51 protein-coding genes and 2 pseudogenes (2 of these 53 running past the window's edge) are annotated in these 57,331 nt (G+C 73.8%); 34 read left to right on the top strand and 19 right to left on the bottom strand.

Annotated elements, in window-relative coordinates; translation table 11 throughout:
• The 3 genes from CKY47_RS10245 to CKY47_RS10235 form a co-directional block, all read left to right on the top strand.
• Positions 1–1,144 carry the 3' portion of a GH1 family beta-glucosidase gene (locus CKY47_RS10245; RefSeq protein WP_306745452.1) on the top strand. The gene continues 257 nt to the left of window position 1, outside the view, so only the last 1,144 of its 1,401 coding nucleotides appear in the window; the start codon falls outside the window, past its left edge; its stop codon occupies positions 1,142–1,144.
• Between the two features lie 478 nt (positions 1,145–1,622).
• Positions 1,623–2,225, top strand: a complete 603-nt coding sequence (locus CKY47_RS10240) for a uracil-DNA glycosylase (protein ID WP_306745451.1) — start codon at positions 1,623–1,625, stop codon at positions 2,223–2,225.
• A 140-nt stretch (positions 2,226–2,365) separates the two neighbouring features.
• The gene (locus CKY47_RS10235) at positions 2,366–2,842 is read left to right on the top strand and encodes a TspO/MBR family protein (protein ID WP_306745450.1); all 477 of its coding nucleotides are present in this window, start codon (positions 2,366–2,368) and stop codon (positions 2,840–2,842) included.
• Here the strand turns inward: CKY47_RS10235 and CKY47_RS10230 are convergent.
• Positions 2,835–3,608: pseudogene (locus tag CKY47_RS10230) on the bottom strand (ATP-dependent DNA ligase). The gene CKY47_RS10235 and the pseudogene CKY47_RS10230 sit on opposite strands and share 8 nt — an antisense overlap.
• 113 nt (positions 3,609–3,721) lie before the next feature.
• Here CKY47_RS10230 and CKY47_RS10225 point away from each other — a divergent pair.
• A complete protein-coding gene (locus CKY47_RS10225) occupies positions 3,722–4,225 on the top strand; it encodes a DinB family protein (RefSeq protein ID WP_306745449.1) in 504 nt (167 codons plus the stop codon).
• 149 nt (positions 4,226–4,374) lie between these two features.
• Here CKY47_RS10225 and CKY47_RS10220 read toward each other — a convergent pair whose 3' ends face one another.
• Together CKY47_RS10220 and CKY47_RS10215 are read right to left on the bottom strand one after the other, a co-directional pair.
• Positions 4,375–4,821 carry a cupin domain-containing protein gene (locus tag CKY47_RS10220; RefSeq protein WP_306745448.1) on the bottom strand — a complete coding sequence of 149 codons (447 nt, stop codon included), beginning with the start codon at positions 4,819–4,821 and terminating at the stop codon, positions 4,375–4,377.
• Positions 4,811–6,367 (bottom strand): GGDEF domain-containing protein, encoded by a 1,557-nt coding sequence (locus tag CKY47_RS10215; protein ID WP_306745447.1) that lies wholly within the window; start codon positions 6,365–6,367, stop codon positions 4,811–4,813. Before CKY47_RS10215 ends, CKY47_RS10220 begins: the two co-directional genes overlap by 11 nt.
• A 177-nt stretch (positions 6,368–6,544) precedes the next feature.
• Here CKY47_RS10215 and ruvC point away from each other — a divergent pair, with 177 nt between their 5' ends.
• From ruvC to CKY47_RS10175, 8 genes are all read left to right on the top strand, one after another.
• The gene (ruvC, locus tag CKY47_RS10210) at positions 6,545–7,123 is read left to right on the top strand and encodes a crossover junction endodeoxyribonuclease RuvC (RefSeq protein ID WP_306745446.1); all 579 of its coding nucleotides are present in this window, start codon (positions 6,545–6,547) and stop codon (positions 7,121–7,123) included.
• Complete coding sequence (gene ruvA, locus CKY47_RS10205) at positions 7,120–7,710, top strand: Holliday junction branch migration protein RuvA (RefSeq protein WP_306745445.1); 591 nt, start codon at positions 7,120–7,122, stop codon at positions 7,708–7,710. The genes ruvC and ruvA overlap by 4 nt, the downstream gene beginning before the upstream one ends.
• Positions 7,707–8,825 carry a Holliday junction branch migration DNA helicase RuvB gene (gene ruvB, locus CKY47_RS10200; protein ID WP_306745444.1) on the top strand — a complete coding sequence of 373 codons (1,119 nt, stop codon included), beginning with the start codon at positions 7,707–7,709 and terminating at the stop codon, positions 8,823–8,825. Before ruvA ends, ruvB begins: the two co-directional genes overlap by 4 nt.
• Before the next feature lie 100 nt (positions 8,826–8,925).
• On the top strand, positions 8,926–9,306 hold the full coding sequence (gene yajC, locus CKY47_RS10195; protein WP_306745443.1) for a preprotein translocase subunit YajC: 381 nt from the start codon (positions 8,926–8,928) through the stop codon (positions 9,304–9,306).
• Between the two features lie 139 nt (positions 9,307–9,445).
• Entirely contained in the window at positions 9,446–11,320 is a 1,875-nt protein-coding gene (gene secD, locus CKY47_RS10190; protein WP_306745442.1) for a protein translocase subunit SecD, read from the top strand.
• A gap of 1 nt (position 11,321) precedes the next feature.
• Positions 11,322–12,518 (top strand): protein translocase subunit SecF, encoded by a 1,197-nt coding sequence (secF, locus tag CKY47_RS10185; RefSeq protein WP_306745441.1) that lies wholly within the window; start codon positions 11,322–11,324, stop codon positions 12,516–12,518.
• Positions 12,515–13,033, top strand: coding sequence for an adenine phosphoribosyltransferase (locus tag CKY47_RS10180; RefSeq protein WP_306745440.1), 519 nt, complete (start codon positions 12,515–12,517; stop codon positions 13,031–13,033). Before secF ends, CKY47_RS10180 begins: the two co-directional genes overlap by 4 nt.
• Positions 13,034–13,404: 371 nt before the next feature.
• Positions 13,405–15,711: a RelA/SpoT family protein gene (locus tag CKY47_RS10175; protein WP_306745439.1), complete on the top strand. Its 2,307-nt coding sequence runs from the start codon at positions 13,405–13,407 to the stop codon at positions 15,709–15,711.
• A gap of 300 nt (positions 15,712–16,011) precedes the next feature.
• Here the strand turns inward: CKY47_RS10175 and CKY47_RS10170 are convergent, their stop codons facing one another.
• Complete coding sequence (locus CKY47_RS10170; RefSeq protein WP_306745438.1) at positions 16,012–16,878, bottom strand: peptidylprolyl isomerase; 867 nt, start codon at positions 16,876–16,878, stop codon at positions 16,012–16,014.
• A 145-nt stretch (positions 16,879–17,023) separates the two neighbouring features.
• On the opposite strand from CKY47_RS10170, the gene CKY47_RS10165 reads away from it, so the two are divergent.
• Genes CKY47_RS10165 through CKY47_RS10155 form a run of 3 tightly spaced genes read left to right on the top strand, consistent with a single transcriptional unit; the run spans position 17,024 to position 19,648 of the window.
• Positions 17,024–17,725 (top strand): MBL fold metallo-hydrolase, encoded by a 702-nt coding sequence (locus CKY47_RS10165; RefSeq protein ID WP_306745437.1) that lies wholly within the window; start codon positions 17,024–17,026, stop codon positions 17,723–17,725.
• A gap of 7 nt (positions 17,726–17,732) precedes the next feature.
• Positions 17,733–19,025, top strand: a complete 1,293-nt coding sequence (gene hisS, locus CKY47_RS10160) for a histidine--tRNA ligase (protein WP_306745436.1) — start codon at positions 17,733–17,735, stop codon at positions 19,023–19,025.
• Complete coding sequence (locus CKY47_RS10155) at positions 19,022–19,648, top strand: hypothetical protein (protein WP_306745435.1); 627 nt, start codon at positions 19,022–19,024, stop codon at positions 19,646–19,648. The genes hisS and CKY47_RS10155 overlap by 4 nt, the downstream gene beginning before the upstream one ends.
• A gap of 83 nt (positions 19,649–19,731) precedes the next feature.
• Here the strand turns inward: CKY47_RS10155 and CKY47_RS10150 are convergent, their stop codons facing one another.
• Together CKY47_RS10150 and CKY47_RS10145 are read right to left on the bottom strand one after the other, a co-directional pair.
• Positions 19,732–20,217, bottom strand: coding sequence for an NUDIX domain-containing protein (locus CKY47_RS10150; protein ID WP_306745434.1), 486 nt, complete (start codon positions 20,215–20,217; stop codon positions 19,732–19,734).
• 31 nt (positions 20,218–20,248) lie between these two features.
• Positions 20,249–21,112 carry a spermidine synthase gene (locus tag CKY47_RS10145; protein ID WP_306745433.1) on the bottom strand — a complete coding sequence of 288 codons (864 nt, stop codon included), beginning with the start codon at positions 21,110–21,112 and terminating at the stop codon, positions 20,249–20,251.
• Positions 21,113–21,154: 42 nt separating this feature from the next.
• On the opposite strand from CKY47_RS10145, the gene CKY47_RS10140 reads away from it, so the two are divergent.
• Positions 21,155–21,517 (top strand): DUF1304 domain-containing protein, encoded by a 363-nt coding sequence (locus CKY47_RS10140; protein WP_306745432.1) that lies wholly within the window; start codon positions 21,155–21,157, stop codon positions 21,515–21,517.
• Here the strand turns inward: CKY47_RS10140 and CKY47_RS10135 are convergent.
• The 3 genes from CKY47_RS10135 to pnuC all read right to left on the bottom strand — a co-directional run bounded on the left by CKY47_RS10135 (position 21,444) and on the right by pnuC (position 24,711).
• The gene (locus tag CKY47_RS10135; RefSeq protein ID WP_306745431.1) at positions 21,444–22,889 is read right to left on the bottom strand and encodes a YibE/F family protein; all 1,446 of its coding nucleotides are present in this window, start codon (positions 22,887–22,889) and stop codon (positions 21,444–21,446) included. The genes CKY47_RS10140 and CKY47_RS10135 overlap by 74 nt on opposite strands.
• A 107-nt stretch (positions 22,890–22,996) precedes the next feature.
• Positions 22,997–24,073: an AAA family ATPase gene (locus CKY47_RS10130; RefSeq protein ID WP_306745430.1), complete on the bottom strand. Its 1,077-nt coding sequence runs from the start codon at positions 24,071–24,073 to the stop codon at positions 22,997–22,999.
• A complete protein-coding gene (pnuC, locus tag CKY47_RS10125; protein WP_306745429.1) occupies positions 24,070–24,711 on the bottom strand; it encodes a nicotinamide riboside transporter PnuC in 642 nt (213 codons plus the stop codon). Before pnuC ends, CKY47_RS10130 begins: the two co-directional genes overlap by 4 nt.
• 46 nt (positions 24,712–24,757) lie before the next feature.
• On the opposite strand from pnuC, the gene CKY47_RS10120 reads away from it, so the two are divergent.
• Positions 24,758–25,861, top strand: a complete 1,104-nt coding sequence (locus tag CKY47_RS10120; protein WP_306745428.1) for a hypothetical protein — start codon at positions 24,758–24,760, stop codon at positions 25,859–25,861.
• Between the two features lie 70 nt (positions 25,862–25,931).
• On the opposite strand, the gene CKY47_RS10115 is transcribed toward CKY47_RS10120, so the two are convergent.
• Positions 25,932–27,329 carry an FAD-binding oxidoreductase gene (locus CKY47_RS10115; protein WP_306745427.1) on the bottom strand — a complete coding sequence of 466 codons (1,398 nt, stop codon included), beginning with the start codon at positions 27,327–27,329 and terminating at the stop codon, positions 25,932–25,934.
• Between the two features lie 43 nt (positions 27,330–27,372).
• Here CKY47_RS10115 and CKY47_RS10110 point away from each other — a divergent pair, with 43 nt between their 5' ends.
• The 8 genes and pseudogenes from CKY47_RS10110 to CKY47_RS10075 all read left to right on the top strand — a co-directional run bounded on the left by CKY47_RS10110 (position 27,373) and on the right by CKY47_RS10075 (position 36,579).
• Positions 27,373–27,774, top strand: coding sequence for a nuclear transport factor 2 family protein (locus tag CKY47_RS10110; protein WP_306745426.1), 402 nt, complete (start codon positions 27,373–27,375; stop codon positions 27,772–27,774).
• A gap of 71 nt (positions 27,775–27,845) precedes the next feature.
• The gene (locus tag CKY47_RS10105) at positions 27,846–28,448 is read left to right on the top strand and encodes a TetR/AcrR family transcriptional regulator (protein ID WP_306745425.1); all 603 of its coding nucleotides are present in this window, start codon (positions 27,846–27,848) and stop codon (positions 28,446–28,448) included.
• On the top strand, positions 28,445–29,185 hold the full coding sequence (locus CKY47_RS10100) for a TIGR03084 family metal-binding protein (RefSeq protein ID WP_306745424.1): 741 nt from the start codon (positions 28,445–28,447) through the stop codon (positions 29,183–29,185). The genes CKY47_RS10105 and CKY47_RS10100 overlap by 4 nt, the downstream gene beginning before the upstream one ends.
• A pseudogene (locus tag CKY47_RS10095) lies at positions 29,182–30,755 on the top strand (acyclic terpene utilization AtuA family protein). The gene CKY47_RS10100 and the pseudogene CKY47_RS10095 overlap by 4 nt, the downstream one beginning before the upstream one ends.
• Positions 30,752–31,903 carry an acyl-CoA dehydrogenase family protein gene (locus CKY47_RS10090; protein ID WP_306745423.1) on the top strand — a complete coding sequence of 384 codons (1,152 nt, stop codon included), beginning with the start codon at positions 30,752–30,754 and terminating at the stop codon, positions 31,901–31,903. Before CKY47_RS10095 ends, CKY47_RS10090 begins: the two are co-directional and overlap by 4 nt.
• Positions 31,900–33,495 carry an acyl-CoA carboxylase subunit beta gene (locus CKY47_RS10085; RefSeq protein WP_306745422.1) on the top strand — a complete coding sequence of 532 codons (1,596 nt, stop codon included), beginning with the start codon at positions 31,900–31,902 and terminating at the stop codon, positions 33,493–33,495. Before CKY47_RS10090 ends, CKY47_RS10085 begins: the two co-directional genes overlap by 4 nt.
• Positions 33,496–33,502: 7 nt before the next feature.
• Entirely contained in the window at positions 33,503–35,419 is a 1,917-nt protein-coding gene (locus CKY47_RS10080) for an acetyl/propionyl/methylcrotonyl-CoA carboxylase subunit alpha (RefSeq protein ID WP_306745421.1), read from the top strand.
• A 2-nt stretch (positions 35,420–35,421) separates the two neighbouring features.
• Positions 35,422–36,579 (top strand): acyl-CoA dehydrogenase family protein, encoded by a 1,158-nt coding sequence (locus CKY47_RS10075; protein WP_306745554.1) that lies wholly within the window; start codon positions 35,422–35,424, stop codon positions 36,577–36,579.
• Position 36,580: 1 nt separating this feature from the next.
• Here CKY47_RS10075 and CKY47_RS10070 read toward each other — a convergent pair whose 3' ends face one another.
• The gene (locus CKY47_RS10070) at positions 36,581–37,510 is read right to left on the bottom strand and encodes a helix-turn-helix domain-containing protein (protein ID WP_306745420.1); all 930 of its coding nucleotides are present in this window, start codon (positions 37,508–37,510) and stop codon (positions 36,581–36,583) included.
• Between the two features lie 777 nt (positions 37,511–38,287).
• On the opposite strand from CKY47_RS10070, the gene CKY47_RS10065 reads away from it, so the two are divergent.
• Positions 38,288–39,421 (top strand): S8 family peptidase, encoded by a 1,134-nt coding sequence (locus CKY47_RS10065; protein ID WP_306745419.1) that lies wholly within the window; start codon positions 38,288–38,290, stop codon positions 39,419–39,421.
• Positions 39,422–39,436: 15 nt separating this feature from the next.
• Here CKY47_RS10065 and CKY47_RS10060 read toward each other — a convergent pair whose 3' ends face one another.
• Positions 39,437–39,886 carry a GNAT family N-acetyltransferase gene (locus CKY47_RS10060; protein WP_306745418.1) on the bottom strand — a complete coding sequence of 150 codons (450 nt, stop codon included), beginning with the start codon at positions 39,884–39,886 and terminating at the stop codon, positions 39,437–39,439.
• 232 nt (positions 39,887–40,118) lie between these two features.
• On the opposite strand from CKY47_RS10060, the gene CKY47_RS10055 reads away from it, so the two are divergent.
• On the top strand, positions 40,119–41,303 hold the full coding sequence (locus CKY47_RS10055; RefSeq protein ID WP_306745417.1) for a S8 family peptidase: 1,185 nt from the start codon (positions 40,119–40,121) through the stop codon (positions 41,301–41,303).
• A 97-nt stretch (positions 41,304–41,400) separates the two neighbouring features.
• Here the strand turns inward: CKY47_RS10055 and CKY47_RS10050 are convergent, their stop codons facing one another.
• Complete coding sequence (locus CKY47_RS10050; protein ID WP_306745416.1) at positions 41,401–41,919, bottom strand: peptidylprolyl isomerase; 519 nt, start codon at positions 41,917–41,919, stop codon at positions 41,401–41,403.
• Between the two features lie 6 nt (positions 41,920–41,925).
• Complete coding sequence (locus CKY47_RS10045) at positions 41,926–42,111, bottom strand: hypothetical protein (protein WP_306745415.1); 186 nt, start codon at positions 42,109–42,111, stop codon at positions 41,926–41,928.
• 150 nt (positions 42,112–42,261) lie between these two features.
• Between CKY47_RS10045 and aspS the strand changes: the two genes are divergently transcribed.
• From aspS to CKY47_RS10025, 4 genes are all read left to right on the top strand, one after another.
• Positions 42,262–44,073, top strand: a complete 1,812-nt coding sequence (gene aspS, locus CKY47_RS10040; protein WP_306745414.1) for an aspartate--tRNA ligase — start codon at positions 42,262–42,264, stop codon at positions 44,071–44,073.
• Between the two features lie 6 nt (positions 44,074–44,079).
• Positions 44,080–45,021 (top strand): DUF389 domain-containing protein, encoded by a 942-nt coding sequence (locus tag CKY47_RS10035; protein ID WP_306745413.1) that lies wholly within the window; start codon positions 44,080–44,082, stop codon positions 45,019–45,021.
• A gap of 111 nt (positions 45,022–45,132) precedes the next feature.
• Complete coding sequence (locus CKY47_RS10030; RefSeq protein WP_306745412.1) at positions 45,133–46,332, top strand: hypothetical protein; 1,200 nt, start codon at positions 45,133–45,135, stop codon at positions 46,330–46,332.
• A 51-nt stretch (positions 46,333–46,383) separates the two neighbouring features.
• A complete protein-coding gene (locus tag CKY47_RS10025) occupies positions 46,384–47,205 on the top strand; it encodes an SGNH/GDSL hydrolase family protein (protein WP_306745411.1) in 822 nt (273 codons plus the stop codon).
• Here the strand turns inward: CKY47_RS10025 and CKY47_RS10020 are convergent.
• From CKY47_RS10020 to CKY47_RS10000, 5 genes are all read right to left on the bottom strand, one after another.
• A complete protein-coding gene (locus CKY47_RS10020) occupies positions 47,190–48,977 on the bottom strand; it encodes an ArnT family glycosyltransferase (RefSeq protein ID WP_306745410.1) in 1,788 nt (595 codons plus the stop codon). The two genes, CKY47_RS10025 and CKY47_RS10020, sit on opposite strands and share 16 nt — an antisense overlap.
• Positions 48,974–50,245 (bottom strand): bifunctional glycosyltransferase family 2/GtrA family protein, encoded by a 1,272-nt coding sequence (locus tag CKY47_RS10015; protein WP_306745409.1) that lies wholly within the window; start codon positions 50,243–50,245, stop codon positions 48,974–48,976. The genes CKY47_RS10020 and CKY47_RS10015 overlap by 4 nt, the downstream gene beginning before the upstream one ends.
• A 38-nt stretch (positions 50,246–50,283) precedes the next feature.
• Entirely contained in the window at positions 50,284–52,086 is a 1,803-nt protein-coding gene (locus CKY47_RS10010) for an ArnT family glycosyltransferase (RefSeq protein WP_306745408.1), read from the bottom strand.
• Positions 52,087–52,336: 250 nt separating this feature from the next.
• Positions 52,337–53,773: a sensor histidine kinase gene (locus CKY47_RS10005; protein WP_306745407.1), complete on the bottom strand. Its 1,437-nt coding sequence runs from the start codon at positions 53,771–53,773 to the stop codon at positions 52,337–52,339.
• Positions 53,751–54,479 carry a response regulator transcription factor gene (locus CKY47_RS10000; protein ID WP_306745406.1) on the bottom strand — a complete coding sequence of 243 codons (729 nt, stop codon included), beginning with the start codon at positions 54,477–54,479 and terminating at the stop codon, positions 53,751–53,753. The genes CKY47_RS10005 and CKY47_RS10000 overlap by 23 nt, the downstream gene beginning before the upstream one ends.
• A gap of 182 nt (positions 54,480–54,661) precedes the next feature.
• Here CKY47_RS10000 and CKY47_RS09995 point away from each other — a divergent pair, with 182 nt between their 5' ends.
• From CKY47_RS09995 to CKY47_RS09985, 3 genes are all read left to right on the top strand, one after another.
• The gene (locus CKY47_RS09995; protein ID WP_306745405.1) at positions 54,662–55,243 is read left to right on the top strand and encodes a hypothetical protein; all 582 of its coding nucleotides are present in this window, start codon (positions 54,662–54,664) and stop codon (positions 55,241–55,243) included.
• Between the two features lie 11 nt (positions 55,244–55,254).
• A complete protein-coding gene (locus tag CKY47_RS09990) occupies positions 55,255–56,184 on the top strand; it encodes a copper resistance CopC family protein (protein ID WP_306745404.1) in 930 nt (309 codons plus the stop codon).
• A gap of 64 nt (positions 56,185–56,248) precedes the next feature.
• On the top strand, positions 56,249–57,331 hold the 5' portion of the coding sequence (locus tag CKY47_RS09985; RefSeq protein WP_306745403.1) for a bifunctional metallophosphatase/5'-nucleotidase. Its footprint extends 729 nt past the window's final position; the window shows 1,083 of its 1,812 coding nt (coding positions 1–1,083); the start codon lies at positions 56,249–56,251; its stop codon lies off the right edge, out of view.

Genomic DNA, 57,331 nt, shown 5'->3' with positions numbered 1-57,331 from the left:
CTACCGGTTCTCGGTGGCGTGGCCGCGCGTGCAGCCGGGCGGCACGGGCCCGGTCAACGCCAAGGGGCTCGCGTTCTACGACCGGCTCGTGGACGAGCTGCTCGGCAAGGGCGTCGACCCGTGGGTGACGCTCTACCACTGGGACCTGCCGCAGGAGCTGGAGGACGCGGGCGGCTGGCCGCACCGCGACACCGCCTACCGGTTCGCCGACTACTCGATGCTGGTGTTCGACGCGCTCCAGGACCGCGTCCGCACCTGGACCACGCTCAACGAGCCGTGGTGCACGGCCATGCTCGGCTACTACGAGGGCCGCCAGGCGCCCGGCAGGCAGGACTTCGGCGCGGCCATCCACGCCGTGCACCACCTGCTGCTCGGCCACGGCCTGGCCACCCGGCGGATGCGCGAGGCGGCGACGCGGCCGACCGAGTTCGGCATCACGCTGAACATGAGCCACGCCTCCCCGGAGACCGACAGCGAGCCGGACCGCGCCGCGGCCCGCCGCGCCGACGGCCTGTCCCGCCGCATCTACCTCGACCCGCTGGTCAAGGGGCACTACCCGGCGGACGTGGTGGAGGACCTGGCGGCGCGCGGCGTCACCCTCCCCGTGCGGGACGGCGACCTCGACGTCATCCGGCAGCCGATCGACGTGCTGGGCGTGAACTACTACTCCAGCGCGAAGCACTCCGGCACCGACGAGAACGGGAACACCGCGGACGCGGACGGCCTGCCGATCGGCCGCGAGGTCCGGTTCGGCGCGCCGGTGACCGCCATGGACTGGGAGATCGTCCCGGAGGGCTTCACGAACCTCCTGGTGCAGATCGCCGAGGACTACCCGGGCGTGCCGATGGTCATCACGGAGAACGGCGCGGCGTTCGACGACGCGCCCGACGAGTCCGGGTTCGTGCGGGACGACGACCGCACGGCCTACCTGGACTCGCACATCGCGGCCGTGGCCAAGGCCCGCGAGTTGGGCGCCGACGTCCGCGGCTACTTCGCGTGGTCGCTGATGGACAACTTCGAGTGGTCCTACGGCTACGAGAAGCGCTTCGGCCTGGTGCACGTGGACTACGACACCCAGGTCCGCACGCCCAAGAGCAGCGCCCTCTGGTACCGGGACACCATCCGCCGGGTCAAGGGCGGCTGACCGGGACCACTCCGGACGCGCACGCGGCCGGTGGCCGGGAACCCGTCCCCGGCCACCGGCCGTCCCCGCCGCGGGCGCGGCGGGGACGGTGCCGGGACGAGGGCGGGTCCCAGGAGCGGCGCCGCCGCCGTGCCGGCCGATCGGAGGCGGTGCAGGGCGTCTCCCGCCGGTGTGCCAAGGGGTCGACGAGCGGGAGAACGCTCTCCCGACCGTGTGCCCACGTCGGCGGGAGGACACGGGTGTCCCGGGAACCGTCGTGCCGGCTGTCGTGGCGGGCCTGTCCGGCGGCTGGTCGGGGTCGGCGCGTTCCCGCTGCCGCGCGTTGGTCACGTCGGACCTGCCGGGCACGGGGGCGTGACCCGTTGAGCCGTTCGGACCCCGGCGACGGGCCGGTGCGGCGGAGCGCTACGGCCTGACCACGCACGACGCCCGGACGGCGGATGGCCTCCACCCGACCGTGCCGGAACGCTTGTCGACCATGGACGTCTTCCCCTCCGCTCCGCGGGCGCACCGCAACCCGGTGCTCGTCGCGCGCAAGATGGCCCTGGTCAAGGCGCCCCACATGGCGAAGCTCACGGAGTTCGCCCAGCGCATCGCCACCGAGCGCAAGGTCGACGTCCCGCTGTTCGACCCCGCCAGCGGCGGGACCGGGTCGAAGGTGCTGCTGCTCCTGGAGTCACCCGACCCGGGGGCGGTCCGGTCGGGCATCAACTCGCTGGACAACGACGACCCGACCGCTGCCAACGGCTTCACCGCGGTGGCCGAGTCCGGTCTTTCCCGCAAGGTCTGCCTCGCCTGGAACGTGGTGCCCTGGCACCTCGACGGCCGCTCGCCCACCCCCGCCGAGCTGCGCGGCGCCGTGCCGTACCTGGTGGACCTGCTGCGGCTGCTGCCGGACCTCAAGGCGGTCGTCGTGCTGGGCCGCCCGGCGGGCACCGGGTGGACGCTGTCCGGTCGCGGCCACAAGCTGAAGGTGTTCAACGCGCCCCACCCGTCACCGCTGACCATCAACCGCGACCGCGCGGGCAAGTGGCCCCAACTGGTGGACGCCTTCCGGCAGGCGGCGGCGGCGAGCGGCTGAGCCACCCCGCCGGGTCGCCCGACCGGGTCACCGGACGGCGGAGGACCCGTCGGGCCCACCTCCACCCCCCACCACCGGACCGGGCGTGCCGCGCGACGTCCTGTCGTGCGGGACCCGACGCACCTTCCTAGCCTGGACCCATGACGACGCAGCCCGCGGTCCGCCACCCGCTCGCCGGCCTGGCCGTGTTCGCCGCCGCGGTCGCGGCGGCGGCCGTGGTCGGCTCACTCGCCGCGACGTCGTCCGCGGAGCGCTACCAGCAGCTGGACACCCCGTCCTGGGCGCCGCCACCCTGGCTCTTCGGTCCCGTGTGGACGGTGTTGTACATCATGATCGCAGTGTCCGGCTGGCTGTTCTGGAAACGGCACGGCGTGCGCTGGGAACTGGGCCTGTTCGCCGCCCAGCTCGTGCTCAACGCCGCGTGGACGCCCCTGTTCTTCGCCGCCCAGCGGTACGCCCTGGCGCTCGTCGACATCATCGCCCTGCTGTTCGTGGTCGTCGCCCTGGTCGTCGCGTTCGGACGCCGCCACCGCCCCGCCGCGCTGCTGCTCGTGCCCTACCTGGCGTGGGTCGGCTTCGCGACCGCCCTGAACGCGGCCATCGTGAGCCTCAACTGACCCCGCCGGAGATCGCCGCCGGCTCGGTGGGCGGCACCTCCTCCAACTGGGCGTAGGTGCACGACGCCTGGTCGCGGTCCGGTCGGAACCGGACCAGCCGGCCCGTGTGCCGGAACCGACCCGCCCGGAGGTGGTCGTGGCGCACCTCGGCGACCAGGTCCGGCCGCACCGGCTCCCAGGACAGCGTCTTGGCCGGGTTCCAGCGGCTCTGCGCGTCGGGCGCGCCCCCCTCGACACCCGCCCACTCCACCCACGGGTGCCCGTCGAGCGCGTCCACCCGGTACGGCGCCGGCTCGTCCAGCAGCTCGCGGCGACCACGCAGTCCGCCGTCCGCTCGTGCTTGACCTTCCAGCAGCCGTCGGCGTTCGCCGAACGGCACCCCGGTCAGGTCGCGGTCGCCCAGCGCCGGCAGGTCGGACCGCGGGGGGCGTCTCGGCGCCCGGCTTGCGCACCCGCGACGCGGCGGGGTGCAGGCGGAGCTGGAGCAGGTCGAAGCTCAGCCCGTCCGGCGTGTGACCACGACGACCTCGCCGTCCACCACGCACCGGGGTGGCAGGCCCGCCGCCGGCAGCTCGACCACCTCGGGGAAGTACCTGGTCAGCGGCCGGTCGTTGCGCGAGCCCAGCTCCAGCTCGGCCCCGTCCCGGAACACGACGCACCGGAACCCGTCCCACTTCGGCTCGTACACGAACCCCGGCCCGCGCGGCACGTCGTGCACGGCCTTGGCGAGCATCGGCCGCACGGGCGGCATCACCGGGAGGTCCAGGCCGCCGAGCGCAGGACTTCGCCCCGAATCCCACCCGTCGCCGATCAAGGACCGAAGTTGTCCGCATTGCTCTCTAACGTCGACCTCGACACCGAACCGGAAGGCGGACCACCATGAGCACCACCGCGATCGCGTCGAGCGAGCTGACCGACCTGCTGGCGGTCCTGGCCAGGGCCCGGGGCTTCCTCCGTCACACCGTCCGGGGCCTGACCGACGAGCAGGCGCGCCTCACGCCCACCGCCAGTCAGCTGTCCCTGGGAGGGCTGGTCAAGCACGTCCGCACCGTCGAGGAGGGCTGGCTGCGGTTCGCCGTGGGCGGAGCCGAGCTGATGGAGAGCGTCGAGGCCGACTGGGAGAACGGCTTCCGCATGCTGCCGCACGAGACCCTGGACGGCCTGCTGGCGGACTACGCGGAGACCGCGGCCGCGACGGAGCGCACCCTGGCCGGGCTGGACCTGGACACCGCCCACCCGCTGCCCGTGGCCCCGTGGTTCGAGGCCGGCGCGTCGTGGTCGGTCCGCACCGTCGTGCTGCACGTGATCGCCGAGACCTCCCAGCACTCGGGTCACGCCGACATCATCCGAGAGACCATCGACGGCCAGAAGACGATGGGCTGACCCCGCGAGTCGTGCGTTCAACCCGGGCGAGTCGTACGTTCAGGACCCGCGAGTCGTAGGTTCAGGGCCCGTGTGTTCTTCACTCGCGGGTAAAGAACACGGAGTGCTCGAACGTACGACTCGCCCGGCTCGAACGCACGACTCGCGGGTCAGAGGCGGCAGAGGCGGCGGATCGCGTCGGCGTGCGAGGGGTACGCCGGGGCGAGGACGTCGGCCGCGCCGAACGTGACGACGTCGTCGGTGTAGGGCGGCACCACCACCGTGCCCACCAGGGACCAGGGGCCGGCCGGTTCGGACGCCTGCCACACGCCCGCGGGCACCACGACCTGCGGGCGTTCACCGGCGGCCAGGTCCGACCCCAGCACGGGCGTGGTCACCTCGCCGTCCGGGTGCAGCAGGAGCATGCGCAGTGCCGAACCGGCGTGGTGGGCGTAGACCTCCAGGCGGTCCAGCCGGTGCACGCCGGAGAACTCGCCCTCCCGCAGCAGGTAGTGGATCGCCGACGCCTCCACCGAGCGCCACGACTGGCCGAACCAGCCGCCCTCCACCGGCAGCTCGGCCAGGCCCAGCAGCTCGATCACCTCGTCAGCGGTCACCGGCGCGCTCCGCCCCCAGATCGGTCTCCAGGTCGGCCTCGACGGACCCGTGCACCACGACCACTCCCTTGCCCAGCCGCTTCGCCGTGTACATCGCCGCGTCCGCGCTGCCCAGCAGGTCGTCGGCGGTCAACGACGGGTCGAACGCCTCGCGGTGCGACACCCCCACCGACGCGCGCACCACGTGCGTGCCGGACGCCGTGGCGTGCGGCGCCCCCAGCGCGTCCAGCACCCGCTGCCCGATCTCCTCCGGCGCCTGCGGGTAGCCGTCGACCAGCACGCCGAACTCGTCGCCGCCCAACCGCGCCACCACGTCCTGCGACCGCACGCACGCCTGCAACCGCGCCGCCACGACCCGCAGCACGGCGTCGCCCTCGGCGTGCCCGAAGTTGTCGTTGACGTCCTTGAAGCCGTCCACATCGATGAACAGCACCACCACCGGCGACGTCCCGGCCAGCGCCGCGTCCAGCCGCTCCCGGAACAGCGCCCGGTTCGCCACCCCGGTCAACGGGTCGTGGTACGCCTGGTGCCGCAGCCGCTCCCGGCTCTCCCGCAGCTGGTCGAGCAGCTTCACGTTGTCGATCAGGGTCAGCAGCTGCCGGGCGATCACCAGCAGCACCACGCCCAGGCCCACGTAGATCTCGAACGGGTTCAGCCGCACGCCCGTCGCCGTGCCGACCACGATGAACAGGCCGGTGACGAGCATCGGCAGGTACGGCACGAGCAGGTGCAGCAGCTCGCCCGCCCGCAGCCGCGTCGCGCCGGTCCGCTCCCGGGCCGTCCCGCCGGGCGCGATCGAGCTGAGGAAGAACAGCGCCGGGCACACCATGAACCCCATGTCCGCGGCCGTGGGGATGGCCGTGGCGCCCTTGCTGACCAGGTAGGCGAACACCCACCCGGACCCCGACTGCGCCAGGCCCGCCAGCGCGATGAACAGCACCGGCAGTTGCCGCACCGACCGGTGCGTCCACGACGACACCAGCAGCACCACCAGCATCACCAGGTACAGCGCCGGGTGCGCCACCACGGTCGCGAAGCCGGGACCGGACGTGGCCCACGCGCGGACCATCGACTCCAGCAGCGACACCCACGTGAGCACGAACAGCGAGCCGACCACGATCAGCCCGTCCAGCACGACCACGAACCGGCTGCGGTGGCCGGGCAGCGTGCCGGAACCGCCGTGCGCCAGCACCAGGACCGCGCACAGCCCCAGCACGGGCACCAGCACGAACCCGATCGGCGCCAGCGTCGTCGAGGGCAGCGCCACGCCGAGCACCACCTGGCCCCAGATCCACACGCACAGGCCGACCGCCAGGCTCGCCATCGAGGCGGCCATCCACAGCCGCCAGCGCCGCGCCACCCCGCGCCGCCGCCGCGCCGCGCGCCAGTACGACACCATCGCGGCGACCGAGAAGACGAGCTGGGTGAACTTGTCGATGGCGACGGAGGCGGGCCGGTCCAGCGCGCCCGAGACGACCAGGCAGACGATCGCGAACACCAGGGCGCACACGGCCGTCGCGACGACGCCGAACCGCCTCAGGGTCATGGACCTCGCCTCGATGCCGGGACCGGACTCGACCTGGTGGACCGAGCCACTCTAGTAAGGGTGGTGACGCTGTGTCGATCTGGGGTGGCGTTTCGTCACGCTGCGCGTGTCCCGCCGCGTCCCCGCACCCGACCCTCTAAGGTTCGAACTGGTGTTCGTCGTTCGAGGGGACCAGCGGTGCGCGTGTTCGGAGTCGACCCGGGCCTGACCCGGTGCGGGTTCGGGGTGGTCGACGGCGGCCCCGGCCGCACGGTGCGCCCGGTGGCCGTGGACGTCGTGCGCACGCCCGCGGACGCCGACCTCGCCGTGCGCCTGCTCCAGCTCTCCGACGCCGTCGAGCAGTGGCTCGACACCTACCGGCCGCAGGTGGTGGCCGTCGAGCGGGTGTTCAGCCAGCACAACGTGCGCACCGCGATGGGCACCGCCCAGGCGGGCGGGGTGGTGGCGCTGTCGGCCGCGCGCCGGGGCCTGCCCGTGGTGTTCCACACGCCCAGCGAGGTGAAGGCCGCCGTCACCGGCTCGGGCCGCGCCGACAAGGCGCAGGTGACCGCGATGGTGACGAAGCTGCTCGGCCTCAAGGTCGCGCCCAAGCCCGCGGACGCCGCCGACGCGCTGGCGCTGGCCATCTGCCACCTGTGGCGCGCGCCCATGCGGTCGCGGCTGGAGGAGGCTCAGGCGAGGGCGGCGGAACTCGCCCGGACCCACCGCGCGAAACTGGCCCAGGCAGTCGCCAAGACCGGAGGTAAGACCGAGTGATCTCGTCGCTGCGCGGCCAGGTGCAGTCCATCGGGCTCGACCACGTGGTCGTCGAGGTCGGGGGGGTCGGCTTCGCCGTGCAGGCCACACCCGCCACGCTCGCGACCCTGCGGCGCGGCGAGGAGGCCTCGCTGGCCACCTCGCTCGTGGTGCGCGAGGACTCGTTGACCCTGTTCGGGTTCGCCGACGCCGAGGCGCGCGAGCTGTTCGGCCTGCTCCAGACGGTGTCCGGGATCGGGCCCCGGCTCGCCCTGGCGACGCTGGCCGTGCTGGAGCCGGACAAGCTGCGCGCCGCGCTGGCCGAGGGCAATATCACCGTGCTCACGCAGGTCCCCGGCATCGGCCGCAAGGGCGCCGAGCGGCTGATCATCGAACTGCGCGACAAGGTCGGCCAACTGGCGACGACGCCCACCGCGGCGAGCGACGCGGGCGTGGTCCGCACCCAGGTCACCGAGGCCCTGCTGGGCCTCGGCTTCCCCGCCAAGCAGGCGGAGGCCGCGGTGGACGCCGTGCTGGCCGCCGACGGCGCGCTGGGCACCTCCGACGTGCTCCGCCGCGCCCTGACCGCGCTGGGCCGCAAGCGATGACGACCTTCGGACCGGACGACTTCGCGGACCCCGCCGACTTCACCGGGTCGGACGACCTCGCCGACCCCGGCGAGCGCGACACCCTCGACCCGCTGCCCGACCCGACCGAGCGGGACGTCGAGTCGACGCTGCGCCCCAGGGACCTGCACGAGTTCGTCGGCCAGCCGAAGGTCCGCGAACAGCTCGAACTCGTCCTGCACGGCGCGATGCGGCGCGGCGCGCCCCCCGACCACGTCCTGCTGTCCGGCCCGCCCGGCCTGGGCAAGACCAGCCTCGCCATGATCATCGCGGCCGAGCTGGGCGCGTCCCTGCGCATCACCTCCGGCCCCGCCCTGGAGCGCGCGGGCGACCTCGCGGCGATGCTGTCGAACCTGGTCGAGGGCGACGTGCTGTTCATCGACGAGATCCACCGGATGGCCCGCCCCGCCGAGGAGATGCTCTACCTCGCCATGGAGGACTTCCGGGTGGACGTCGTCGTCGGCAAGGGGCCGGGCGCGACCAGCATCCCGCTCGACATCGCCCCGTTCACCCTGGTCGGGGCCACCACCCGGTCCGGCGCCCTCACCGGGCCGCTGCGCGACCGGTTCGGCTTCACCGGGCACATGGAGTTCTACACGCCCGACGAGCTGGAGCTGATCGTCCGCCGCTCGGCCGGCATCCTCGGCGTCGACCTGCGCGAGGACGGCGGCCGGGAGATCGCCGGGCGCTCCCGCGGCACGCCCCGCATCGCCAACCGCCTGCTCCGGCGGGTCCGGGACTACGCGGAGGTGCGCGCGGACGGCGCCGTCACCCGCGAGGTCGCCCGGGACGCGCTGGCCGTGTACGACGTGGACGAGCTGGGGCTGGACCGGCTGGACCGGGCGGTGCTCGGCGCGCTGGTCCGGTCGTTCGGCGGCGGCCCGGTCGGCGTCTCCACGCTGGCCGTCGCGGTGGGGGAGGAGCCGACCACCGTCGAGGAGGTCTGCGAGCCGTACCTGGTGCGCGCCGGGATGCTCGCGCGCACCCCGCGCGGCCGGGTCGCGACCGCCACGGCGTGGCTGCACCTGGGCCTCACGCCGCCGCCCCAGGCGCCGGGTGAGGCCACCCGATCGCTGTTCGACGACGCCTCCGGGTGATCAGGATTACTGACCTGGCACAATCGGGAACGGCACCCCAGAAATCCGGACGTTCCGGGCGCTGACTCGCGCCCGGAGCAGTCCGGTCGATCGGAGAATGATGGACCTGTCCTCCTTGATGTTCCCGCTGCTGCTCGTGCTGCTCGCGGTGCCGCTGTTCCTCAGCGCCCGCAAGCAGAAGAGGGCGGTCGCGGAACAGCAGGCGCTGCTGACCTCCCTGGAGCCGGGCGACCGGGTCATGACCACCTCCGGGCTGTTCGCGACCGTCGCCGACGCCAGTGACGACTCCACCATCGACCTGGAGATCGCCGACGGCGTGGTCACGACCTGGCTGCGCCAGGCCATCCGCGAGAAGGTCGTCGCGGACACCGAGAGCGACGCCGTCGTGGACGACGTGACCGACGTGGACGCCACCGCCGACGAGCCCGCAGCGGACCGCGTCACGGTCGCCGAGCCGGTGGAGCACAACACCAAGAAGTAGGCGGCACCCCGCAAGCCCCTTCGCGCCTGGAGCCGGCAACTGTGAACGTGCCGACTCCAGGCAGTGACGCGCAGCTCACACAATCAGGGGTACGCTGCGCCATCGCTGACCTTGTCAACTATCAGGAGACGGACGGACCGTGGCACCTCCGGCCGGGCAAATCCGCCCCGCGAAGTACCTGGGCGCATTTGTCCTCATCGTGGTCGCGCTGTACTCCCTGGTGTTCTTCACCGGGAACGGCAAGGCGACCCCCAAGCTCGGCATCGACCTGCAGGGTGGCACCCGTGTCACGCTGACCGCCCGGGCTCCTGATGGCCAAACGCCGACCGACGAGGCGCTCAACCAGGCGCGCACGCTCATCGAGACGCGCGTCAACGGCCTCGGTGTCTCCGGCGCCGAGGTCGTCCGCGACGGAACCAACCTGGTGATCACGGTCCCCGGGTCGGACAGCGAGGGCGCCAAGCGCCTCGGCCAGACGGCGAAGCTGAACTTCCGCAAGGTGATCGGCTCGCCGCTGCCCAACGCGCCGGCCCCGGAGCCGTCCACCACCGGCAGCGCGCCGCCCAGCACCTCCGGGTCGGCCGCGCCGTCCACGACGGGCAGCGCCCCGGCGTCGGAGACCGCGGGTTCCGCGCCGGCGACGACCACCGCCCAGGGCCGCCCGGCCCCGATGGTGGAGGGCCAGCCGGCGGACCCCAACGCGCAGCCGGCGGACCCCAGCGCGCAGCCGACCGATCCCAACGCGCAGCCGACGGACCCCAACGCCCAGCCCACGGACCCCAACGCGCCCACCGAGCCGCAGGTCGACTGCCGCGCGGTGTTCGCGGGCCAGTACTCCGAGGACCCGACCAAGGCCATCGAGGAGTCCCGGACCTGCCGGCAGGACCCGCAGCTGACCACGCTGGACGCGCAGACCGTCCAGCAGGCGCTCACCGCGTTCACCTGCCCCACGATCGACCCGCTGATCGGCAACGACGACCCGTCGCTGCCGCTGCTGACCTGCGACCAGGACCGCACCGAGAAGTACGTGCTGGCCCCGGTGAACCCGCCGAACGACGGCAGCGTCAAGGACGACGACTACAGCCTCTACTCGCGGCTGACCGGTGAGGACGTCTCCAACGCCGTCTCCGGCGTCAACCCGCAGGGCGCGGGCTTCGTCGTCGACCTGACGTTCAAGTCCTCCGGCGGCGAGAAGTGGGGCAAGTTCACCTCGGCGAACGTCTCGCAGCAGGTCGCGGTCGTCCTGGACAGCCAGGTCGTGTCCGCGCCGAACATCAACGAGCCGATCCTGGGCGGCAACACCCAGATCAGCGGCCAGTTCAACCAGGCGGAGGCGAACAGCCTCGCCAACGTGCTGAAGTACGGCTCGCTGCCGCTGTCGTTCGAGCCCTCCGAGGCCGAGACGGTGTCCGCGACGCTGGGCCTGGCCTCGCTGAAGGCCGGTCTGATCGCGGGCGGCATCGGCCTCGCGCTGGTGTTCGTGTACTGCCTGATCTACTACCGCCTGCTGGGCGTGCTGACGATCCTGTCGCTGATCCTGTCGGCCGTGGTCATCTACGCGGTGCTGGTCCTCCTCGGCCGCTGGATCGGGTTCACCCTCGACCTCGCCGGCATCGCCGGGTTCATCGTCGCCATCGGTATCACCGCGGACTCGTTCGTGGTGTTCTTCGAACGGCTCAAGGACGAGGTGCGGGAGGGGCGGACGTTCCGGTCCGGCGTGCCCCGCGCGTGGGTCCGCTCCCGCCGCACGATCCTCTCGGCGGACGCGGTGAGCTTCCTCGCCTCGGCGATCCTCTACGTGATCGCCGTCGGCCAGGTGAAGGGCTTCGCGTTCACGCTGGGCATGTCGACCGTCCTCGACCTGATCGTGGTCTTCCTGGTCACGCACCCGCTCGTGACGATCGTCTCCAAGTCGAAGAAGCTGTCCAACCCGAAGCTGTCCGGTCTGGGCGAGGCCGTCCAGGCGGCCGTCGCGGACCGCGCGGCCAAGGGCACTGCCGTGAAGGGGGCCTGACGTGGCCGAGGGCAAGAAGCTCGGGATCTTCAAGCGGCTCTACGTCGGCAACGGCGCCTTCGACATCGTCGGCAAGCGCAAGCGCTGGTACGCGATCTTCGGCGCGGTCCTGCTGGCCTGCATCCTGCTGATCGTGCTCAAGGGCTTCAACCTGGGCATCGACTTCACCGGTGGCACGCGCATCCAGATGCCCGCGCAGAGCGCGTCCGGCACCATCACGACGGAGGCCGTCAAGGAGAGCTTCCAGCGGGCGATCGACAAGGAGGCGACCTCCGCCCAGACGGTCGGCACCGGCGACTCGGCGACCGTCCAGGTCCGCTCCGAGACGCTGAGCGCCGACGAGATTGCCACCGTCAAGGAGGCGCTGAACAACGACCTCAAGCCCGAGGGCGGGATCGGCACGATCAGCGACAGCGCCGTCTCCGCGTCCTGGGGCGGTGAGATCACCACCCAGGCGCTGATCGCGCTGGGCGTGTTCTTCCTGGCCGTGGCGATCTTCCTGGCGCTGTACTTCGAGCTGGCCATGGCGGTCGCCGCCCTGGTCGCGGTGGCGCACGACGTGGTGATCACGGCGGGCATCTACTCGCTGGTCGGCTTCGAGGTCTCGCCCGCCACGGTGGTCGGCCTGCTCACCATCCTCGGCTTCTCGCTGTACGACACGGTGGTGGTGTTCGACAAGGTCAAGGAGAACACCCGGGGCATCCTGGGCCTGACCCGCCGCACCTACGGCGAGGCGGCCAACCTGGCCGTCAACCAGACCTTGATGCGGTCGATCAACACCTCGCTGATCGCGCTGCTGCCGGTGCTCGGCCTGCTCGCCATCGGCGTCGGCCTGCTCGGCGTCGGCACGCTGAAGGACCTGGCGCTGGTGCAGCTCGTCGGCATCGCGATCGGCGCGCTGTCGTCCATCTACATCGCCACGCCGATCGCGGTGGACATCAAGATGCGCGACCCGAAGTACAAGGCGCAGGCCGCCCGGGTGAAGGCCCGTCGCGACAACCTCGCCCGCAAGGCGAGCGGCGAGGCCGTCACCGGCGGCAGCGTGGCCGACACCGGCGTCGTGGAGTCCACGGACGACGAGTCGCTGGCCGCCGAGCTGCGCAAGGAGAAGGCGATGGCCGCCGCGGCGGGCGCGCCGTCCCGCACGGCCAAGTCCTCCGACGCCCGTCGCCGCCCGACCGGCAAGAAGCACCGTTGAGGCTCGACCGAGCCCTGGGGCTCCTGCGTGAGGTCCCGGACTTCCCCCTGCCGGGGGTCGTCTTCCGGGACCTCACGCCGGTCCTCGCGGACCCGGACGCCCTGCGCGCCGTGGTCGACGCCCTCCAGGACCGGATCCACCCGGACACCCAGCTGGTGGCCGCCGTCGAGTCGCGCGGCTTCCTGCTGGGCGCCGCCCTCGGCTACGGCTGGCGCTACGGCGTCGTGCCGCTGCGCAAGCCGGGCAAGCTGCCCGCCGTCACCCACCGCGTGTCGTACGCGCTGGAGTACGGCGAGGCGACCCTCGAACTGCCCGCCGGGTCCATCACGCCGGGTCAGCACGTCGTGGTGGTCGACGACGTGCTGGCGACCGGCGGCACGGCCGTGGCGGCGTGCGAGCTGGTCGAGAAGGCCGGCGGGGTGGTGACGGGGGTGTCCGTGGTGCTGGAGATCCCCGGGCTGGGCGGCCGGGAACGGCTCGCCGGGCACCGGGTCGAGGCCCTGCTCACCGTCTAGCTCCTCCACGACGGTCCCGGCCAGGCCCCGGGTGACGGTCGACCGTCACCCGGGGCCTGGCTGTTCGCCGTCCGGGACCGGGAACCGCTCGCCGTGCGCGGCCGGTTCGACGTGGTGACGGCCGGTGACCGCGTTCCTGCCGGTCCCCGCCGGCAAGACGACAACAGGGGACCCCTGGCGGGGGACGGTTGCGCAAGCTTGCCCGGATCGTGACTGGGAGCGTGTCCACGCAGGTGGGCGGGGTGCGCCTCCGACCTGTCGGGCCGAATCACAGCTGCTGCTCACCGTGTGAACCGCGCCGCTCGTCGGTTCGTCACGCGGCCGATTCGCCATGCGGAGTTATCCTCGGTTCCTAGACCCGAGGAGCGTGGTTGAGCCAGGACACCGAACCCGCGCAGTCGGCGGAGCCCGTGCCCGCGGCGGCACGGCCGCCGTCGGCCACCAGGCGCGTGCGAGCCCGACTGGCACGGCGCATCACCGCCCAGCGCGCCGCGCCGGTCAAGCAGGTGCTCGAACCGCTGGCGGCCGTGCACCGCGACCTGCACCCGAAGGCCGACCTGGCGCTGCTCCAGCACGCCTACGACGTCGCCGAGGAGAAGCACCGGCCGCAGCGGCGGAAGTCCGGCGACCCCTACATCACCCACCCGCTGGCGGTGGCGACGATCCTCGCCGAGCTGGGCATGGACACGACCACGCTGGTCGCCGCCCTGCTGCACGACACGGTCGAGGACACCGACTACTCGCTGGACCAGCTGCGCGTCGACTTCGGCAACGAGGTCGCGCTGCTCGTGGACGGCGTGACCAAGCTCGACAAGGTCAAGCTGGGCGCGGCGGCCGAGGCGGAGACCATCCGCAAGATGGTCATCGCCATGGCCAAGGACCCGCGCGTCCTGGTCATCAAGCTCGCCGACCGGCTGCACAACATGCGCACCATGCGCTTCCTGCCGCCGGAGAAGCAGGCCCGCAAGGCCCGCGAGACCCTGGAGGTGCTGGCCCCGCTGGCCCACCGGCTGGGCATGGCGACGGTGAAGTGGGAGCTGGAGGACCTGGCGTTCGCCATCCTCCAGCCGAAGAAGTACGACGAGATCGTGCGCCTGGTCGCCAACCGCGCGCCGTCCCGCGACACCTACCTCAGCGGCGTGATCAACGAGCTGTCGTCGCAGCTGGAGGGCGCCCGCATCACGGCCAAGGTCGAGGGCAGGCCGAAGCACTACTACTCGATCAACCAGAAGATGATCGTCCGGGGCCGCGACTTCGACGACATCCACGACCTGGTGGGCGTGCGCATCCAGGTCGACGAGGTCCGCGACTGCTACGCCGCGATGGGCGTGGTGCACGCGCTGTGGCAGCCGATGCCCGGCCGGTTCAAGGACTACATCGCCCAGCCGCGGTTCGGCGTCTACCAGTCGCTGCACACGACCGTGATCGGCCCGGACGGCAAGCCGCTGGAGGTGCAGATCCGCACCTACGACATGCACCGCACCGCCGAGTACGGCATCGCGGCGCACTGGCGGTACAAGGAGACGCGCGGCACGCACAGCGGCAAGGGCGTCGAGGTCGACGAGATGGCCTGGATGCGCCAGCTGCTCGACTGGCAGCGCGAGGCCGCCGACCCCGGCGAGTTCCTGGAGTCGCTGCGCTTCGACCTCGCCGCGCGCGAGATCTTCGTGTTCACCCCCAAGGGTGACGTCGTCACACTGCCGACCGGTTCCACCCCGGTCGACTTCGCGTACGCCGTGCACACCGAGGTCGGTCACCGCTGCATCGGCGCCCGCGTCAACGGCCGCCTCGTCGCCCTCGAGCGCAAGCTGGAGAACGGCGAGGTCATCGAGATCTTCACCTCGAAGGCCGAGGGAGCGGGTCCGTCCCGCGACTGGCTGTCGTTCGCCGCCTCCCCGCGCGCCAAGGCCAAGATCAAGCAGTGGTTCGCGAAGGAGCGCAAGGAAGAGGCCATCGAGGTCGGCAAGGACGCCATCGCCAAGGAGGTCCGCCGCGTCGGGCTGCCGCTCCAGCGACTCGTCTCGGCCGACTCCATGGGCGCCCTGTCGAAGGAGCTGCACTACCCGGACGTGTCCGCGCTGTACGCGGCGGTCGGCGAGGGCCACACCTCCGCCCGGCACGTCGTGCAGCGGCTCGTGGCCCAGTTGGGCGGCGTCGACCACGCCGAGGAGGAGCTGGCCGACCGCTCCACCCCGTCCACGGTCGCCCGCCGCAGGGTCACCGGCGACGCGGGCGTCATCGTCAAGGACGCGTCCGACGTGTGGGTCAAGCTGGCCCGCTGCTGCACGCCCGTGCCCGGTGACGACATCCTCGGCTTCGTCACCCGCGGTGGTGGCGTGTCGGTGCACCGCACGGACTGCACGAACGCCGACGAGCTGCTCCAGACCCCGGAGCGGCTGCTGGACGTCGAGTGGGCGCCGTCGTCCTCCTCGGTGTTCCTGGTCGCCATCCAGGTGGAGGCCCTCGACCGGCACCGCCTGCTGTCGGACGTGACGAAGGTGCTGGCCGACGAGAAGGTCAACATCCTGTCGGCGTCCGTGACGACGTCGCGCGACCGGGTCGCGGTGTCGCGGTTCTCGTTCGAGATGGGCGACCCGAAGCACCTGGGCCACGTGCTCAAGGCGGTCCGCTCGGTGGAGGGCGTCTACGACGTCTACCGCGTGACGTCCGCTTCCTGAGCCCCCGGCACCCGGTCCGGCGCGCACGACGCGCCGGACCGGCTTCGGGAAGCCGTCCCACCCCGTCACCCCGGGCCGCCGGTCGGCCGCCCCGGAGCATCCGTTCGGCCTCCACGCCCCGCCGGCCCGCGCGGACGCACGCGCGCCCGCCCGGCGCGTCAGCGGAACGTCATCGGCCGGTGGGACCATCCGCCCTGTCGGCCCCCACAGCCGACGGGGAAGACGCAGGGGCCCCGCACCCCTCTCCCGGGTGCGGGGCCCCTGCGTGTCGGGAGCGGTCCGCCGGTCCTGCGCGGTCCGTCAGGCGACGCTGACCGACTCGAACTTCACTTCCTTGTTCGGCTTGCCGCCACCGGGCGACGGGTCGAACGAACCGTCGTGGCCCGCGCGGGCGACCTCGTCGACCAGCTTCAGGCCCGCCTCGTCGATGCTGCCGAAGACCGAGTAGTCGGGCGAGAGCTGCGCGTCGCCGTAGACGATGAAGAACTGGCTGCCGTTCGTGCCCTTCTGGGTCGCCTCGTCCGTGCCGGCGTTCGCCATCGCCAGGTAGCCGCGGCCGTAGGTCAGCTCGGGCCACGTCTCGTTGTCGAACGCGTAGCCGGGGCCGCCGGAGCCGGTGCCCGTCGGGTCGCCGCACTGGAGCATCTGGAGGCCCTGGGTGCCGATGCGGTGGCACGTGCTGCCGTCGTAGTAGCCCTGCTTGGCCAGGTTGACGAAGCTGTTCACGGCGCACGGCGCGAGCGCGCGGTCCAGCGTGAGGTTCAGGTCGCCGATGTTCGACTTGATGGTGGCCTGCACGGTGCCGGAGGCGGCGATGCCGGTGCCCTCGGGGGCCTTCGTGCCCTCCTTCGAGGCGGGCTCCGTCGACGGCCGGTACTCGCAGCTCGCGGGGTCCGCGAGGGGGGTGGGCCGGGTCGGGAGCGCCTTGACCTCGGTGGGGATGGTGATGGGGGCGGGCGCGTCGGAGCTGGCCGCGGCCGCGTCGTCGCCGCCGCCGCCGAAGTCGGCCGTGGCGAGGAAGTAGACACCGCCCGCTACCACGACGACCGCCACGACGGTACCCACGACGGCGAACACCCGGCGCCGCTTCGCGCGCTCCGCCCGGCGGACGAGCTGGCGTTCCAGCTTCCGCTTGGCCTGCTCGCGGCGCTGCACGTTGGTCGGCACCTCGCACCCTCCCTGGTCTCTGCGTCGACGGCGACGATCGGTGAGCAGTCTAGGGGGCACGCATATAGCCGGCGTGTGGCGGATAGGCTGGTGGCGGGGTCCGCAGTGATCCGTTGTCGATCCGTTGCCGTCGAGAGGTGCTCCCGTGCTCGTGATCGGGTTCCCGACCGGGGCCCTCCAGGCCAACTGCTTCCTGCTGGCCACGGGTGCGGGCGGGCCGTGCGTGGTCGTCGACCCCGGCCAGGAGGCCGAGGAGCCCATCGCCGACGCGCTGCGCGAGCACCGGCTGTCGCCCGTCGCCGTGCTGCTCACCCACGGGCACTTCGACCACTCGTTCTCCGTGGCGCCCGTCTGCGACGGCAACGACGTGCCCGCCTGGGTGCACCCCCGCGACCGCGAGATGCTGTCGGACCCGCTCAAGGGCGTCAGCGCCGAGTCGCGGGCGTTCTTCGGCGGGAACCTGGAGATGCGCGAGCCGCGCGAGGTGCGCGAGCTGACCGACGGGGCGGAGCTGGACCTGGCCGGCCTGAAGCTCACCGTCGACCACACACCGGGCCATACCGGCGGGTCGGTGATGTTCCGCGCCGGCACCGGGGAGGGCGGACGGCTCGTGCTGTCCGGCGACACCCTCTTCGCCGGCTCCATCGGACGCACCGACCTGCCGGGCGGGGACCACCGCGAGATGCTGACGTCGTTGCGCACGAAGGTGCTGACGCTGGCGGACGACACGGTGGTGCTGCCCGGCCACGGGCCCACGACGACCATCGGCCGCGAGCGCGCGAGCAACCCGTTCCTGCTGGGACTGGGTTCCCCCGACGCGCCGGCCGCACCGCACCGAGGACTGTAGGGACACCGTGACGAGCTCCCCCGCCACTCCTTCCCCCGCTACTCCCTTCTCCGCGCCCAAGGGCGTGCCCGACTACTTCCCGCCGGCCTCCGCGTCGTTCCTGGCGGTCCGCGACACGCTCGTCGACTCCGCCCGGCGCGCCGGCTACGGCTACGTCGAGCTGCCCGTCTTCGAGGACACCGCGCTGTTCGCGCGCGGCGTCGGCGAGTCGACCGACGTGGTCAGCAAGGAGATGTACACCTTCACCGACCGCGGCGGCCGGTCCATCACGCTGCGGCCCGAGGGCACGGCGGGCGTGATGCGCGCCGTCATCGAGCACGGCCTGGACCGCGGGCAGCTGCCCGTGAAGCTCGCCTACGCGGGCCAGTTCTTCCGCGCCGAGCAGCCGCAGGCGGGCCGCTACCGGCAGTTCCACCAGGTCGGGATCGAGGCGGTCGGCGTGGACGACCCGGCGCTGGACGCCGAGGTCATCGCGGTCGCCGACGCCGGGTTCCGCGCCCTGGGGCTCACCGGGTTCCGGCTGGAGCTGACCTCGCTGGGCGACTCGACGTGCCGCCCGCAGTACCGGGAGAAGCTCCAGGCGTTCCTGGCGGCGCTGCCCCTGGACGACGACACCCGCCGCCGCGCGGAGATCAACCCGCTGCGCGTGCTCGACGACAAGCGGCCCGAGGTGCGCGAGCTGGTCGCCGACGCGCCGCTGATGGTGGACAACCTGTCGGCCGGGTCGCTGGCCCACTACGAGGCAGTCAAGGGCTACCTGAACGCCCTGGGCGTCGAGTTCACCGAGAACCCGCGGATGGTGCGCGGCCTCGACTACTACACGAAGACGACGTTCGAGTTCGTGCACGACGGGCTGGGCGCGCAGTCCGGCATCGGCGGCGGCGGGCGCTACGACGGCCTGATGGAGCAGCTGGGCGGGCAGCCGCTGTCCGGCGTCGGCTTCGGCCTGGGCGTGGACCGCGCGCTGCTGGCGTGCCAGGTCGAGGGCGTGGTGCCGGGCGACCCGGCGCGCTGCGACGTGTACGGCGTGCCGCTGGGCGAGGTGGCGAAGTCCCGCCTGGTCGCCCTGTCCGCGCCGCTGCGCGAGGCGGGCGTGCGCTTCGACCTGGCGTACGGCGGCAAGGGGCTCAAGGGCGCGATGAAGGGCGCCGACCGCTCGGGCGCCCGGTTCGCCCTCGTGCTCGGCGAGCGCGACATCGAGGCCGGTGTCGTGCAGCTCAAGGAGTTGGCGACGGGCGACCAGCGCTCCGTGCCGCTGGCGGACGCGGTGATCTCGGTGGTGGAGGCGTTGGGCCGGTGAGCGAGAGCATCCCCCTCGACCTGCTGGACCCGAAGGCGGTGCGCAAGCGCGCCTGGACGGTCACGATCGGCGCGCTCGTCGTCGCCGCCGCGTTCGGCGGGTTGATGGGGCTGCTCGCGGGCCGCACCGCCGGCCTGGTCACGGCCGCGATCTTCTTCGTGCCGCTCGCGCTGCTGGCCGTGGCCGAGGCCCGGCGGCACGTGCGGCTGGACGGCACGGTGCTGTCGGTGCGGGCGTTCGGCACCCGCTCGGTGGACCTGCGCACCGCGGACCGGCTCGACCTGCTGGTCACCGACGTGCGCGGGGCGCGCACCGTGGGCCTCTTCGTGCGCGGCGGCGGCAAGGCCATCAACCTGGCCCTCGCCATCTACGCGGGGACGGGCGGCAAGGAGCAGGAGATCCTGCCGCTGCGCACGCTGGCGAACGTCCTCGCGGGCCGGGGCGACCCGCCGGGACTCGTCTTCTCCGAGCTGCTGGTCGCCCAGCTGCGCGCCGAGGCCCGCGGCCTCGCCTACGGGGACCGGCCGCTCTACAAGCTCGCCGCGCTCGCCCCGGGCGGCCGGCTGGCGCAGAAGCTCAACCCGGACGCCATCTCCCGGTTCGTGTCGACGCTGAGCGACTAGGAAGGCCCTCCCGCTCGCCTCGGCGCGAGCACCCGGACCGCGCTCAAGGCCGTGCGGCACCACATCGGCACGTCCGCCGCGGCTCACACGCCCAGCGCAACGGGTCGCGCCGGCGGACCGCCCGCGATCAGCGCGGCCAGCGGCGTGACGAGGTCGCGGGGCGAGAACAGGTCGGGGCCGCGGTGGTCGGCGATGTCGGCGAGCGCCCACCACCGCCACCCGTCGAGGTGCTCGGCGGCCAGTTCGGCGTCGCTCATCGCGCCGCGCGGGACGAACGCGGAGGCGCGGACGAGGAAGTAGTCGTTGACGACCCCGTCGTGGCCGGGCGCGCGGCCGGCGCCCCGGGCCTCCTGGCGCCACACGTGCGGCGGGTCGCCGGTGATCGCCAACCCGACCTCCTCGCGCAGCTCGCGCCGGAGGGCCCGCGCGGGCGTCTCACCGGGCTCGACCCCGCCGCCGGGAGCCGCCCACACGACGCCGTCGCCGGTCCTGTGGCGGCCGAGCAGGACGCGGTCGTCCGGGTCGAGCACGATCGCGCGGACCGAGTGGCGCAGGCGTGGTCGGGTCATCCGGGCACCGTAACCGGTCGTGCGGCCCGGCTCAGTCGTCCGGCAGGCCCCACGTGCCCTTGGGCGGGGACGGGGACTGGGTGGCCGTGGCGTCCGTCGTCGGCGGCAGGCCGCCGATGAAGCGGGTCAGCGAGGCGTCGTGCTCGACCCGACCCGGGAACGGGTCGCCGGCCGTGCGGCGGGTCAGGGCGGCGACCGGCAGCTCGGTGTGCGAGGCCACCAGGACGAAGTTGCCGAAGCGCCTGCCGCGGAACACGGTCGGTTCGGCCAGGACGCACACGTGCGGGAACACGGCGCGCACGGTGGCCGCCTGGGCGCGGGCGAAGGCGAGCGGGCCGCCGTCGCCGATGTTGGCCGCGTAGACGCCGCCCGCGCGCAGCGCCCGCGACGCCTGGCGCACGAACTCGACCGACGTGAGGTGCGCCGGGGTGCGCGCGCCGGCGAAGACGTCGGTGACGATCAGGTCGAAGGTGTCCTCGGGCGCCCGGACCAGCACGGCCCGCGCGTCGCCGGTGCGGATGCGGATGCGCCAGTTCCGGTCCAGCGGGAGGACGCCGCGCACCAGGTCGACCAGCGCCGCGTCGATCTCCACGACCTGCTGGGTGGAGCGGGGGCGGGTCGCGGCGATGTAGCGGGGGAGGGTGAGGGCCCCGCCGCCCAGGTGCACGGCCCGGATCGGGTCGCCCTCGGGGGCCACCAGGTCGGCGACGTGGCCGAGGCGGCGCAGGTACTCGAACTCCAGGTGCGTCGGGTCGTCCAGGTCGACGTGCGACTGCGGGGTGCCGTTGAGGCGCAGCACCCAGGCGCGGGGGACGTCCTGGTCGGGGACGAGTTCCGCGATGCCCGAGTCCACCTCCCTCGTGATGGTCGCATCGGTCTTCCGCAGTCGTCCCACACCGGACAACCTAGTCGCCGCCGTCCGGTTAGGGTGACGCCCGTGCAGATCGCCGCTGACGTCCTGACCGCGCTCGTCGCGGCAATCCACCTCTACATCGTGGTGCTGGAGATGTTCCTGTGGAACACCCCGCGCGGCCGCGCGGCGTTCGGGACCACGGAGGAGTTCGCCGCCGCCTCGAAGGTGCTGGCGGCCAACCAGGGCCTCTACAACGGGTTCCTCGCCGCCGGCCTGGTCTTCGCGATCGTGGCCGGCGGGTCGGTCGGCTTCGCGTTCGCCGTGTTCTTCCTGGTGTGCGTCATCGTCGCCGGGGTGTACGGCGCGGCGACGGTCAGTCGTCGAATCCTGTTCGTGCAGTCCGTGCCCGCCGCGGTCGCTCTGCTGGTCGTGCTGCTCGCTCGCTAGCGGTCACCCGGGCCGGCCGTCGCCAGGGGCCCTTCGCGGGGTCGTAGCCGGTGCGCAGGTCGCCCGTCACCCGCGCGCTCCAGGCCGCGGTCCCGGTGGGCCCGTCGTCCTCCGGGGCGTCCTGCGGCTCGTCCTCGGGTCCGTCCCCGGGGTCGGGCGTCGCGGCGGTGGCGGGCACCTCCTCGCGGCCCGCCACCCACGCGGCCAGGGCCGTGGTGATCGGGACGGCCGCCACCAGCCCGATGCTGCCCACCAGGGTCCGCACGACCTCCTGCGCCACCTCCTGCGCGGTCAGGATCTCGCCCAGGGTGCGGCCCGACAGCGAGAACGCCAGCAGCAGCGGCAGCGCCGCGCCCGCGTACGCCATGACCAGGGTGTTCACCACGGACGACAGGTGGTCGCGGCCGATCCGCGACCCCGCCGCGTACAGGTCGCGGAACCCCAGCGACGGGTTGGCCCGGCGCAGCTCCCACACCGCGCTGGTCTGCGTTACGGTGACGTCGTCCAGCACGCCCAGCGCGCCGATGACCGTCCCGGCCAGCAGCAGGCCGCGGGTGTCGATGCCGTGCCCCAGCACGGCCACCAGGTTCCCGGTCTCCTGGTCGATGCCGGTGAGCTTGCCGAACGCGGAGAACGCCACGCCGAGCAGGCAGATCAGCGCGAGGCTCACCAGCGTGCCCAGCACGGCGGTGGACGTGCGCGCGGACACCCCGTGCGTCAGGTACAGCACCACGAACATGATCAGCCCCGCGCCGACCACGGCCACGGTCAGCGGGTTCTCGCCGGCCAGGATCGCGGGCAGCACGAACACCACCAGCACCACGAAGCTCAACGCCAGCGCGCCCAGCGCGGCCAGCCCGCGCCAGCGCCCCAGCAGCAGCACGGCCGCCACGAACAGCACGGCCAGCAGCAGCAACGGCGTGCCCCGCTGGAAGTCGACGAGCTGGTAGGACGCGCTGTCGTCGGGATCACCGCCGCCGAACGACAGCACCACCCGGTCGCCGACCGCGAACTCCGGCGTCGTCGGCTGGTCGGGCACGGGCACCCGGACGTCGCGGCCGGCCGCCGCGCCGTCGGTCATCCGCACGGACACCAGCACGCACCCGGTCGCGCCGGCCTGACCGGTGTCCGGTCCGCACCCGCCGCCGACCACCGCGGTGACCTCGCCGAGCACCGGCACCTGCGTGATGCCGGCCTCCGCGCCGGTGCGCTGGTCGTGCCCGAACGGGTAGAGCAGGAACGTGCCCACGACGGTCGCCAGCACCAGCGGCAGCAGCAGGACCAGCAGCAACCGCCGCACCTGGTGGGACGCGGGGCCGGTGGGCCGCCCGTGGCCGTGGCCGTGCGCGGCGATCAGGTCCTTGGCTTGCACGGCTCACATACTGCCCGATCGCCCCGCGGTGTCCGTCATGCGGACAGTCCGGTGCGCGTTCCGGGTCGAGCGGCGCCCACCGGCGACCCCCGAGCCCGGAGGCGGGGTCACCCCAGCGGGTCGGTGAACCGGAAGTGCCGGGCGACCGCCTCCTCGCAGGCCCCGAGGGCCTGCCGCAGCCGCTGGTCCGGTGTTCCCGTGACCAACCGCCACGGCACGCCCCGCGCCGCCAGGCCCTCCCGGAACAGCCCGGTCATCCACGCGCGCAGGTGCTCGCCGTCCCGCCACCCGTCCTGCTCGAACGGCACGCCGACGTGGTCGGTCAGCAGGTACAGGGCGGGGCGGCGGGCGTCCGGCGCGATGTCGTCGCGGGCCGCGCCGAGGTAGCGGTGACCCCAGACCGTGGCCGCCCACGCGTCGTTGTCGCACACCACGACCGGCCCGGTGGAGGCGGCGCGGACCAGCTCCTCCTGCCTCTCGGCCACGTCCTGGAAGTCACCGACCGTCCACACCAGACGATCGGCGGACGCGGCCGGGTCGAACGCCCGCGCGGCGGCCAGCTTGTGCTCGGTGTGGAGTCGGCCGTACTCGGGTACCCAGGGCGCGTCGAGGTGCGCCGCGAGTTGTCGCGACAGCGTCGTCGTGCCGGTGCTCTCGGCTCCGAGCACCACGATCCGGGCGCACAGGCCCGCTCGGGTGGCGGGCGCCAGGTGCGCCCAGTTCGCCCGCGGGTCCGCCCGGATCGCGGTGCCGGACACCGGGTGCGCACCCCGGTCCGGGTCGACCGGCACGTGCCGGGCGCCGAGCCGCTCGGCCATCTCCCCGCCGTAGCGCTCGCTGGAGAACACCGCGTCCACGGCGGCCGACGCCGGGTCGCCGTCCAGGATCGCCCGGCGCGCGAGCACCGCCCGCGCGACGCCCATGTGCAGCTCCCACACCTCGTCGCTGTCGAAGTCCATCTCGTGGTCGTCGACGTCGCCGAGGACGACCAGGCCGGGTGTCCCGGCGTGCTCGGCGCGCAGCCACGCCACCCGGTCGGCGACCGGGATCGACTCGACGCGCGACGCCAGCACGGTCACCGTCGTGCGCGCGCTGCGCGCGGCGGCGGTGCGGACGAGGTGGTGGTGCCCCGCGTGCGGGGGGTAGAACTTGCCCAGCACCAGCGCGTGGTCGAAGTCCGTCACGCCGCGACCCGCTCGTCCTCGCGCAGCGCCTTCGTCCAGTTGCGCAGGCCCAGCACGCACAGGGCCATGAAGCCGACGTAGAGGATCGCGGTCAGCCACAGGTCCTTGTAGGCGTACAACGGGACGTAGACGACGTCCGCCGCGATCCACAGCCACCAGCACTCGACCTTCTTGCGGGTCTGTCCCCAGGTGGCGAGCAGGGAGAGCACGGTGGTGACCGAGTCCGCCCACGGCACGGTCGAGGGGGTGAACGAGGTGAGCACCCACACCAGCAGCAGGGTTCCCGCCGCGCCCGCCGCCGCGAGCCACCACCACTGGGCGCGCGTGGTCCGGCCGACCGGCAGGGCGGTGCGCTCCGCGCCACCGCGCAACCACGCCCACCAGCCGTAGAGCGCGAGTGCGATGTAGACGACCTGGAGACCGGAGTCCGCGTACAGGCCGCTGGTCGCGAACAGCACCAGGAAGGCCAGGTTGTTGAGGATGCCGATCGGCCAGTTGAGCGGGTTCTGGCGGGCGACCAGCCACACGCACAGCGCGCCCGTGACGAAGCCCGCCACCTCGCCCCAGCTCGTGGTGACGCCCGCGAAGGTGACGGCCGGGGTGGTGAACGGCCACAGGATCAGGTCCAGCGGGGACAAGGCGGCTCCATTTGACCATGATTCGAACGCGTGTTCGAATGGGGTTATGCGATGTGACGGGCAGGAGGACGGGGCGGACCGGCAGCAGGCTCCACCGGGGTCGCCGGGACTGGTCCGCAGCGTACGAACCCCCCACCCCGACGACGTCGCGTCCCACGAGGTGGGCGCCGGACCCGCCCGCGCCCACTGCCTGGCGGGCGACACGCCCGTGCTGCTGGCCGACGGGCGCACCGCGCCGATCGGCGAGCTGTCCGCGGGCGAGGAGGTGTTCGGCACGCGGGACGGCCGGTTCGTCGTCACGCGGGTGCGCGCGCACTGGAAGACCAGCAGGCCCGCGTACCGGGTGACGCTGGGCGACGGCACGCAGGTCGTGGCCGGCGGGGACCACCGGTTCCTCACCGACGAGGGCTGGAGGCACGTCACGCCCGGTCGGAGCGACGACGCCGACGAGCGCCCCTTCCTGGTGAAGGGCGCCCGCCTGGTCGGCACGGGCCGGTTCGCCGCGCCGCCCGCGCACGTGCGGGACTACCGCGACGGCTACCTGTGGGGAGTGGTGCGCGGCGGCCTGCCCGGCGACCCGGACGTGCTGGCGCGGGCCCGCGAGTTCTCGGCGGGCGACGTGCCGCGCGACCGCGACCTGGTCGAGTGGCCCACCGCGCCCGGCGACGGGTGGTCGAAGGGCTTCCTGGCCGGGCTGTTCGACTCGCGGGGCAGCTCGACCGGCGGCGAGCTGGTGGTGTCCAGTTCGGACAGCGCCGTGTTCGAGGCGGCCGCGCTCGCGCTGACCCGGCTGGCGGTGCCGCACGCGGTCGAGGTGCGCGGGCTGCGCGTCGTCGGAGGGCTGGCCGGGCGGCTGCGGTTCCTGCACCTGGTCGAACCGGCCATCAGGCGCGGCAACGCCGTGGAGGGCATGGCGGTGCCCGTGACGTCGCAGCTGGCCGTGGTGGCGGTGGAGTCGCTGGGCGTGACGCGGACGCTGTACGACATCACCACCGGCACCGGCGACTTCGTGGCCAACGGCCTGGTCAGCCACAACTGCCCTGCCCCGCCCGCGACCCCACCGGCGTCCCCGGCGTCCCCGGCGAGAGTCCAACCCTCGGGTCGCGAGAGTCCGACGCCCAGGACCTCTGAGTTCTTCACTCGCGAGTAAACAACTCCCGGCTCCTGGGCGTCGGACTCTCGCGGCCTGGAGGTTGGACTCCCGGGCTGGGCGGGTGGGGTCAGAGGGAGCGGGGGAAGCGCAGCACGCGGTCCGGGTCGTAGCGCCGCGCCACCGCGCGCAGCCGGGGCAGGTTGTGCCGGTACGCGGTCCGCGCCCAGTCCCGCTGGAGCGGGTCGAGGTAGTTGACGTACGTGCCGGTGCCGACGAGCGGTGCGAGGGCGCGTTGCACGTCGTCGACCTCGCGGGTGACCTCGGCGGGCGGGCGGTCGCCCACGGTGCCGAACACCTCGATCGACGTGACCGAGCCCCGGTGCGGGTAGGCCGTGCCGCGCGGCCCCACCCGGTCGATCGCGCCGCCGAGCGCGGCGACGATGAGCAGCGTGCCGCCCTTGCCGTCCAGGGTGCCCGCGACGGCGGCCGGGTCGGCCCACGGCCGGTCCGCGATCCGCGAGGACGCCCGGAAGGCGTTGCGGGGCGGGTGGCCGCCGGTCATGATCCCGATCGCGGTGGGGAGGTCGACCTCGGCGTCCTCCAGCGGCGGCCTGGCGCCGACCGCGTCGAGGAGGCGGGCGACCTCGGCCCGCAGCGCCGGCACGGGGCCGACCCGGCACCCGGTGAGGTCGACCGAGCCGTCCGGCAGCACCACGCAGGTGCTCGACAGCTCGTCCGGCACGGCGGTGCTCCACGGCTGCCACGCGCCGAGCACGTCGGTGGCGGACCCGGCGGGGAAGCGCACGCGGAACACCGTCAGCGCCGGCGGGGCGGGGACGGTGTCGAACTCGAACGACGTGACGACGCCGAAGTTCCCGCCGCCACCGCCGCGCAGCGCCCAGAACAGGTCGGGCTCGCTCGCCCCGGACGCGGTGAGCAGGCGGCCGTCCGGGGTGACGACCCGCGCCGACCGCAGCCGGTCGCACGTCAACCCGTACGCGCGGTCGAGCCAGCCGAGGCCGCCGCCCAGGGTGAGGCCCGCGATGCCGACCGACGGGCAGTTGCCCAGCGGCAGGCACCGGCCGGCCGCGCCGAGGGCGGCGTAGACGTCGCGCAGCCGGGCGCCCGCGCCGACGACGGCCGTGCCGTCCGGGCGCACCTCGACCCCGGACATCGGCGCGAGGTCCACCACGAGCCCTTCGTCGGGCGTGGAGTACGCGGCGTAGCCGTGACCACCGCCGCGCGCGGCCACCCGGAGGTGGGACCGCCGGGCCTCGTCCAGGCAGTGCCGCACGTCGTCCGGGCGCGCGCAGCGGGCGATCGCGGCGGGCCGGTGGTGGTCGAACAGGCTGTTGAACGGCAGGCGGGCCGTGTCGTAGCCGGCGTCGCCGGGCAGCAGCAGCCCGCCGGCGAGCCGGGCCCGTAATCGCGCCCACCGCGGCGGCGGCCCGCCGGTGCCGCCCGCCACCGCCCCGATCGCACCCGTCCCCGCCCACCGCAGCACTGCCCGTCGTGAGGTGACCACCATCGCATCCTGCCATCGTACGACGTACGGTACGTTGTACGACATGAGTGCCGTGCCGAGCAGTGGAGCGGGTTTCGCGCCGAGCGACGAGGACGTCGCGGGTGTGCTCGCGTGGTTCGAGGAGTGGGACGCCCTGGCGGTGGCCAAGGACGTGGAGGGCATGGCGGACAAGGCGCTGTTCCCGGTCAACGCGGTGACCGACGGATCGGCGCGGTCGTGGGACCGCGCGCGGTTCCTGACCGACATGGCCGCCTCGCTGGGGGAGGGGGACGTGCGGATGGAGTCGGTGCGCACGCCCCACTTCGTCAACGCCGACCTCGTGTTCGTCATCACCGACGCGACCATCACGGCGGGGGAGTTCTCGCAGGTCGTGCGGTACGGCGACCTGCTGGTCAAGGTCGACGGGAGGTGGCTGTTCCAGACGATGGTCCAGGGTGGCTGGTAGTCCCGGAGGGGCTTCCGCGCCACTAACAATCAGTCTTGACTGTTTGTTAGTGGCGCGGAACACTCTGCCGCATGGCCCCCGAGACCAGGCAGCGGCAGGCCGACCGCAGCCGGGAGACCCGGCGCAAGCTCATGGAGGCGACGGTCGCCTGCCTCGTCGAGCTGGGCTGGTCGGGCACGACGACGACGGTGGTGGCCGAGCGCGCGGGCGTCTCCCGCGGCGCCCAGCTGCACCACTTCCGCACCCGCGGCGAGCTGGTCGCCGCCGCGGTCGAGCACCTGGGCGCGGAGAGCGTCCTGCACCTCAAGGACCGCGCGCGCACCGTGCACGGCAGCGTCGTCGCGGTGGTCGAGCTGATCGCCGACTTCTACGCGAGCGACCTGTTCACCGCCGCCCTCGAACTGTGGGTCGCCGCCCGCACCGACCCCGACCTCAGGACGGTGGTCGTGCCGCTGGAGGCCCGCATCGGGCGCGAGACGCACCGGCTGGCCGTCGGGCTGCTGGACGCCGACGAGGCGAAGCCCGGCGTGCGCGAGGCCGTGCAGATCACCCTGGACCTGGTGCGCGGCCTGGCGCTCGCGAACCAGCTCACCGACGACGGGAACCGGCGCCGGCGGATCGTCCGGCACTGGGCGCGGATGCTGGAGGCGGCGTTGGAAGGGGACGGGCTGTGATCACCGGAGTGCTGGACGACCTGCGCGCGGAGAGCGGGGTGCTGGACGACCTGGTCGCGGACGCCGACTGGTCGCTGCCCACGCCCGCCGCCGGCTGGACGATCGCCCACCAGATCAGCCACCTGCGCTGGACGGACCGGATCGCCGCGCTCGCCGCGCGCGACCCGGGCGCGTTCGCCGAGGCGCTGGAGTCGGCCACGGGCGACCTGGTCGACGAGGGCGCGCGGGAACCCGTGACGCTCGACGAGTGGCGGGCGAGCCGCGAGGAGCTGGCCGCCGCGCTGCTCGCCGTGCCGCCGGGCGCCAAGGTGCCGTGGTTCGGGCCGCCGATGAGCCCGACGTCCATGGCCACCGCCCGGCTGATGGAGACGTGGGCGCACGGCCAGGACGTGGCCGACGCGCTCGGCGTGGTCCGCGAACCCACCCGGCGGCTCCGGCACGTCGCGCACATCGCGGTCCGGGCGTTCGGCTACGCCTTCCTGGTCAACGGCCTGCCCGTGCCGGACGAGCCGGTGCGCGTCGAGCTGACCGGACCGGGCGGCGAGCAGTGGGCGTGGGGCCCCGAGGAGGCCGCGGACCGGATCACCGGTCCCGCGCTGGACTTCTGCCTGCTCGCCACGCAGCGCCGCCACCGCGACGACCTCGCGGTCACCGCCACCGGTCCGACGGCGAGCGCGTGGCTGCCCATCGCGCAGGCGTTCGCCGGTCCGCCCGGACCGGGCCGGGAGCGGTCGTGATCCGCGTCGGCAACGCCTCCGGCTTCTACGGAGACCGGTTCTCCGCCGTGCGCGAGATGCTGCGCGGCGGCCGGCTCGACGTGCTGACCGGTGACTACCTGGCCGAGCTGACCATGCTGATCCTCGGCCGCGACCGCGCGAAGGACCCCGCGCTGGGCTACGCCCGCACGTTCCTGCGCCAGTTGGAGGACAACCTCGGCGAGGCGCTGGAGCGCGGCGTGAAGATCGTCTCCAACGCCGGCGGGCTGAACCCGGAGGGCCTGGCGGCGGCGATCGACGGGCTCGGGACCGGCGCGAAGGTCGCGTACGTGACCGGGGACGACGTGCGGTCCGACTTCCCCGACGCGCTGACCGCCAACGCCTACCTCGGCGCGTGGGGCATCGCCGAGGCGCTGAAGGCGGGTGCGGACGTCGTCGTCACCGGGCGCGTCACCGACGCCTCGCTGGTCGTCGGCCCCGCCGCCGCGCACTTCGGCTGGGACCGCGACGACTGGGACCGGCTGGCCGGCGCCACCGTCGCCGGGCACGTCCTGGAGTGCGGCGCCCAGGCCACCGGCGGCAACTACCCGTTCTTCACCGAGATCGACGCCACCCGGCCCGGGTTCCCCATCGCGGAGGTCGAGGCCGACGGGTCGGCGCTGATCACCAAGCACGACGGCACGGGCGGCGCGGTCACCGTCGACACGGTCACCGCCCAGCTGCTCTACGAGATCGGCGACCCCGCCTACCCCGGCCCGGACGTGGTCAGCCACTTCGACACGATCCGGCTCGACCCGCACGAGCGGGGCGTGCGGATCTCGGGCGTCCGGGGCTCGCCGCCGCCGGACACGCTCAAGGTGTGCCTCAACACCCTCGGCGGGTTCCGCAACTCCACCACGTTCGTGCTGACCGGCCTGGACGTCGAGGCCAAGGCGGACCTGGTGCGGCGGCAGCTGGAGGACGCGATCGGCGCGGACGGCCTGACGTGGGCGCTGGCGCGCACCGAGCACGTCGACGCCGACACCGAGGAGGCCGCGAGCGCGCTGCTGCACGTCACGGTCAAGACCGCGGACGCCAAGCGGGCCAAGGCGTTCTCCCGCGCGGGCGTCGAGCTGGCCCTGGCGTCCTACCCCGGGTTCCACGTCACCGCGCCGCCCGGCGACGGCACGCCGTTCGGCGTGTACCGGGCCGCGTACGTGCCGCGCGACGCCGTGCCGCACCGGGTCGTGCTGCCCGGCGGGGAGGTGGTCGAGGTATGAGCGCCCCCCGCAGGAGGGTCCCCCTGGGCTCGATCGCCGGCGCGCGGTCGGGCGACAAGGGCGGTGACGCCAACCTCGGCGTGTGGGCGCGCACCGACGCGCGGTACGAGTGGCTGCGCGCCGAGCTGACGGTGGCCCGGCTCAAGGAGCTGCTGCCCGAGGCGGGCGAGGTCGTCCGGTACGAGCTGCCGAACCTGCGCGCGCTGAACTTCGTGCTGCGCGGCCTGCTCGGCGACGGCGTCGCCTCCTCCACCCGGTTCGACCCGCAGGCCAAGGCGCTGGGCGAGTGGCTGCGCTCCCGGCACGTGGACGTCCCCGAGGAGCTGCTGTGAGCACGGGAGAGCTGTTCGACACGCCGGAGCGGCGGGACCTGCGCGCGACCGTGCGGCGGTTCACCGAGCGGGAGGTCGTGCCGCACCTGGACGAGTGGGAGCGCGCGGGCGGGCTGCCGCGTTCGCTGCACCGGGCGGCGGCGTCCATCGGGTTGCTGGGCGTCGGCTTCCCCGAGTCCGTCGGCGGCGCGGGCGACCTGCTCGACACCGTCGTGGTCACCGAGGAGCTGATCCAGGCGGGCGGCTCGTCCGGCCTGGTCGCCGGGCTGCTCACGCACGGCATCGCGGTGCCGCACATCGTGGACGCCGGCGACCCGGCGCAGGTCGACCGGTTCGCGCGGCCGGCCCTGGCGGGCGAGCTGATCGGGTCGCTGGCCATCACCGAACCCGGTGGCGGGTCGGACGTGGCCGCGCTGCGCACCACCGCGCGCCGTGACGGCGACCACTACGTCGTCAACGGCGCGAAGGCGTTCATCACCTCCGGGACGCGGGCGGACTTCGTGACCACGGCGGTGCGCACCGGCGGGCCGGGCTCCCGGGGCATCAGCCTGCTCGTGGTGGAGCGCGGCACGCCGGGTTTCGGCGTGGACCGGCGGCTGGAGAAGATGGGCTGGCACTGCTCCGACACCGCCGACCTGTCCTTCGTGGACGCCCGCGTGCCGGTGGCGAACCTCGTGGGCGGGGAGAACGCCGGGTTCGGGCTGGTCATGCGCCAGTTCCAGGCGGAGCGGATCTCGCTGGCCGTGCAGGCGTACGCGACGGCCCAGCGCGCGCTGGACCTCGCGGTGGCGCACGTCCGGCAGCGGGAGACCTTCGGCAAGCCGCTGATCGCGCGGCAGGTCGTGTCGCACCGGCTCGTGGAGATGGCGCAGCGCGTCGACCTCGCCCGCACCTACACCCGCGAGGTGGCGGTGCGGGCGGCGCGGGGCGAGGAGGTCGTGGCGCAGGTGTGCTTCGCGAAGAACGCGGCCGTCGAGGCTTGCTCGTTCGTGGTGGACGCCGCCGTCCAGCTGCACGGCGGCGTCGGCTACCTGCGCGACGCGGAGGTGGAGCGGCACTACCGGGACGCGCGCGTCCTCGGCATCGGGGGCGGCGCGACCGAGGTGATGACCGAGCTGGCGGCCAGGCGATTGGGGTACACGGCATGACGACGCTGCGCACGGCGGTGGACACCCGGTCGCCGGGCTACGCCGAGAACAGGGAGGCGTTGCTGGCCAAGCTGGCCGAGCTGGACGCCGAGCAGGCCAAGGCCCTCGCGGGCGGCGGGCCGAAGTACACCGAGCGGCACCACCGGCGCGGCAAGCTGCTGGCGCGCGAGCGCGTCGAGCTGCTCGTCGACCCCGACAGCCCGTTCCTGGAGCTGTCGCCGCTGGCCGCCTGGGGCACCGACTACCCGGTCGGCGCGAGCGTGGTGACGGGCATCGGCGTGGTCGAGGGCGTCGAGTGCGTGATCGTGGCCAACGACCCCACCGTGCGCGGCGGCGCGAGCAACCCGTGGACGCTGCGCAAGACGTTCCGCGCCAACGACATCGCGCTGCAGAACCGCCTGCCGCTGATCGGGCTGGTCGAGTCCGGCGGGGCGGACCTGCCCAGCCAGAGCGAGATCTTCATCCCCGGCGGGCGGGCGTTCCGCGACCTGACCCGGCTGTCGGCGGCGGGCATCCCGACGATCAGCGCGGTGTTCGGCAACGCCACGGCGGGCGGCGCGTACGTGCCGGGCACGTCCGACTACGTGATCATGGTCAAGGACCGCTCGAAGGTGTTCCTCGGCGGGCCGCCGCTGGTGAAGATGGCCACCGGCGAGGAGTCCGACGACGAGTCGCTGGGCGGCGCGCGGATGCACGGCACCACGTCCGGGCTGGCGGACTTCGTGGCCACCGACGAGGTCGACGCGATCCGGCTGACCCGGCGCGTGGTGGCCCGGTTGAACCGCCGCAAGCTCGGGCCCGCGCCGAAGCCCGCCGAGCCGCCGCTGTTCGACGAGGAGGAGCTGCTCGGGCTCGTGCCGACGGACCTGCGCGTGCCGTTCGACCCGCGCGAGGTGATCGCCCGGCTGGTGGACGGCTCGAGGTTCGACGAGTTCAAGCCCGACTACGGCGCCGCCCTCGTGACGGGGTGGGCGGACCTGCACGGCTACCCGATCGGGGTGCTGGCCAACGCGCGCGGCGTGCTGTTCAGCGAGGAGGCGCAGAAGGCGGCGCAGTTCATCCAGCTCGCCAACAGCGGCGACACACCGCTGCTGTTCCTCCAGAACACCACCGGTTACATGGTCGGCGCCCGGTACGAGCAGGGCGGCATCATCAAGCACGGCGCGATGATGATCAACGCCGTGTCGAACAGCCGCGTGCCGCACCTGACCGTGGTGATGGGCGCGTCCTACGGCGCGGGCAACTACGGCATGTGCGGCCGGGCCTACGACCCGAGGTTCCTGTTCACCTGGCCCAACGCCAAGTCGGCCGTGATGGGGCCCGCGCAGCTCGCGGGCGTGCTGTCGATCGTGGCGCGGCAGGCGGCGGCGGCGAAGGGGCAGGAGTACGCCGAGGAGCACGACGAGGCCATGCGGCGGATGGTCGAGGGGCAGATCGAGCAGCAGTCCCTGGCGGCGTTCCTGTCCGGCCGGCTCTACGACGACGGCGTGATCGACCCGCGCGACACCCGCACGGTGCTCGGGCTGTGCCTGTCGGCGATCCACAGTGGACCGATCAGGGGCGCCGAGGGCTACGGCGTCTTCCGGATGTGAGGACGGGATGATCCGCAGGCTGTTGATCGCGAACCGGGGCGAGATCGCGCGCCGCGTCATCCGGACGTGCCGCGAGCTGGGCGTCTCGCCCGTCGCCGTGTTCTCCGACCCCGACGCCCGCGCCCCCCACGTGCGCGAGGCCGACGCGTCCGTGCGCCTGCCCGGCGCGTCGCCGACCGAGACCTACCTGCGCGCCGACCTGCTGGTGGCCGCCGCGCTCGCGTCGGGCGCGGACGCGGTGCACCCGGGCTACGGGTTCCTGTCCGAGAACGCGTCGTTCGCCCGCGCCGTGCTGGACGCCGGGCTCACCTGGGTCGGCCCCGACCCCGGCGTGATCGAGGCGATGGGCTCGAAGGTCGCCGCGAAGGAGCGGATGGCCGCCGTCGGCGTCCCGGTGCTGCCCGAGCTGGACCCGGAGACCGCCACCGGGTTCCCGCTCCTGGTCAAGGCGTCCGCCGGCGGCGGCGGTCGCGGGATGCGGGTGGTGCGGTCGCACGACCGGCTGGCCGGGGCGGTGGCCGCCGCCCGGCGCGAGGCGGAGTCGGCGTTCGGCGACGGCACGGTGTTCTGCGAACCCCTGCTGGAGCACGCGCGGCACGTCGAGGTGCAGGTGCTCGCCGACGCGCACGGCACGGTGTGGGCGCTGGGGGAACGGGAGTGCTCCATCCAGCGGCGGCACCAGAAGATCGTCGAGGAGACGCCGAGCCCGGCCGTCACCGCCGAGGCGCGCGAGCGGCTGTTCGCCGCCGCCACCCGGGCCGCCGAGGCCATCGGCTACGTCGGCGCGGGCACCGTCGAGTTCCTCTACACCGACGACGGCGACTTCCACTTCCTGGAGGTCAACACCCGCCTCCAGGTGGAGCACCCGGTCACCGAGGAGGTGTTCGGCGTCGACCTGGTGGCCTGGCAGCTCGCCATCGCCGAGGGTGCCCGGCTGCCCGCCGAACCGCCGTCCCCGGACGGCCACGCGGTCGAGGTCCGCCTCTACGCCGAGGACCCGGCGCACGACTGGCGGCCCGCGAGCGGCGTGCTGCACCGCTTCGCCGTGCCCGGCGGGGTCCGGGTGGACAGCGGCGTCGAGGACGGCAGCGAGGTCGGCGTGCACTACGACCCGATGCTGGCCAAGGTCGTCGCGTGGGCCCCGACCCGGCACGCCGCGGTGCGCAAGCTGGCCGCCGCGCTGGAGCGGGCCGAGCTGCACGGGCTGGTCACCAACCGCGACCTGCTCGTCCGGGTGCTGCGGCACCCGGAGTTCGAGGCGGGCGCGACGCACACCGGGTTCCTCGACCAGCACCGCCTCACCGAACCTCCGGGGACCGACGTGCGGCCCGCCGCGCTGGCCGCCGCCCTCGCGCTGGCCGAGCGCCGGCGGGACGCCCTGCCGCTGACCGGCGCCCCCCTGGGGTGGCGCAACCTCGCCTCCCAGCCGCAGCGGGCGGTGTTCGAGCACGGCGACGAGGTGGTCGAGGTCGACTACCGGCACACCCGCGCGGGCGTGGAGACCGGGGTCGAGGGCCTGACCGTGGTGTCGGCGGCACGCGACGCGGTGGTGATCGAGCGCGGCGGCGTGCGCACGGCGTACCCGGTCGCCGTCTACGACGACCGGGTGGAGGTGGGCCCGGTGTCGCTGCGGACGCGCCCCCGCTTCCCCGAACCGGAGGCGGTGGTGGCCGAGGGCGCGACCGTCGCGCCCATGCCCGGCACGGTCGTCCGGGTCGCCGTCGAGGCGGGGCAGCGGGTCGAGGCCGGCGCGGAGCTGTTCGTGCTGGAGGCCATGAAGATGGAGCACCGGGTGCTCGCCGCGTCCGGGGGCACGGTCACCGAGGTCCTGACCGAGGCGGGCCGGCAGGTCGACGCGGGCGACGTGCTCGCCGTCGTGGTCGAAGACCCGCTTGCGGGGTCGAGTGGAGGTTCCGGGCGATGACGATGAACTTCACCGAGAGCGCGGAGCGGCGCGCGCTGCGCGCGGCGGTCGCCGACCTGGCCGGGAAGTACGGCCACGAGTACTTCACCGCCAAGGCGAGGGCGGGGGAGAAGACCGACGAGCTGTGGGCCGAGGCGGGCCGGCTCGGCTACCTCGGCGTCGCCGTGCCCGAGGAGTACGGCGGTGGCGGTGGCGGCATCGGCGACCTGGCCGCGGTGTGCGAGGAGCTGGCCGCCGCCGGGTGCCCGCTGCTGCTGACCGTGGTCTCGCCGGCCATCTGCGCCACGGTCATCGCCCGCTTCGGCACCGACGCGCAGAAGCGGCGCTGGCTGCCCGGGTTCGCCGACGGCACCACCAAGATGGCGTTCGCCATCACCGAGCCGGACGCGGGCTCCAACTCGCACCGGCTCACCACCTCGATCCGCCGCGACGGCGACGAGTGGGTCCTCGGTGGCGGCAAGTACTACATCTCCGGCGTCGACGAGGTGGGCCACGTGCTCGTCGTGGCACGCCACGTCGACGCGACCGGCAACCGCCTGCTCCCCTCCCTGGTGATCGTGCCGACGGACGCGCCCGGCTTCACCTACCGGCACATCCCGATGGAGGTCGTGTCACCGGAGAAGCAGTTCACGTGCTTCTTCGACGACGTCCGGTTGCCCCTCGACGCGCTGGTGGGCACCGAGGACGCGGGGCTGGCGCAGCTGTTCGCCGGCCTGAACCCCGAGCGGATCATGGCGGCGTCGTTCGCCACCGGCATGGCCCGCCGCGCACTGGACCAGGCGGCCGACTACGCCCGCACCAGGACCGTGTGGGACACGCCGATCGGCGCGCACCAGGGCATCGCGCACCCGCTGGCGCAGTGCGCGATCCAGGTCGAGCTGGCGAGGTTGATGACCCAGAAGGCCGCGGCGCTCTACGACGCCGGGGAGGACCGGGCCGCGGGCGAAGCGGCCAACATGGCCAAGTACGCGGCGGGGGAGGCGGTGGCGGGGGCGGTGGACCAGGCCATCCAGGTGCACGGCGGCAACGGGCTGTCGTCCGAGTACGGACTGGGTGCCCTGCTCGCCGCGTCCCGGTTGTCCCGCATCGCCCCGGTCAGCCGGGAAATGATCCTGAACTTCGTGGCGCAGCACACGCTGCGACTGCCGCGCTCCTATTAGGTCAGGCCCATTCCCAGCGCAGGCCGACGACGCCGGGACCGAAGTCCAGCGCGACCGCGTACGCGTAGCCCCAGGTGTCCACCGGGGTTTCGCGTACGTCGGTTGGTTCTCCACCGGTCAAACCGGTGGTGAACTGTTCACAGCGCGCGGGTCGGCAGCGCGAGTCGTAGCGGACCTCCAGGACGTACTCGCGCACCGGCAGGCGGAACCGGCGGGAGTGGGTGTTGTCGTAGGTCGGGTGGTGCGGGGCGACGTGGATCAGCTCGTACTCCACGGCGGTCCGCTCACCCCGGCGCAGCGGGCGGTCGAACAGCAGTTCGGCGACCATCAGGCCGTTGCGGGGGTCCGCGGACACCCGTCCCAGCCGGCACGACCTCAGCGTGCCGATCACCGGCAGGGGGTCGCCGGGCAGCCGGGTGTCGTAGCCGAGCAGCACCCGGTCGACGCCCGCGCGCTCGGCGCGCAGCACCTGGCGCGACCGCACCCGGCGGGTGCTGCCGTCCATCGCGAGCTCCACCTGGTCGCGCAGGCTGAGCCGCGTCAGGTCCTGGTCGGTGCTCGTGTCGACGTCGGCGAGCAGTTCGGCGATCGAGGCGTGGTCGTGCTCGCCGACCCAGCCCTCGGGACCCGCGACCCGGGTCCGCGGTCGCGCCTTGCCGCGCGGGCGCGGCGGGCCGAGCAGGGTGCTCAGGCCGCCCTCGCCGACCTCCAGGATCTCCTCCAGGTGGCCGACCGCGGTGAGCGAGTCCGGTCGCTCCGGCCGTCTCCGGCCCGACTGCCAGTAGCTCAGCGCGGCGATGCTGACCGCCACGCCGCGACCCCGCAGCTTGTGCTGGAGGCGTTCCAGGCTGAGCCCTTTCGCCCGGATCGCCGCTCGCAAAGCGTCCGCGAAGGGGTCGTCCCCCGCGTCGTCCCGTCGGGGATCGCGCACCCGCGATTCCTGTCCGACGACTGGCGTAGGCATCTTCGCTCCGTTCTCCTGTGGACAAGGCGAGCGACGTTATCGCGGGAAATAGCCGGTGCGGTACAGCCGATCGGGTTTCCCGGAGTGAATTTAACCGAATCGGACGGCGAAATCCGATCGGCGGTGGAATGTTTGAATTCTCATTAACAGCAGTGGTGTGAAGGTGCTGGTCGGGCGATCGTCGCACCGCGCTGGGACGTCTGGTCCCGTCCGGGCGGCCCGACGGCGCACAGCCCTGGGGACATGGGGTGATGTGGAGCACACCGCCGTCCGCGGCGGGTTCGCGGCGGTCGTCGCGAACCGGGACGGCGGCCGGTTGTCGCAAGTTCCGGTCCGGGTTGCGCAGAATCGGTCGTCGACGCAGGTCAAGGGCTTCTGGAACGTTCCGGGAGCGCGGTCCGGTCCGTTCGGCGTCGCGGAAACAGGTTCCCGGGGACCGCGCGGTTGCGGAGAAGGACTTCCTCCCGACCGCCGCGCGGGCCCTCCACACGCCTTTCCGCGACAACCGCGACGATATTTTCTCCACAGCGTTGAATGGCTTCTCAATCACGTCCGGGAGTCGCCCGGCGCCCACGATGTGGGACACGCGGTGGACGGGCGGTGGACCGCGCGGCGACCGGCGCCGAACCGCCGGCACCGAACCGCCGGCGTCGGCGGGCTCCCGCGGCGGACCCGCGTTCGGCAGACTCGACCACCCGGCGCGCGATCCGCGCCGGTCCCTCCTCACCCTGCAGGGGAACCTCCATGCGCACGCTCCTACCGGGTCTCGCCACCACCGCCCTGACCGCCGTCCTGACCACCGCCGTCCTCACCGCGCCCGCCCAGGCCGAGGCCGCCGTCCTGCACGCGGGCTCGCCGACCGCCGTGCCCGGCAGCTACATCGTGAAGACCGAGAGCGGCCGAGCCGACGTCGCGACCCGCCTCGGCGACCGCGTCACGCGCTCGCTCGACGCGTTCGGCGGCTTCACCGCCACCCTCACCCCGCGCCAGGCCCGCCGGCTCGCCGCCGACCCGGCCGTCGAGTACGTCGAGCAGGACCAGGTCGTGCACGCCAACGCGACCCAGACCAACGCCCCGTGGGGCCTGGACCGCATCGACCAGCGCCCCCTGCCGCCGAGCACCACCTACAGCTGGACCTCGGTCGGCGCGGGCGTCACCGCCTACGTGGTCGACACCGGCATCCGCACCACGCACCGCGAGTTCGCGGGCCGCGCGTCCCACTGCTACGACGCCGTCGACAACGACTCCGTCGCCCAGGACGACAACGGCCACGGCACGCACGTCGCGGGCGTCATCGCCGGCAGCACGTACGGCGTGGCCAAGGGCGCCCGGGTGTGCGGCGTCCGGGTCCTGGGCGCCAACGGCAGCGGCACCATCGCGGGCGTCATCGCGGGCGTGAACTGGGTGACGCAGAACGCCGTGCGCCCCGCCGTGGCGAACTTCAGCCTCGGCGGCGGGGCGTCCACCGCCCTGGACGACGCGGTGCGCCGCATGATCGCGGCCGGCATCACCGCCTCGGTCACCGCCGGCGGCAGCAACACCACCGTCGCCAACACCTCGCCCGCCCGCGTCGTCGAGGCCCTCACCTCCGGCGCCACCAACCAGGCCGACGCGCGGGCGCCGTTCTCCAACCACGGCGCCGGCGTCGACCTGTACGCGCCGGGCGTCGGCATCACCTCGGCGTGGCACACCGGCGACACCGCCGTGAACACGCTGAGCGGCACGTCGATGGCGACCGGCTTCGTCAGCGGCGTCGCCGTCCGCCACCTCCAGGGCACGCCGACCGCGACACCCGCCCAGGTGCACGCGGAGATCGTGCGCGAGGCCACGCCGCTGCCGTGGGGCGGGCGCCTGCTGCACTGGTCGCCCGCGCGCTGACCGCCCCGGACGGGGTCAGCCGGGCAGGTCGGCGGGGGCGAGGTCGTGGCGCATCACGATCTCGCCCCCGTCCACCTTGCCGGTCTCGGTGAAGCCGAACGCCCGGTAGAGGCCCGTCGCGACCGCGTTGCCGGGCACCACGCTGAGCACCAGCCGGGTGCGGCCCTCGGCGCGCGCCACATCGGCGATCGCGGCCAGCCCCTTGCGGCCCAGCCCGCGTCCCTGCGCGCGGCGGTCGATCATGAAGCGGACGATGTGCAGCACCTCGGGCTCGTCGCGTTCGAGCAGCGTGAAGCCGACCAGGTCGTCGCCGCTGAACAGCGCCAGCGGTTCGAGCTTCGGGCGGTGGACCCACGCGTCCGCGATGGACCTGACGTTGCTCGCGACGAACGCGCGCTGGTCCTCGTGCAGCTCCAGGCCGATCACCGACGGGTAGTTCCGCTCGTTCACCGCTTCCAGGCGCATGGCCGGGGACCGTAGCGCCGAGCTGCGCAAGAGTCGTTCGAATTATGGGAAGACGCAGGTGGGACGGATTGTTGACGCTCCCGCGAAACCGTCAATTGTTCACACTTCCGGGTTAACGGTTCAGTTGCTTACGTTGTGACGGTCAGCGAGGGCGAGGTGGCCCACCGTCATCGTCCCTGGTCCCTGCAAGAACCGGGGCGACGCGGAGCCACCACCGAAGAACGGACAACGCATGCGACAGTCACGACAGGCCCGGTTCCTGGCCGGTGTCGGGGCGACGGCGCTCGCCGTCACCGCGACCTCCCTGTTGGCCGCCCCGGCCCAGGCCGCCGAGGGCGAGATCCGTGCGGCGGACGCCGCCGTCAAGGTGCAGGACCACTTCATCGTCAAGCTGAAGGACGGCTCCGCCGCGTCCGCGGACAGCCTGGCGAAGCAGTACGGCGGCCAGGTCGACACCGTCTTCAGCAAGTCGCTCAACGGCTTCACCGTCTCCCTGCCGGAGAAGGCGGCCAAGCGGCTCGCGGCCGACCCGGCCGTCGAGTACGTCGAGCAGGACCAGGTCTTCACCACCCAGGCGACGCAGTCCAACGCGCCGTGGGGCCTGGACCGCATCGACCAGCGCAACCGGCCGCTGAGCACCACCTACAACTACACCTCCACCGGCTCGGGCGTGAACGCCTACGTCATCGACACCGGCGTGCGCATCTCGCACAGCGACTTCGGCGGTCGGGCCCGCAACGGCTACGACGCGGTGGAGAACGACAGCGTCGCCCAGGACGGCAACGGCCACGGCACGCACGTCGCGGGCACCATCGCCGGCAACACCTACGGCGTGGCCAAGGGCGCGACGATCTACGCCGTCCGCGTGCTCAACAACCAGGGCTCCGGCACCACCGCCGACGTGGTCGAGGGCATCGACTGGGTGACCAACAACCACGTCAAGCCGGCCGTCGCGAACATGTCGCTCGGCGGCGGCGTCTCCTCCGCGATCGACACGGCCGTGAGCCGCTCGATCTCGGCGGGCGTCACCTACGCCGTCGCGGCGGGCAACAGCAACGCCAACGCGTCGTCCTTCTCCCCGGCCCGCGTGGCCGCCGCCATCACCGTCGGCGCGACCACCAACACCGACGCCCGCGCCAGCTACTCGAACTACGGCTCGGTCGTGGACATCTTCGCGCCGGGCTCGTCGATCACCTCGGCGTGGCACACCGGCAACACCGCCACCAACACCATCTCCGGCACGTCGATGGCCACCCCGCACGTCGCGGGCGCCGCGGCGCGCTACCTCCAGGGCAACCGCTCGGCCACCCCGGCCCAGGTCGCCGGCTACCTGGTCGGCCAGGCCACCACGGGCGTCGTCACCAGCCCGGGCACCGGTTCCCCGAACCGCCTGCTCTACCTGGCGCCCAGCGCCTGATCCCGGCAGTCACCCGACCAGGGCCGCCTCCCCACCGCGGGGAGGCGGCCCTGGCCGCGTCCGGCGACCTCTAAGCCCTCCTCGGTCGAGGTGATGGTCAGCGGCCGCACGGGCCTGCCGCCCCCCTCGCCCAACCCGCTGCCCGGCACGACACCCGCCGAGGCCACGACGTCCACCACGTCCATGCCCTTCGCCACCCGGCCCACGATCGGGTACTCCGGGGCGAGTTCGCTGTCCGGTGGACGATGAAGAACTGGCTGCCGTTGGTGCCCGGCGCGCTCGCGTTCGCCATCGCCACCACGCCCCGCCGGTACTCGCCCGGCACGGCGGCCGGGTCGTCGAACGCGTAGCCGGGCGTGCCCTGCCCGGTGCCGGTGGCGTCACCGCACTGGAGCACGAACAGCCCGACCGTGGTGAGCCGGTGGCACGAGGTGCCGTCGAAGAACCCCTGGTCCGCGAGGGAGCGGAAGCTGTGCACGGGGCACGGGGCGCTCGCCGCGTCGAGCTCCAGCTCCAGTTCGCCGCCGTCGGTGCCCACGGTGAGCCGCACCGCGCCGGTGGCCTCCGCGTCGGGCGACGGCGGCGTCGCCTTCCCGGCGGGGGGCTGGCCGCGCACGACGTACTAGCAGGCCACGGTGGGCGTGGCGGGGGTGTCGGGCACGGGTCCGGCCACCGGGCGACCGGCCACCGACGCGGTGCACGAGGTCACCAGGAGGGGCGCGGCGAGCAGGGCGAGGACGATCCGGCGGCGGGGCACCGTGGGATCGTAGAACCCCTGCCACCCGCGGATCGCGGCTCCGCTCGACATCCGTCCACCACCCCGGTCCACCCCGCTCACCGGGGTGGCCCCCGCCGTCGCGGGCGTGACACGGGGAAACCTGCCGGCGGCGGCCCCCGGGTCGTTGGCTAGCCTTGACGACCAGCAGTCGGTCGAGCTACCCCGAGGAGAGCAGCACCCGTGATGCGCACGCACGAGGCCGGGACGCTCCGCGCCGAGCACGCCGGGCAGTCCGTCACCCTGACCGGGTGGGTGGCCCGCAGGCGCGATCACGGCGGAGTGATCTTCATCGACCTCCGGGACGCCTCCGGCGTGGCCCAGGTCGTGTTCCGCGAGGGCGAGATGGCCGAGCGCGCCCACCGGCTGCGCTCCGAGTTCGTCGTCAAGGTCGTCGGCGAGGTCTCCCGCCGCCCCGAGGGCAGCGAGAACCCCGACCTGCCCACCGGCGACGTCGAGGTCTACGCCTCCTCGCTGGAGGTGCTGAACGAGGCCGCGCCGCTGCCGTTCCAGCTCGACGACCACCTGGAGGTCGGCGAGGAGGCCCGCCTCCGCCACCGCTACCTGGACCTGCGCCGCAGCGGCCCGGCCAAGGCGATGCGGCTGCGCAGCGAGGCCAACCGGATCGCCCGCGAGGTGCTGCACGAGGAGCACTTCGTCGAGGTCGAGACGCCGACCCTGACGCGTTCCACGCCCGAGGGCGCCCGCGACTTCCTGGTGCCCGCGCGCCTGCGCCCCGGCTCCTGGTACGCGCTGCCGCAGTCCCCGCAGCTGTTCAAGCAGCTGCTGATGGTCGGCGGCCTGGAGCGGTACTACCAGATCGCCCGCTGCTACCGGGACGAGGACTTCCGCGCCGACCGGCAGCCGGAGTTCACGCAGCTCGACATCGAGATGAGCTTCGTCGAGCAGGACGACGTGATCGCGCTGGGCGAGAAGGTCGTCTCCGCGCTGTGGAAGGGCCTGGCCGGCCACGAGATCGCGCAGCCGTTCCGCCGCATCTCCTACGCCGAGGCGATGGCCAAGTACGGCACGGACAAGCCGGACCTGCGCTTCGGCCTGGAGCTGACCGAGCTGACCGACTACTTCAAGGACACCCCGTTCCGGGTGTTCCAGGCCGCCTACGTGGGCGCGGTCGTCATGCCCGGCGGCGCGTCGCAGCCCCGCCGCACGCTCGACGCGTGGCAGGAGTGGGCCAAGCAGCGCGGCGCCCGCGGCCTGGCGTACGTGCTGGTCAACGAGGACGGCACGCTCGGCGGCCCGGTCGCCAAGAACCTGTCCGACGCGGAGCGCGACGGCCTCGCCAAGGCCGTCGGCGCGAACCCCGGCGACTGCGTGTTCTTCGGCGCGGGCGACCCGGACGGCGCGCGCGCCCTGCTCGGCGCGGCCCGCGTGGAGATCGCGAACCGGGTCGGCCTGATCGAGGAGGGCTCCTGGTCCTTCGTGTGGGTCGTGGACTTCCCGATGTTCGAGGCCGTCGACAAGATCGGCGACGACGTCGCGGTCGGCAGCGGCAAGTGGACCGCCCTGCACCACGCGTTCACCTCGCCCACCCCGGAGTGGGTCGACCGCTTCGAGGAGGACCCGGGCAACGCGCTGGCCTACGCCTACGACATCGTCTGCAACGGCAACGAGATCGGCGGCGGGTCCATCCGTATCCACCGCGCCGACGTGCAGCAGCGGGCGTTCCAGGTCATGGGCATCACCCCGGAGGAGGCGCAGGAGAAGTTCGGCTTCCTGCTCGACGCGTTCAAGTACGGCGCCCCGCCGCACGGCGGCATCGCGTTCGGCTGGGACCGGATCGCCATGCTGCTCGGCGGCTACGACTCGATCCGGGAGGTCATCGCCTTCCCCAAGAGCGGCGGCGGCTACGACCCGCTGACCGCGGCCCCCGCGCCCATCACCGCGCAGCAGCGCAAGGAGGCGGGCGTGGACGCCAAGCCCGCCGAGAAGGGCGCCGGGAAGAACGCCGTCGACAAGACCGAGAAGAACGCGTAGCCCGAGGTGCTGCACCTGCGGGCGGTCAGCCCGGTCGAGCGCACCGACGACGTGCTCGACACCCTGACGCGGCACCCCGGCGTCACGCACGTGGTGCTGCTCAGGGGCGCGGCCGTCCAGCCCGCGGGCGACGTGGTCGAGGCCGACGTCGCACGGGAGGCCACCGACGAGGTGGTGGCCTCCCTGTGCTCGCTCGGCGTCGACCGCGACGGCGGGGTGACGCTGGAGGTCATCGACACCGCGCTGTCGGACTCGGCCGACCGGGCCGAGGAGTCCGTGCCGGGTGACGGCGCGGACGCCGTGGTGTGGGAGGAGCTGCTCTCCCGCACCGGCGAGGAGTCCAAGCTCAACGCCACATTCCAGGCGTTCCTGACCATCGCGTGCCTGCTCACGGCGGTCGCCGTGGTCACCGACTCGCCGGTCACCCTGGTCGGCGCGATGGTCGTGGGACCGGAGTTCGGCCCGCTGGCGGCCATCGCGGTCGGCCTGGTGCTGCGGCGCTGGGACCTGGTGCGGCGCGCCGGACTGGCGCTGGCCGTCGGTTTCCCCCTCGCCATGCTGGTCACCGCGTTCGGTGCGTGGCTCGGGTCGTTCACCGAGCTGTTCGACCGCGACCTGGCCCTGGCCGGCCACCAGGTGGACTTCGTGTTCGAGGTAGGCCCGTTCTCCCTGATCGTCGCGCTCCTGGCGGGCGCGGCGGGCATGCTGTCCATGACGTCCGCCAAGTCGGCGGCGCTCGTCGGCGTGTTCATCTCGGTCACCACCGTGCCCGCGGCCGGGTTCGCCGCGGTCGCCGCGGTTCTCGGTGAGTGGGACATATGCCTCCGATCGGTTGCACAGTTGGCGGTCAACCTGGTCGGCGTGGTCGTGGCCGCGGCGCTCGTCCTGACCGTGCGCCACCGGCGCGGGCACGTCCGTGACCTGGGCAGACCACTGGCGCGGGGCTGATCCGGTCACGTTTCGCCGTACCGTGGCGCCCGGTGGGCGGCGCCCATTACCGTCACGGTGCCCGGACGGGTTCTGTCAGCCCGGGTGCCACCGGGAGTAGGGTCGGAGGCAATGAGCGTGGACATCACCGCCGGCCCGCAGGACGTCGACGACGCCGCCCCTTCCGAGCTGGACGACGCGGTGGCGGCGGCGGAGTCCGTGTTGAGCGGGCGGTTCGGAGCGCCGGTCCGGCTGGCCGATCCCGAGGACCTCGGGGGAGCGGGCCGGTCCGTGGTGGCGCGCGTCCGCGTGGCCCACACGCCGTTCTCGCTGCCCCGCACGCTGGTGCTCAAGCGCTACCCGCAACAGGTGGCCGACCGCGACCCGTTCGCGCACGAGGTCGTGAGCCACAAGCTGCTCACCGCCCTGCCGTCCGAGGAGCGGTTGACGCCCGAGCTGGTCGCCCAGGACAACGCCAAGCGGCTCGTCGTGCTGGAGGACCTGGGCAAGGCGCCGCGCCTGGCGGAGAAGCTGCTCGGCCCCGACGCGCGGGCCGCCGAGCGCGGGCTCCTGTCGTGGGCACACGCCATGGGCAGGCTGCACGCCACCACCGCGGGCCGCGACGCCGACTTCGACGCGCTGATGCGCCGCCAGGGCAGCCAGTGCTGCGCCGACCCCATCGCGGTCGACGTGCACACCGCCCTCGACGGCCTGCCGGCCCTGTTGTCCCGCGCGCTGGGGGTCGACACGCCCGGGTCCGTGCGGGGGTTCGCGCAGGCCGCGGTGCGCGGGTTCACCACGTCCCGCCGCCGCGCGTTCAGCCCGTCCACGTCGTGCCCGGACAACCACCTGGTGACCAGCAAGGGCGTGCGGTTCCTCGACTTCGAGGGCGGCTGCGTGCGCGACATCGTGTTCGACGCGGCGTGCCTGCGGGTGCCGTTCCCGTCGTGCTGGTGCGCCTACGGGCTGCCCCCCGGCATGTCGGAGGCGATGCTCGCGGCGTGGCGGGCCGAGGTGTCCTCGGTGTGGCCCGACCTGGACGACGACGCGGTGTTCCTGCCGAGGCTGCTGGAGGCGCAGCTGCTCTGGGTGTGGCTGGGCACGTGGCGCGGCCTGCCGGGGCTCGACTCGGCGCTGCCGTCCGGGCACCGGCCGCTGGACTCGCCGCCGCGCACCGCGGTGCTGACCACGCGCTGGGCGCGGCTGCGTGCCGACGCGCTCGCGCTGGGCGCCGCGCACGTCGCCGCGCACGCCGACGAGGTGGTGTCCGCGCTCGTCTCCCGCTACGGGGCGCAGGCCGCGGAACTGCCGCTGTACCCCGCGTTCCGGTAGCGTTCCGCCGCCCGTACCCCGGGCGTCACGTCGTCGCGGGATCGTCGTCGCGTGGGCGGAACGGTGCGTGGCCTGGTGGTCCTGGGCGACTCGACGACGGTGGGCGTGGGTGACCCCGTGCCCGGTGGGTGGCGCGGCGTGGGCCCGCTGCTCGCGGCGGCCTTCCCGGACGCGCGGTACCTGAACACGTCGGTGACCGGCGCGCGGGCGGGCACGGTCCGGCGCGAGCAGCTGGGGCGGGCACTGGCGGCGCGACCGGACGCCGCCGTGCTGGTGGTGGGCATGAACGACGTCCTGCGGTCCGACTTCGACCCGGTGGAGCTGCACGCCGACCTGGACGCGGTGGTGGGCGCGCTCGTCGCGGCGGGCGCGGCGGTGGTGACGGTGCGGTTCCACGACCACGGCCGCGTGTTCCGGCTGCCCGGCCCGCTGCGGCGGGCGCTGCGGGCGCGGATCGGCGAGCTGAACGCGGTGCTGGACGCCGTGGTGCGGCGGCACGGCGCGGGGTGCGTCGACCTGGACCGGCTGGAGGGCGCGTACGAGCCGGGGACGTGGGCCGTGGACCGCCTGCACCCCTCCGAGCCGGGGCACCGGCGGCTGGCGGCGGCGTTCGCGGCGCGGCTGGCCGAAGCGGGCTGCGAGGTGCCGGGTGCGGTGTCGCCGGTGTGCACGGGCGGCATCACCGTGACGCCGCTGCACCACGCGGGGTGGCTGGTGTTCAAGGGCGTGCCGTGGCTGTGGCGGCGGGGCCGCGACCTCGTGCCGCACGCGGCGGCGATCCTGTACCGCTCGTGGACCGGCAGGGAGGCGGTGGCCGCGCCCCCCGGTGCGCTGCCACCGCCCCTGACCGCCGAGGGTCAGCTCAACCGGTAGACCGTCGAGCCGCCCGCGGTGGTCGCCTCGTAGTTGTCCGCGACCCACGAGGCGATGTCGCCCCCGCCGCCCGCGCCGCCGCGACCACCGGGGACGAAGTAGCCGATCCGGCCTTCCTCGACGTACCGCCGGAACTCCTCCAACGTCGGCGCGGGATCGCCCCCGCTCCAGCCGCCGATGCCGATGACGGCCTTGCCGGAGGCCAGGGACAGGCTCGCCGCGGCCTGCGCGCCCACCGTCGCCGCGGCCCACGTGCCGGTGGTGGCCCTGAGCAGCTCGGCCAGCTCCGCGTCGTCCCCGCCCCCCACGTCCACGCCGCCGCCCATGCCGCCACCGGCGTACTCGGCGGGACCGGACACCGGGATCGAGCCGGAGTGCGGCGTGGCGGCCGTGGCGACGCCGAACGACGCGGTGGCCGGCACCGACGCGGCCACCGCGAGCGCGGCGAGTCGGCGCACGCCCATCACGATCGCGGTGGACACCAGCACGGTCAGCGCCGCCACCACCCAGCGCAGGGCCGGCACCCAGTCCGGGTAGCGGTCGAGCAGCGCGAAACCCCAGAAACCGCACGCGGCGACCACCAGGGCGAGGGAGGCCCGCACGGGCGGGTGCGCCCGGCCCCGCCACAGCTCGCGGCCGGCGATGGCGACGATCGCGGCGATGCCCGGCGCGACGGCCACCGTGTAGTACGGGTGCGTGATGCCGCTCATGAAGCTGAACACGACGCCATTGACCAGGACCCACAAGCCCCACAGGACGAGCGCGGCGCGGGTGCGGTCGGTGCGCGGTGCGCGGCGGGTGAACCACAGGCCGGCGACCAGGCCGACGACCGCCGCCGGCAGCAGCCACGAGATCTCCCCGCCCATGGAGGCGCCGAACAGCCGGTCGATCCCGGTGGCCCCGCCGAACCCGACGTTGCCGCCGCCCATGCCGCCACCACCGACGCCGCCGAAGATGCGGCCCAGGCCGTTGTAGCCCACGGCCAGCTCCCACAGCGAGTCGTTGGTCGAACCGCCGACGTACGGGCGGGCGTCGGCCGGCCACAGCTCCACCAGCAGGACGAACCAGCCGGCCGACACCGCGACCGCGGCGCCCGCGCCGAGCAGGTGCAGGAACCGCTTGGGCAGCGACGTCGGCGCGGCCAGCAGGTAGGCGGCGGTGAACGCGGGCAGCACCAGGAACGCCTGGCCCATCTTCGCCAGGAACGCGAAGCCGACCGCGACGCCCGCCAGCGCCAGCCACCAGCCCGACGCCTTCTCCAGCGCCCGCACCGTGCAGTACGCGCCCGCCACCATCAGCAGCACCAGCAGCGCGTCCGGCAGGTTGAAGCGGAACATGAGCACGGCCACCGGTGTCACGGCGAGCGCCGCGCCCGCCAGCAGCCCGGCCACCGGGCCGTTGGTGCGCTTCACCGCGGCGTGCAGCAACCACACGGCCAGCACGCCCTCGACCGCCTGCGGTGCGAGGACGGTCCAACTGGAGAAGCCGAACAACCTGGCGGCCAAGCCGCTGACCCACAGCGCGGCGGGCGGCTTGTCCACCGTGATCACGCCGCCGGCGTCGAGCCCGCCGAACAGCCACGCGGTCCAGCTCTGCGCCCCGGCCTGGGTGGCGGCGGCGTAGTAGCCGTTGCCCCAGCCGGTGTCGGCGAGGTTCCACAGGTAGAGCACCGCCGTGCCGACGAGCAGCACGACCAGCGCGGGCCGGGTCCGGTCGCGCTTCGGCGCGGGCGCCGGGCGGGCCGTCGCGGGCGCGGACAGGGTGGCGGTCATCGGGTGCTCTCCAGGGTCGGGGCGGCGGTGGTCGGCCGGTCGGCGGCCGTGGTGCCTGCCGGGGTGTCGCTGCCGCGGTGGGCGCGGAACACCCAGTTGCGCAGCAGCAGGAACCGCAGCACGGTGGCGAGCAGGTTCGCCCCGACGACGGCGGCCAGGTCGGCCGCCCCGCCGGGCGGCGTGAACCGGTGCAGCACGGCGAGCGCGCCGCTGGTCGGCACGAGGCCCAGGCCGAAGACGACCAGCCCCTCGAACTGGTGCCTGCCCGCGCCGCGGCCGCCGCGCACGCCGAACGTGAACCGGCGGTTGGCGGCGGTGTTGGCGACGGCGGTGACCAGCAGTGCCACCAGGTTCGCGCCCTGCGCGCCCAACCCGCCGCGCAGCAGCACGAACAGCAGCAGGTAGGCGAGCGTGCTGACCACGCCGACGGCGGCGAACCGCACGAGCTGCCTCACCAGCCCGGCGGGCACGCCCGGCGCGTGCGGCTCCAGCGGTCGCCTCCCCAGCTGCGCGCTCAGCTCGCCGATCGGGATGCGGCCGGTGACCAGGCCCCGGCCGACGCGGGCCACGCCCCGGAGGTCGGCGATCGCCGTCGAGACGATGTCGACCCGGCTGTCGGGGTCGTCCACCCAGTCGACCGGCACCTCGTGGATGCGGGCGCCCGCCTGTTCGGCGAGCACCAGCAGTTCGGTGTCGAAGAACCAGCCGGTGTCCTCCACGTGCGGCAGGAGCCGCCGGGCCACGTCGGCGCGGATCGCCTTGAACCCGCACTGCGCGTCGGTGAACCGGGTGGCGAGCGCGCCGCGCAGGATCAGGTTGTAGCAGCGGGAGACGAACTCGCGCTTCGGGCCGCGCACGACCCGCGCGCCGCGCGCCAGGCGGCTGCCGATGGCGAGGTCGGAGTGGCCGGAGATCAGCGACGCCGTGAGCGGCGCCAGCGCGGCCAGGTCCGTGGACAGGTCCACGTCCATGTAGGCCAGCACGGCGGCGTCCGACGCCGACCACACCGCCTTGAGCGCCCGACCGCGGCCCTTCTCGGCCAGGTGCACGGCGGTGACCCCGGGCAGTTCGCGGGCCAGCCCGTCGGCGACGTCCGCGGTGCCGTCCGTGCTCGCGTTGTCGGCGATCGTGATCCGGAAGGAGTAGGGGAAGGTCCGGACGAGGTCGGCGTGCAGCTCGCGCACGCACGGCGCGAGGTCGCGTTCCTCGTTGTGGACGGGGACGACCACGTCGAGCACCGTGGTGGTCGTGAGCGTCGCGAAGGTCATGGCGTCACCGTCGTGCGCCTGGCTGGGCGCTCCGTGTGTCATCCCTGTGCCCCGCCTGTGAGCGCCGGACCGGTGAGGTCGTAGACGGTCACGCCGTCCACCTCGGTCGCCTCGAAGGTCTCCTCGACCCACTCGGCGATCCGCCGGGACGCGTCGCTGCCGCTCTGCGCGGGCATGCCCGCGCCGCCGAGGAAGTAGCGCACCCGCCCCTCCGCGACGAGCTGCCGGAACCGCTCCGGCGTGGGGGAGGGGTCGGTGCCGTTGAACCCGCCGACCGCCATCACCGGCATGCCGCTGCCCAGCTGGTACCCGGCCGCGCTGTTCGACCCGACGGCCGCGGCGGCCCACGTGAAGCCCTCGCCGCCGTCGCGCAGCAGCGCCACCAGCTCCTCGCCGGGCTCGGATGCGTTCAGCAGGCCGCCCGCGCGGCCCGCCGACGTGCCGCGCCCGCCGCTGAACAGGACCTGGCCGCCGCCACCGGGACCGGCCCGCGCCGGACCCGCGCTCGGGATCGCCCCGGAGTGCGGCGTGGCCGCCGTGGCCGCGGAGTAGGCGCCGGGTCCGAGCAGCGCGGCGACCAGCGCGACCGGCACCACCACGGCGGCGGGCACGACCGCCGCCAGGAACAGGCCGACGGCTCCCAGCAGGCCCAGCACCAGGACCACCGCGGCGAACGCCGCCGACCAGTCGAGCAGCAGCAGGTGGCCCTGGAGCGCCGCCACCGCGAGCGCGCCGGACAGCGCCGCCGCGGCCACCGGGTCCCGCCGCCGGCGCCACAGCGCCACCGCGCCGATGCCGGTGACCGCGCCGATCGCCGGCGCCAGCGCCACCGTGTAGTAGGAGTGGATGATGCCGTTCATGAAGCTGAACACGACGGCGGTGACCACCAGCCACCCGCCCCACAGGACGAGCCCGACGCGTTCGGCCCTCCGCCCGGCCCACCACCCGGCGATCAGCAGCACCACCGCGGTCGGCAGCAGCCACGCGATCTGACCGCCCATCTCCGCGCCCAGCAACCTGCTCCACCCGGTCGAGCCCCAGCCGCCACCGCCGCCGACGCTGCCCACCTCGTCACCGGTGAGCCGGCCCAGGCCGTTGTAGCCGAGCGCCAGCTCCAGCACGCTGTTCCGCTGCGAACCGCCGACGTAGGGCCGTGCCGACGCGGGCACCAGCTCCACCACGAGCACCCACCAGCCGCCCGCCGCGACCACCGCCCCGAGCGCGACGACCAGGTGCCACGCCCTGCGCGGCAGCGACGTCGGTGCGAACGCCAGGTACACCAGGCCGAACGCGGGCAGCACCAGGAACGCCTGGAGCATCTTGGCCAGGAACGCGAACCCGACCGCCGCCCCCGCGAGCGCCGGCCACCCCGGCCGCGCCCCCTCGGTGGCGCGCACCGCGCAGTAGGCCCCGGCCACGAGCAGCAGCACCAGCAGGGCGTCCGGGTTGTTGAAGCGGAACATCAGCACCGCGACCGGTGTCAGCGCCAGCACCGCGCCCGCGACCAGCCCGGCAGCCTCACCCGCCGTGCGTTTCACCGCGGCGTGCAGGAGCCCGACGCTCGCCACGCCCATGAGGGCCTGCGGCACGAGGATGCTCCACGCGTTCACGCCGAACAGCCGCGCGGACAACCCCATCACCCAGGTGGCGGCGGGCGCCTTGTCGACGGTGACGGACCCGCTCGGGTCGGTGGCCCCGAAGAACCAGGCCTTCCAGCTCGCCGCCCCGGCCTGGGCGGCGGCCGAGTAGTAGGCGTTGGCCCAACCGGAGTCGCCCAGGCGCCACAGGTACAGCACCGCGGTCCCGGCCAGCAACAGCAACAGGGGTAGTCGCGCACGCATGCCCCGACCCTGACCCCGAACCCTGGGCCGCCCCTGTACCCACCCTGTGAACCCCCTGTGCCCGCGAGTCGTGCGTTCACCCCGCGCGAGTCGTACGTTCGGGACCCTCGAGTTCCACATTCGGGCATACCAACGGGTCGACTCGAACGGAGAACGCCCCGGACCTGAATCTACGACTCGCCGGGGCCGAACTTACGACTCGCGCGGGGTGAGCGCACGACTCGCGCGGGCTGGGTTTACGACTCGCGGGTCAGCGGGGGAGGCGGGCCGTGAAGGTGGTGCGGCCGGGGCGGCTGTCCACGCGGACGGCGCCGCCGTGGGCGGCCACCACGGCGGCCACGATGGACAGGCCCAGGCCGGTGCTGCCCGCCGCACGGGAGCGCGAGGTGTCACCGCGGGTGAAGCGCTCGAAGATCTCGGGTTGGAGGTCGTACGGGATGCCGGGGCCGTCGTCGGTCACCGCCACCTCGACGTGCTCGCCCACCGCGGACAGCCGCGTCACGACGGTCGTGCCCGGCGGGGTGTGCGTGCGGGCGTTGGACAGCAGGTTCGCCAGCACTTGGCGCAGCTTGTGCTCGTCTCCGGTCACCGTCAACGCCTCGGACGGCACCTGCAACCTCCACTCGTGCTCCGGCCCGGCGATCCGGGCGTCGCTCACCGAGTCCACGACGATCCGCGACAGGTCCACCGGGTCGTGCCCGAGCGGCCGGCCCGCGTCCAGCCGGGCCAGCAGCAGCAGGTCCTCCACCAGCGACGTCATCCGCACCGCCTCGGACTCCACGCGGCGCATGGCGTGCCCGATCTCCGGCGGCACGGCGTCCTTCGTGCGGCGGGTCAGCTCCGCGTACCCCCGGATCGCCGCCAGCGGCGTGCGCAGCTCGTGGCTCGCGTCCGCGACGAACTGCCGCACGCGCGTCTCGCTGGCGTGCCGCGACTCCAGCGCGCTGCCGACGTGCCCGAGCAGCCTGTTCAGCGCCAGGCCGACCTTGCCGACCTCGGTGTCCGGGTTCGTGTCCTCCTCGGGCACGCGTTCGGCCAGCGCCACCTCGCCCTGGTGCAGCGGCAGCCCGGCGACGCGCGTGGCCGTGTCGGCGACCCGGTCCAGCGGCCGCAACGCCCGCCGCACCACGAACGTCCCGGCCAGGCTCGCCGCCAGCAACCCGGCCAGCGACACCCCGCCGAGGATGATCCCCAGCCGCAGCACGGTGCTGTCCACGGCGTCCGTCGGCAGTCCGGTGTAGACGGTCTGCCCACCGGGCAGGGCGACCGCGACCACCCGGAAGTCGCCGTCCTCCAGCGACACGGTCCGCGGCGACTCGCCCGCGGCCACCGACTCGACGGGCGTGGCCCGGTCGCCCGTCAGCGCCACGGGTTGGCCGGACGGGTCGACCAGCGTGCCCTGGAGGACGTCGCCCGTGCCCTTGATGATCACGATGGTCCCGACGCCGAAGCCCGGGCCCTCCAGCGGGCCGTCGGGGTGGCGACCCGGCCCCGGCGGCCCCAGCGTCCGGACCACGCGGTCGGCGGTGCCGTACAGCTGCTCGTCGAGCTTGTCGAGCTGGAAGTCGCGCAACGCGAACCCGCTGACCACGCCGATCACCGCGCACACGCAGGTCAGCAGGACCAGCTGTCCCGCCACGAGCCGCGTGCGCAGCGACCACGTCCTAGGGCGCAGGTTTGAGGACATACCCGGCGCCCCGCATGGTGTGGATCATCGGCGCCCTGCCGACGTCGATCTTCTTGCGCAGGTAGGAGATGTAGAGCTCGACGATGTTCGCCTGGCCGCCGAAGTCGTAGTTCCACACCCGGTCCAGGATCTGCGCCTTGGACAGCACCCGCCTGGGGTTGCGCATCAGGAACCGCAGCAGCTCGAACTCGGTGGCGGTCAGCTCGATCGACGTGCCGTCGCGGCGCACCTCGCGGGTGTCCTCGTCCAGCACCAGGTCGCCGACGACCAGTTCGCTGCCCGCGGTCGCCCCGGTGACGCCGGTGCGGCGCAGCAGGCCGCGCAGCCGCAGCACGACCTCCTCCAGGCTGAACGGCTTGGTGACGTAGTCGTCGCCGCCCGCCGTGAGCCCGGCGATGCGGTCCTCCACCGCGTCCTTCGCGGTGAGGAACAGCACCGGCAGGGCCGGGAGGTCCGCGCGCAGCCTGCGCAGCACCTCCAGGCCGTCGAAGTCGGGCAGCATCACGTCCAGCACGACCGCGTCCGGTCGGAACTCGCGCGCGACGCGCACGGCGGACGTGCCGTCCAGCGCGGTGCGCACCTCCCACCTCTCCATCCGCAGGGCCATGGACATGAGTTCGGCCAGGGTGGACTCGTCGTCCACCACCAGGACCCGCACCGGACTCCCGTCCGGGCGGCGGAGTTCGGGGGAGGTCACCGCACGCATGCTCCGATCGTCGGTCAGGCCCTTGAGCCCTCGCTGTGCCGATCCTGTGTACCAGCTGTGAACGCCCCCGGCCCGCCCGCCGGTGTCGCACCCACGGGCACCGCACCCACGGGCACCGCACCCACAGGCACCGCCCAACGGCCGCACAGCCCGCGCACAGGCTCGACCGGCACCGTGGCCCCATGACTACCGAAACCGAGAACACGACCTGGGGTGACGAGCCGCCGCGGGCCGCCGCTCCCGGAGCGAGCCGGAACGGCCGCAAGACGCTCGTCGCGGTCGCCGTCGCCGTGGGCATCGCCGCCGCGGGCGGCGGGGTCATCTACGCGGCGGGCAACTCGGAGGCCGCCCAGCAGGGGATGGGTGGCCCGCGCGGCGCGTACGGGATGCGCGGCGGTCCCGGCTTCACGACCGCGGGCGGCCCGTTCGGGGACGCCCAGCACGGCGAGTTCCAGACCGGCGAGGTCACCGGGGTCTCCGCCTCGTCCGTCACGGTCACGAGCGCCGACGGGTTCACCAGGACCTACCGGGTCGACGACGACACCCGGGTCAACGGCGGCCAGGGCGACCTGGCCGACATCGCGGCCGGCGACGAGGTCACCCTGGTGGCCGCGGACTCGACGGTCGACACGATCATCGAGGGCGACGTGGTGCGCGGTGGCGACGGTCGGCAGGGCCGATCAGGGCAGGACCGGTCGGGCCAGGACAGGCCGGAACAGGATCGGCCGCCGGCCGACGGGCGGGACACCCCGCCGACCCGGTAGAAACTACGGGTATGACGCGATTGGCGCTCTCCGCGTTGCTGGCGGCCCTGGCCCTGTTCGGCGTCGCGCCCCCGGCGTGGGCGCACACCGAGCTGGTGTCCAGCGACCCGGCGAACGGCTCGGCACCGGCTCAGCGGCCCACGCAGCTCACGCTGACGTTCACCGAACCGGTGCCCGCCGAGAGCGCCACCATCACCATCACCGGCCCGGACGGCAGCGCCTGGCCGATGGGGGAGGTGGCGGCCCAGGGTTCGACGCTGACCGTTCCGCTGAAGGACTCCGGCTCGCCCGCCGGGCAGTACGCGGTGAGCTGGCTGGTGCAGTCGCTGGACGGCGACTTCGTGGACGGCACGTTCGCCTTCACCCTCCCGGCGCCGGCGCAGCCGCCGGCCGCCACGAGCACCGCGAGCGGGGTGCCCGGCACGACCGCGCCCTCCGCCCCGGCGGAGACCACCACCGCCCCGCCCGCCTCGACCACCGGCCAGGTCACGCCGACCACGGCCGGGGAGACCGGTGGGCCGACCGGCGCGACGCGGTCGGCCGTCCCGGTGGCCGGGGACGACGGTGACGGCGGCGGCGTCCCGGTGTGGGTGTGGATCGCGCTGGCCGTGATCCTGGTCGGCCTGGGCATCGCCATCGCCGCCGGCCGCCGGAAGGGCGGGGAGGGGGCTCGCGGCGCCGGGGACCCCGCGCCGCCCGCCGGTCCGGCGGGTGCGGGTGCCGCGGGGCCGGCCCCGACGCAGGTGCTCCCCGCCGCCGGGACGCCCACCGAGCAGCTCGTGGACCCGACCGCGCCCACCGAGCAGTTGCCCGCCCAGAATCCCGATCCCGCCCAGAATCCCGATCCTGCCCAGAATCCGGACCGACCCACCCAGCGGCTGACGGGCGAGGCGCCCGACGACCGCCCCGGACCGACGGGCAACGCGACCGGCAAGCCGTGAGCACCGGGCGTGGTGCCGCCGAACGGCGGCGCGCACGCCCACCGCCACTGGCTACGGTCGGCCCATGACCGGATCTCCCCTGCACCGCCGCGCCCTGCTCACCGGCGGTGCGGGGGGCGTCCTCGCCGCCGCCGGCCCCGGCGCGGCGCACGCCACCCCGGGGGAGCGGCCCGGCGGGCGGCGGTTCACGCTCACCGTCCTGGGCACGACCGACCTGCACGGCAACGTGTTCAACTGGGACTACTTCGCCGACCGCGAGTTCGACGACGGCACCCACGACGACATCGGCCTGGCGAAGTTGTCCACGCTGGTCAAGGCGGTGCGCGAAGCACGGGGCGCGCACCGGACCCTCCTCGTCGACGCCGGCGACACCATCCAGGGCACGCCGCTGGCCTACTACTACGCGAAGGTCGAGACGATCGGCCGCCGCAAGGTCCACCCGATGGCCGCGGCCATGAACGAGCTGGGCTACGACGCCGCCGCGCTCGGCAACCACGAGTTCGACTACGGCATCCCCCTGCTGCGGGCCTTCGAGAAGCAGCTCGACTTCCCGCTGCTCGCCGCGAACGCCCTGGACGCCGCCACCGGCCGTCCCGCGTTCCGCCCGTACGTGGTCAAGACCGTGTGGCGCACGGGCACCGCCCCGCTGCGGGTCGGCATCCTCGGCCTGACCAACCCGGGCATCGCCATCTGGGGCAAGGCGCACGTCGAGGGGAGGATGACCTTCCCCGGCGTGCTGGAGCAGGCCCGCGAGTGGGTGCCGAGGCTGAAGCGGGCCGGGGCGGACCTGGTCGTGGTCGCCGCCCACTCGGGCGCCGACCTGTCGTCCTCGTTGGGCGACCTGCTGCCGTTCCCGGAGAACTGCTCGGCCCTGGTCGCCGAGGAGGTGCCCGACATCGACGCGATCCTGGTCGGCCACGCGCACACCGAGATCGCCCAGCGCTTCGTCACCAACAGGGCCACCGGCCGCCGGGTGCTGCTCACCGAGCCCTTGTTCTGGGGCAAGCGGCTGAGCCTGATGGAGTTCGACCTGGAGTGGACGCCGCGCGGCGGGTGGCGGAACACGGCGTCCCGCTCCCGGGTGCTCCGCACCGGCGCGGTCCCCGAGGACGCGGTGATCACCCGCAAGCTGCGCGACGACCACGAC

Origin of the sequence: Saccharothrix longispora, assembly GCF_030852425.1 — a bacterium.
Taxonomy (GTDB): domain Bacteria; phylum Actinomycetota; class Actinomycetes; order Mycobacteriales; family Pseudonocardiaceae; genus Actinosynnema; species Actinosynnema longispora.
Note: the sequence above shows the minus strand (reverse complement) of the source record. Positions and strands in the feature narration are given on the sequence as shown.

Bases quoted from the DNA above. Each gene is read 5' to 3' on its own strand.
- CKY47_RS10045 (WP_306745415.1), bottom strand. From the start codon at position 42,111: ATGTCGAGCGGAGCCGCGATCCGCGGGTGGCAGGGGTTCTACGATCCC.
- CKY47_RS10120 (WP_306745428.1), top strand. From the start codon at position 24,758: ATGCGATGTGACGGGCAGGAGGACGGGGCGGACCGGCAGCAGGCTCCA.
- CKY47_RS10010 (WP_306745408.1), bottom strand. From the start codon at position 52,086: ATGCGTGCGCGACTACCCCTGTTGCTGTTGCTGGCCGGGACCGCGGTG.
- CKY47_RS10110 (WP_306745426.1), top strand. From the start codon at position 27,373: ATGAGTGCCGTGCCGAGCAGTGGAGCGGGTTTCGCGCCGAGCGACGAG.
- CKY47_RS10000 (WP_306745406.1), bottom strand. From the start codon at position 54,479: ATGCGTGCGGTGACCTCCCCCGAACTCCGCCGCCCGGACGGGAGTCCG.
- CKY47_RS09990 (WP_306745404.1), top strand. From the start codon at position 55,255: ATGACGCGATTGGCGCTCTCCGCGTTGCTGGCGGCCCTGGCCCTGTTC.
- CKY47_RS10015 (WP_306745409.1), bottom strand. From the start codon at position 50,245: ATGACCTTCGCGACGCTCACGACCACCACGGTGCTCGACGTGGTCGTC.
- CKY47_RS10150 (WP_306745434.1), bottom strand. From the start codon at position 20,217: ATGACCCGACCACGCCTGCGCCACTCGGTCCGCGCGATCGTGCTCGAC.
- CKY47_RS09995 (WP_306745405.1), top strand. From the start codon at position 54,662: ATGACTACCGAAACCGAGAACACGACCTGGGGTGACGAGCCGCCGCGG.
- CKY47_RS10080 (WP_306745421.1), top strand. From the start codon at position 33,503: ATGATCCGCAGGCTGTTGATCGCGAACCGGGGCGAGATCGCGCGCCGC.
- CKY47_RS10215 (WP_306745447.1), bottom strand. From the start codon at position 6,367: ATGACCCTGAGGCGGTTCGGCGTCGTCGCGACGGCCGTGTGCGCCCTG.
- CKY47_RS10020 (WP_306745410.1), bottom strand. From the start codon at position 48,977: ATGACCGCCACCCTGTCCGCGCCCGCGACGGCCCGCCCGGCGCCCGCG.
- CKY47_RS10225 (WP_306745449.1), top strand. From the start codon at position 3,722: ATGAGCACCACCGCGATCGCGTCGAGCGAGCTGACCGACCTGCTGGCG.
- CKY47_RS10055 (WP_306745417.1), top strand. From the start codon at position 40,119: ATGCGACAGTCACGACAGGCCCGGTTCCTGGCCGGTGTCGGGGCGACG.
- CKY47_RS10240 (WP_306745451.1), top strand. From the start codon at position 1,623: ATGGACGTCTTCCCCTCCGCTCCGCGGGCGCACCGCAACCCGGTGCTC.
- CKY47_RS10085 (WP_306745422.1), top strand. From the start codon at position 31,900: ATGACGACGCTGCGCACGGCGGTGGACACCCGGTCGCCGGGCTACGCC.
- ruvB (WP_306745444.1), top strand. From the start codon at position 7,707: ATGACGACCTTCGGACCGGACGACTTCGCGGACCCCGCCGACTTCACC.
- CKY47_RS10030 (WP_306745412.1), top strand. From the start codon at position 45,133: ATGAGCGTGGACATCACCGCCGGCCCGCAGGACGTCGACGACGCCGCC.
- CKY47_RS10105 (WP_306745425.1), top strand. From the start codon at position 27,846: ATGGCCCCCGAGACCAGGCAGCGGCAGGCCGACCGCAGCCGGGAGACC.
- CKY47_RS10235 (WP_306745450.1), top strand. From the start codon at position 2,366: ATGACGACGCAGCCCGCGGTCCGCCACCCGCTCGCCGGCCTGGCCGTG.
- CKY47_RS10005 (WP_306745407.1), bottom strand. From the start codon at position 53,773: ATGTCCTCAAACCTGCGCCCTAGGACGTGGTCGCTGCGCACGCGGCTC.
- CKY47_RS10075 (WP_306745554.1), top strand. From the start codon at position 35,422: ATGAACTTCACCGAGAGCGCGGAGCGGCGCGCGCTGCGCGCGGCGGTC.
- yajC (WP_306745443.1), top strand. From the start codon at position 8,926: ATGGACCTGTCCTCCTTGATGTTCCCGCTGCTGCTCGTGCTGCTCGCG.
- CKY47_RS10060 (WP_306745418.1), bottom strand. From the start codon at position 39,886: ATGCGCCTGGAAGCGGTGAACGAGCGGAACTACCCGTCGGTGATCGGC.
- CKY47_RS10065 (WP_306745419.1), top strand. From the start codon at position 38,288: ATGCGCACGCTCCTACCGGGTCTCGCCACCACCGCCCTGACCGCCGTC.